This is a genomic window from Streptomyces sp. NPDC090445, assembly GCF_044769385.1.
Classification (GTDB): Bacteria; Actinomycetota; Actinomycetes; order Streptomycetales; family Streptomycetaceae; genus Streptomyces.
The window spans coordinates 1-42,470 of record NZ_JBIVXV010000048.1 but is presented as its reverse complement, the minus strand read 5'-3'; the positions used below and the strand labels follow the sequence as shown (position 1 = coordinate 42,470).

At 73.0% G+C, this 42,470-nt stretch carries 37 protein-coding genes and 1 pseudogene; 28 read left to right on the top strand and 10 right to left on the bottom strand.

What is annotated here, in order from left to right; genetic code table 11:
- Positions 1–248: 248 nt before the first annotated feature.
- Positions 249–1,358: a LacI family DNA-binding transcriptional regulator gene (locus tag ACIQUT_RS39060; RefSeq protein WP_403570353.1), complete on the bottom strand. Its 1,110-nt coding sequence runs from the start codon at positions 1,356–1,358 to the stop codon at positions 249–251.
- A gap of 177 nt (positions 1,359–1,535) precedes the next feature.
- Here ACIQUT_RS39060 and ACIQUT_RS39055 point away from each other — a divergent pair, with 177 nt between their 5' ends.
- From ACIQUT_RS39055 to ACIQUT_RS39035, 5 genes are all read left to right on the top strand, one after another.
- Entirely contained in the window at positions 1,536–5,054 is a 3,519-nt protein-coding gene (locus ACIQUT_RS39055; protein ID WP_403570351.1) for a hypothetical protein, read from the top strand.
- A 153-nt stretch (positions 5,055–5,207) separates the two neighbouring features.
- Positions 5,208–5,843 carry a hypothetical protein gene (locus ACIQUT_RS39050; RefSeq protein ID WP_403570350.1) on the top strand — a complete coding sequence of 212 codons (636 nt, stop codon included), beginning with the start codon at positions 5,208–5,210 and terminating at the stop codon, positions 5,841–5,843.
- A gap of 274 nt (positions 5,844–6,117) precedes the next feature.
- Positions 6,118–7,230 carry an LLM class flavin-dependent oxidoreductase gene (locus ACIQUT_RS39045; RefSeq protein ID WP_403570348.1) on the top strand — a complete coding sequence of 371 codons (1,113 nt, stop codon included), beginning with the start codon at positions 6,118–6,120 and terminating at the stop codon, positions 7,228–7,230.
- Positions 7,227–7,892 carry a CE1759 family FMN reductase gene (locus ACIQUT_RS39040; RefSeq protein WP_403570346.1) on the top strand — a complete coding sequence of 222 codons (666 nt, stop codon included), beginning with the start codon at positions 7,227–7,229 and terminating at the stop codon, positions 7,890–7,892. The genes ACIQUT_RS39045 and ACIQUT_RS39040 overlap by 4 nt, the downstream gene beginning before the upstream one ends.
- 366 nt (positions 7,893–8,258) lie before the next feature.
- Positions 8,259–11,756, top strand: a complete 3,498-nt coding sequence (locus ACIQUT_RS39035; RefSeq protein WP_403570344.1) for an AfsR/SARP family transcriptional regulator — start codon at positions 8,259–8,261, stop codon at positions 11,754–11,756.
- A 133-nt stretch (positions 11,757–11,889) separates the two neighbouring features.
- Here the strand turns inward: ACIQUT_RS39035 and ACIQUT_RS39030 are convergent, their stop codons facing one another.
- From ACIQUT_RS39030 to ACIQUT_RS39020, 3 genes are all read right to left on the bottom strand, one after another.
- Positions 11,890–13,050 (bottom strand): CU044_5270 family protein, encoded by a 1,161-nt coding sequence (locus tag ACIQUT_RS39030; protein WP_403570343.1) that lies wholly within the window; start codon positions 13,048–13,050, stop codon positions 11,890–11,892.
- Positions 13,047–13,676, bottom strand: coding sequence for an RNA polymerase sigma factor (locus ACIQUT_RS39025; RefSeq protein ID WP_403570341.1), 630 nt, complete (start codon positions 13,674–13,676; stop codon positions 13,047–13,049). The genes ACIQUT_RS39030 and ACIQUT_RS39025 overlap by 4 nt, the downstream gene beginning before the upstream one ends.
- 242 nt (positions 13,677–13,918) lie before the next feature.
- Positions 13,919–14,503: a TetR/AcrR family transcriptional regulator gene (locus ACIQUT_RS39020; RefSeq protein ID WP_403570339.1), complete on the bottom strand. Its 585-nt coding sequence runs from the start codon at positions 14,501–14,503 to the stop codon at positions 13,919–13,921.
- Positions 14,504–14,623: 120 nt separating this feature from the next.
- Here ACIQUT_RS39020 and ACIQUT_RS39015 point away from each other — a divergent pair, with 120 nt between their 5' ends.
- The 14 genes from ACIQUT_RS39015 to ACIQUT_RS38950 all read left to right on the top strand — a co-directional run bounded on the left by ACIQUT_RS39015 (position 14,624) and on the right by ACIQUT_RS38950 (position 25,901).
- Entirely contained in the window at positions 14,624–15,481 is an 858-nt protein-coding gene (locus ACIQUT_RS39015; protein ID WP_403570337.1) for a class I SAM-dependent methyltransferase, read from the top strand.
- A 23-nt stretch (positions 15,482–15,504) separates the two neighbouring features.
- Complete coding sequence (locus ACIQUT_RS39010) at positions 15,505–15,843, top strand: DUF1877 family protein (RefSeq protein ID WP_403570356.1); 339 nt, start codon at positions 15,505–15,507, stop codon at positions 15,841–15,843.
- A gap of 89 nt (positions 15,844–15,932) precedes the next feature.
- On the top strand, positions 15,933–16,172 hold the full coding sequence (locus tag ACIQUT_RS39005; protein ID WP_403570336.1) for a hypothetical protein: 240 nt from the start codon (positions 15,933–15,935) through the stop codon (positions 16,170–16,172).
- A 557-nt stretch (positions 16,173–16,729) separates the two neighbouring features.
- Positions 16,730–17,320 carry a hypothetical protein gene (locus tag ACIQUT_RS39000; RefSeq protein WP_403570334.1) on the top strand — a complete coding sequence of 197 codons (591 nt, stop codon included), beginning with the start codon at positions 16,730–16,732 and terminating at the stop codon, positions 17,318–17,320.
- A complete protein-coding gene (locus ACIQUT_RS38995; protein WP_403570332.1) occupies positions 17,317–18,018 on the top strand; it encodes a cupin domain-containing protein in 702 nt (233 codons plus the stop codon). Before ACIQUT_RS39000 ends, ACIQUT_RS38995 begins: the two co-directional genes overlap by 4 nt.
- Positions 18,015–18,782, top strand: coding sequence for an SDR family oxidoreductase (locus ACIQUT_RS38990; RefSeq protein ID WP_403570330.1), 768 nt, complete (start codon positions 18,015–18,017; stop codon positions 18,780–18,782). The genes ACIQUT_RS38995 and ACIQUT_RS38990 overlap by 4 nt, the downstream gene beginning before the upstream one ends.
- 32 nt (positions 18,783–18,814) lie before the next feature.
- Positions 18,815–19,564, top strand: coding sequence for an SDR family NAD(P)-dependent oxidoreductase (locus ACIQUT_RS38985; protein WP_403570329.1), 750 nt, complete (start codon positions 18,815–18,817; stop codon positions 19,562–19,564).
- A gap of 78 nt (positions 19,565–19,642) precedes the next feature.
- Positions 19,643–20,929 carry an MFS transporter gene (locus tag ACIQUT_RS38980; RefSeq protein WP_403570327.1) on the top strand — a complete coding sequence of 429 codons (1,287 nt, stop codon included), beginning with the start codon at positions 19,643–19,645 and terminating at the stop codon, positions 20,927–20,929.
- Positions 20,919–22,106: an aminotransferase class I/II-fold pyridoxal phosphate-dependent enzyme gene (locus tag ACIQUT_RS38975; protein ID WP_403570325.1), complete on the top strand. Its 1,188-nt coding sequence runs from the start codon at positions 20,919–20,921 to the stop codon at positions 22,104–22,106. Before ACIQUT_RS38980 ends, ACIQUT_RS38975 begins: the two co-directional genes overlap by 11 nt.
- 64 nt (positions 22,107–22,170) lie before the next feature.
- Positions 22,171–22,503, top strand: a complete 333-nt coding sequence (locus tag ACIQUT_RS38970; RefSeq protein WP_403570324.1) for a chorismate mutase — start codon at positions 22,171–22,173, stop codon at positions 22,501–22,503.
- A 22-nt stretch (positions 22,504–22,525) separates the two neighbouring features.
- Complete coding sequence (locus tag ACIQUT_RS38965) at positions 22,526–22,819, top strand: Dabb family protein (protein WP_403570322.1); 294 nt, start codon at positions 22,526–22,528, stop codon at positions 22,817–22,819.
- 93 nt (positions 22,820–22,912) lie between these two features.
- Positions 22,913–24,286, top strand: a complete 1,374-nt coding sequence (locus ACIQUT_RS38960) for an FAD-dependent oxidoreductase (protein ID WP_403570320.1) — start codon at positions 22,913–22,915, stop codon at positions 24,284–24,286.
- A gap of 28 nt (positions 24,287–24,314) precedes the next feature.
- On the top strand, positions 24,315–25,010 hold the full coding sequence (locus ACIQUT_RS38955) for a hypothetical protein (RefSeq protein ID WP_403570318.1): 696 nt from the start codon (positions 24,315–24,317) through the stop codon (positions 25,008–25,010).
- A gap of 216 nt (positions 25,011–25,226) precedes the next feature.
- Positions 25,227–25,901 carry a hypothetical protein gene (locus tag ACIQUT_RS38950; RefSeq protein WP_403570317.1) on the top strand — a complete coding sequence of 225 codons (675 nt, stop codon included), beginning with the start codon at positions 25,227–25,229 and terminating at the stop codon, positions 25,899–25,901.
- 144 nt (positions 25,902–26,045) lie between these two features.
- Here the strand turns inward: ACIQUT_RS38950 and ACIQUT_RS38945 are convergent, their stop codons facing one another.
- Positions 26,046–27,761 (bottom strand): ABC-F family ATP-binding cassette domain-containing protein, encoded by a 1,716-nt coding sequence (locus ACIQUT_RS38945; protein ID WP_403570354.1) that lies wholly within the window; start codon positions 27,759–27,761, stop codon positions 26,046–26,048.
- Between the two features lie 255 nt (positions 27,762–28,016).
- Here ACIQUT_RS38945 and ACIQUT_RS38940 point away from each other — a divergent pair, with 255 nt between their 5' ends.
- Entirely contained in the window at positions 28,017–28,625 is a 609-nt protein-coding gene (locus tag ACIQUT_RS38940; protein ID WP_403570316.1) for a hypothetical protein, read from the top strand.
- Between the two features lie 88 nt (positions 28,626–28,713).
- Here the strand turns inward: ACIQUT_RS38940 and ACIQUT_RS38935 are convergent, their stop codons facing one another.
- The 3 genes from ACIQUT_RS38935 to ACIQUT_RS38925 form a co-directional block, all read right to left on the bottom strand.
- Entirely contained in the window at positions 28,714–29,241 is a 528-nt protein-coding gene (locus tag ACIQUT_RS38935) for a hypothetical protein (RefSeq protein ID WP_403570315.1), read from the bottom strand.
- 66 nt (positions 29,242–29,307) lie between these two features.
- The gene (locus tag ACIQUT_RS38930; protein WP_403570313.1) at positions 29,308–29,586 is read right to left on the bottom strand and encodes an isoamylase early set domain-containing protein; all 279 of its coding nucleotides are present in this window, start codon (positions 29,584–29,586) and stop codon (positions 29,308–29,310) included.
- 359 nt (positions 29,587–29,945) lie between these two features.
- Entirely contained in the window at positions 29,946–30,428 is a 483-nt protein-coding gene (locus ACIQUT_RS38925; RefSeq protein ID WP_403570311.1) for a hypothetical protein, read from the bottom strand.
- A 667-nt stretch (positions 30,429–31,095) separates the two neighbouring features.
- On the opposite strand from ACIQUT_RS38925, the gene helR reads away from it, so the two are divergent.
- Positions 31,096–33,333 (top strand): RNA polymerase recycling motor ATPase HelR, encoded by a 2,238-nt coding sequence (gene helR / locus ACIQUT_RS38920; protein WP_403570309.1) that lies wholly within the window; start codon positions 31,096–31,098, stop codon positions 33,331–33,333.
- Positions 33,334–33,482: 149 nt separating this feature from the next.
- Entirely contained in the window at positions 33,483–34,211 is a 729-nt protein-coding gene (locus ACIQUT_RS38915) for a hypothetical protein (RefSeq protein ID WP_403570307.1), read from the top strand.
- A 3-nt stretch (positions 34,212–34,214) separates the two neighbouring features.
- Here ACIQUT_RS38915 and ACIQUT_RS38910 read toward each other — a convergent pair whose 3' ends face one another.
- Positions 34,215–35,168 carry an ArsR family transcriptional regulator gene (locus ACIQUT_RS38910; RefSeq protein ID WP_403570305.1) on the bottom strand — a complete coding sequence of 318 codons (954 nt, stop codon included), beginning with the start codon at positions 35,166–35,168 and terminating at the stop codon, positions 34,215–34,217.
- Positions 35,169–35,250: 82 nt separating this feature from the next.
- Between ACIQUT_RS38910 and ACIQUT_RS38905 the strand changes: the two genes are divergently transcribed.
- The gene (locus ACIQUT_RS38905; protein WP_403570303.1) at positions 35,251–36,558 is read left to right on the top strand and encodes an MFS transporter; all 1,308 of its coding nucleotides are present in this window, start codon (positions 35,251–35,253) and stop codon (positions 36,556–36,558) included.
- Here the strand turns inward: ACIQUT_RS38905 and ACIQUT_RS38900 are convergent.
- The gene (locus ACIQUT_RS38900) at positions 36,471–37,214 is read right to left on the bottom strand and encodes an AraC family transcriptional regulator (protein ID WP_403570301.1); all 744 of its coding nucleotides are present in this window, start codon (positions 37,212–37,214) and stop codon (positions 36,471–36,473) included. The genes ACIQUT_RS38905 and ACIQUT_RS38900 overlap by 88 nt on opposite strands.
- 54 nt (positions 37,215–37,268) lie before the next feature.
- Here ACIQUT_RS38900 and ACIQUT_RS38895 point away from each other — a divergent pair, with 54 nt between their 5' ends.
- The 5 genes and pseudogenes from ACIQUT_RS38895 to ACIQUT_RS38875 all read left to right on the top strand — a co-directional run bounded on the left by ACIQUT_RS38895 (position 37,269) and on the right by ACIQUT_RS38875 (position 42,387).
- Positions 37,269–38,489, top strand: a complete 1,221-nt coding sequence (locus ACIQUT_RS38895; RefSeq protein WP_403570299.1) for an MFS transporter — start codon at positions 37,269–37,271, stop codon at positions 38,487–38,489.
- Between the two features lie 162 nt (positions 38,490–38,651).
- Entirely contained in the window at positions 38,652–39,929 is a 1,278-nt protein-coding gene (locus ACIQUT_RS38890; RefSeq protein ID WP_403570297.1) for an NAD(P)/FAD-dependent oxidoreductase, read from the top strand.
- Positions 39,930–40,180: 251 nt separating this feature from the next.
- Positions 40,181–41,044, top strand: coding sequence for an alpha/beta fold hydrolase (locus ACIQUT_RS38885; RefSeq protein ID WP_403570295.1), 864 nt, complete (start codon positions 40,181–40,183; stop codon positions 41,042–41,044).
- Between the two features lie 255 nt (positions 41,045–41,299).
- Positions 41,300–41,491: pseudogene (locus ACIQUT_RS38880) on the top strand (hypothetical protein); the annotation flags it as partial.
- On the top strand, positions 41,488–42,387 hold the full coding sequence (locus ACIQUT_RS38875) for an SWIM zinc finger family protein (RefSeq protein ID WP_403570293.1): 900 nt from the start codon (positions 41,488–41,490) through the stop codon (positions 42,385–42,387). The pseudogene ACIQUT_RS38880 and the gene ACIQUT_RS38875, both read left to right, overlap by 4 nt.
- Positions 42,388–42,470: the final 83 nt, after the last annotated feature.

The window sequence follows — 42,470 nt, the reverse complement described above, 5'->3', positions numbered from 1 at the left end:
TGGGCGCTCTGAACGTTCTACGGGCCGGGCTGGTCCGTCGCGACGCCAACCAGGCATAGCGAGAAGCCCCCTCGTTCACGAGGGGGAGGAGTCACAAGTTTGGGAAGCTCCGGGTCGGCGGCGCGACCGCGTTCCGTTTTGCGGTGGACGCCGGCACGGCGGTCGGTCTCGGCTGGCAGGCCCGGGTCGGCTACGACCTCACCGGCGGAGGGTGCGGGCGCAGGCAGGTCCCGCGGCTGCTTGCGGCGTCATGCCGATACGCGCCGGACCAGACTCGTCGGCGTGATCACCGATGCCGATGCCGATGCCGATGCCGATGCCGGTGCCGGTGCCGGTGCCGGTGCCGGTGCCGGTGCCGATGTCGGCGCCGATGCTGCGTCGGGTGTCCCGGCACCGTCCAGCTCGCGCATCAGCAGGCGGACCATGAGCCGGCCCATGCCCTCGATGTCCTGGCGTACCGTGGTGAGCGCCGGCTCGGCATCCCGGACCACCGAGTCCATGTCGTCGAAGCCGACCACCGCGACGTCCTGCGGCACCCGGATCCCGCGTTCCCGCAGGGTACGCAGTGCGCCCGCGGCCATCAGGTCGTTGGCGGCGAAGACGGCGTCGAGGTCCGGCCGCCGGTCCAGCAGCCCGGCTATCGCACGGGCCCCGCTCTCCAGGGTGAAGTCGCCCTGGCACAGCAGCTCCGGGTCGGCGGCGTCGGCCAGCACGTCGTGGTAGCCGGCGATCCGGTCCAGCGCGGACGTCTGCGTGCGCGGGCCTGCGATGTGCGCGATACGGCGGCGCCCCAGGGACACCAGGTGCCGTACGGCTTCCCGGGCGCCGCCGCGGTTGTCGCAGTCGACGAACGGCACCGCCGGCCCCGCCCCCGTGGCCGGCCTGCCCCCGAACACCACGGGGACCCTGCTCCGGGCGATCAGCGCGGGCAGCCGGTCGTCGCTGTGCAGGGAGAAGGCCAGCGCCCCGTCCACGTGCCCCCCGTCCAGATAGCGCGCGATCCGCTCGTGGTCGCCGAGGCCCTCCACCCAGAGCAGCACCAGCTGCGTGTCGTGAGCGGTCAGTTCCCGGCTGATCCCGCGCACCTGCTTCTCGAAGAACGGGTCGGAAAAGATCCGGAACTCCGGCTCCGCGATGATCACGGCGACCGCGCCGTGCCTCCGCGTGACCAGCGAACGGGCCGCACGGTTCGGCACGTAGCCCAACTCCTGCACCGCCTCGCGCACCTTGTCCGCCACGGCCCGACGCACGCCCGCACCGCCGTTGACGACCCGTGAGACCGTCGCCCGGGACACGCCGGCCCGCGCGGCGACGGCTTCCAGCGTAGGGCGCGACGATCCCGCCGTCTGCTCCGACAAGGCAGCCACTCCCGTCCCCATCCACGGCCAACGCCGCACCGCCGGACCCAAGACGACCAGAATAGACGCTGCCCCCGCCATCTGAGAGCGCTCCCAGACCTCGGCGCGACCCGGCGAAAGGGCACGGCTCCGATAATCGGTGGGGACACGCTCGCACCGTCGGGCACAATGCCCGCGATGATCTCCACCGCCGACGAGCTGCTCGCCGCCCTCGAACCCCTGCCGCACTCCGCCCGACTCCGGTACACGGCCGTCACGGCCCACCGGCTCGCCGCCCGAGGCGCACTACGGCCCCTGCTCACCGCCCTGGACGCCCTCGGCCCGTACGAGCGCCGCCTCGCCGCGCTGGCGGCCCTGACCGCCGGGGAACTCGGGCACCTGGCGGCCCGGCTCGCCGACCCCGACCCGGTGGTCCGCCGGTACGCGCTGCGCGGCGCCCGCCGACTGCCCGTCCCGGACGCCGCCGTCGAGGCCGCGTACGACGATGCGCCCGCCGTCGTACGCGCCGACCTCGCACGGCTGCTGCGCGACGGACGTCGGCCCGAACTCGCCGAGCGGCTGGTCCCCCGGGTGAGCGCCGAGTACGGCGACCGGGACGCGGCCCGCCTGCTGACGGGCTGCTCGCCGGAGTTCACCGCGCGGCTGCTGCCCGAACTCGCCGGGGCGCTCGCGTTCGAGGACTGGAGCACGCTGGCCGTCCGCCATCCCGGCGCCGTCCTCGACCACGCGGAACGGGAACTCGGCGACCTGCCCGAGCGGTTGCGCGACGGCTGGTGGGGGCGGCACGGCACCGGAATCGCCGCCGCCCTGCCCGCCGCGCCGGGGCGTGTGCTGGACCTGCTGGAGCGGTACGGCCCCGGCAACCTGCCCGTTCCGGTGCACGACCGGCTGGGCGACCTCGTCGCGCTGGACGCCGAGCGCGTCGCGCGCTGGCTCGCCGACCCCGACCGGGCGGCCGCGCGGTGGGAACGGACGCCGGGCCGGGCGGTCATGAGGCAGCTGGCGGCGGCAGATCCGCCGTCCCTGCCCGGGCTCGCGGCCAGGTGGATCCACCGGAACGCCTTCACCCTGCTGCTGCGGTCGCTGCCACCGGCGCGCCGGCCCGGCTTCCTGGACGCCGTCGTCGCCGCGGGCGATCCCCGCTGGAACCTCCATCTACGCGGAGAGGCGCTCGCCCTGCTGCCGGTCGCCGAGCGGCACGCCCGGGCCCGTGCCCAGGTCGAGGCACTCCGCGCCGAACGCTGCACGGACTGGGAGCTCTGGGGCCCGCTCGCCCTCCTGCCGCCCGCCGAGGCCCGCCCCGAACTCCTGGCCGCCCTCGCCACCGGTGATGCCGAGGACCGCGGGACGATCTGGGACCGGCTGGCCGCCAACGCCGGCCGCACCCGCGACCCGGAGGAGGTCGCGGAGGTCCTCGCGCTGGCCGCCGGCCGGCTGGCGAACGAGCGCGATCCCGTACGCGGGGAGGCCCTGTCGGCCTTCGCCGACCTGCCGGCACCGCTCCTCGTGGCGGCCCTCGGGGCCGACGCGCCCACCGCGCCCACCGCGGGCCGCACCGGGGCGGAATCCCTGGAACGGCTGTGCCTGGACGCCCTGCGGGCCCGGGACTGCTCGCCCGGGACCCGGGACACGATCCGGACCCTGGCCGCGACCCTGCTCGCCGCCGCGGTCGCGGCAGGGCCCGCCGCCGCGGCAGGGCCCGCGGCCGCTGGCACGGCCGCCACGGACGCACCTGCCGGCGCGGACGCGGCCGTCGGCGTCGACCGTCCCGCCGCCGCCCTGCGGACCGCCGTACGCATCGTGGAGGCGCTGACCGCCCACACCGGCACGGTGGACCTCGGCCCTCCGGGCACACTGCTGCGCGGCGGCGGTATACGCGCCGTGCTCGACGCACTCGGCCCGTGGCTGGACCGGGCCGCCGCCCGCGGGGACGTCACGCCCCTGCTCGCGCTGGTCACGTCCTGCGGACACCGCGCGTACCGGATCCCGGAGCTCCAGGACCGCCTCGAACAGGCCCTGCGCACCTGCCCGGACGGGGCCTTCGGCGAGGTCGCCGCGGCCTGGCTGGCCGACCCCGCGACCCGCGGCGACCGCGCGGCCGAGCTGCTGGCGCGGGAGCCCTCCGCGGTCTTCCTGCCGCCGGTGCTGGCCGTACTCGCCGCGGAACGCACCGACCTGCTGGACCGTGCGCTGCCCGCGACCCCGCCCCCGGGCGGCCGGTTCCCCGTGGCCGGCACTCCCCGGCCGCTGCCCCCCTTCCGGTACGCCGACCGGTGGCTGCCCCGGCAGCAGCAGGCCGCGGTCCGGCTGGCCGCGGCCGCCGTCGCCGACCCCGGCCGGGGCCTTGACGAACGCGCCGCGCTGCTCCGCGCGGTGGCCCCGGTGCCGGAGCACGGGCGGGCCCTGCTCCAGCAGTACACGGCCTCGGCCGGCCATGCCGAACCCGTCCTGGCGGCAGCCGCTCTCGACGCGGCCGCCCACACGGACGACCCGGCCTCGGCTCTCGACGCCCTGCTCGACCACGCCGGCGACGACCGGGCCGCGGCCGCCTGGTCCGCCGCCTCCCGCGCCGCCGCCCACGCCCGGCCGAGCCGGGTGGCGGCCCTGCTCCGTGACGTCCTGACCCGCGAGAGCGGGGTGAAGGTCACCGTCCGCAAGGCGGCCGCCCGCCTCGCCGTCCGGCACCTGCGCCGGGGCGCCGCCACCGCGCTCCTGTCCACCGTGGCCCGCACCCCGGGCATCCATCCGGACGTGCACGCCACCGTCGTCGGCCTGGCCACGGCGCTGCTGCCGGCCGAGGAGATGTGGGCGCTGCTGGAGTCGGCGGCCGGCGGCGGATCGCACGCCGCCCTGGGCGTCCTCCTGGACGCGAACCCGGCCGATCTGGCCCCGGCCGACCGGCCCCGGTTCGCGGAGATCGTCGCCCGGCTGCCCTTCACCGCCGAGCAACAGGTGGCGGAACAGGCCCTGTTCAGCCTCCGTGACTGGGCGCAGTACACGCCCGCGGTCGGCAGGGCGCTGGCGGACGTCTACACCGACCTCGCCTCCCCGCTGAGCGTCTCGCGGGCGGGCTACGTGCTGACGGGGCTGTCCCAGTCCGAACTGCCCCACCCCCTCGGCGGCGTGGAGCCCGGCAGCCTTCTGCGCGACGTCGTGGACCGGCTCCTGGCGCTCGTCGCGGCCGGTGAACCGGAGGGCGGCGGGCGCGGTGGGGACCTCCCGGCCCGCCGTCGCCTGGAGTCCCTCATCGGCTCGTCGATCCACGACCACCGCATGTGCGCGGCCCTGGCCCGGCGGCTGGCGGCCGAACCGGCCCTCACCGCCACCCGCACCGCCCTCCTCGTGCGGGCGGTCGACCTGGAGGCCGCCGAGCCCGAACTGCTGCTCTCGCTCCGCGAGCTGACCGCTGCGGTCGAGGGCCGCCCCGTCCTCGCGGTCCGGGTGGCCGAAAACCTGGAAGGAGCACACCGGTACGGCAAACCGCTCGCCGACCTCGCGGCCGCCCTCGCTGCGGTCCGGGCCCTGGGCAGCGGCGGCGGTCTCGTGGAGGGCCTCCTCGCCGTCGGCCTCGCCACGGTCCTCGGAGCCCGCCAGAACTGGCCCGACACCTGCCGCGCCGCCGTCGTCGAACTCCGCCGCCACCCGGATCGGGAGGTCCGGGAGGCGGCGTACGCCACGGACCTGGGCGGAGGCTGAGCAGTACGGGGACCGGCTTCCGGCTGCGGTGTCAAGCCGCGAGATTTCGTGCCGTGACCGGCAGGGCTGTCCCGGGCGCAATGGAGTCACACGGGCCGGCGGAGGAAGGCCGTGCGGCGTCCGCCCGCCGCCCCCGAACCAGGAGCCACCCCCATGTCCAGCAGGAACCGAGATGCTGCCACCCTCGCGGCCCAGGCCGGCGCCCCGACGGGCACCACCGTGCCGGAGCGTGTGCGGTGGCTGTGGGCGGGCGCGGTTGTCGGCCTGGGGCTGGCGGCGTTGATCATCGCCGTTTCCGCGTTCTACGCGCTGTCCGGATCCGCGCCCAGCGCCTCGCCCGCATCTGAACCGACGCTTTCGGTAGCCGACAGTCAGCACTCGGCCACGACCGAGCCGGATGCCTCGGCGGATCCGGGCGAGGATGGGGCAGCGCCGCCTCCGCCTGCGGCGGTGGACGCGGCGGGCATGTCAACCGCTGGGGCTTCTGATGCGGGGGCCGAGTGGGCGAGTGTGTCCGTGGCGGCTGTTTCTGCCGTGGGCGGCATGATGAGCGGCGTTGCCGCGGTGGTCACCACTCGGCGCAGCAGGTTGCCGGCCGCCGCCCCGGCTCCGGCGGAGTCGGCCGCGTCCGACACGCTCGCGGTTTCCGACACGCTCGCGGCTTCCGGCACGCTCGCGGCTTCCGGCCCGCCCTCGCGTGCGGTGTGCCGGCGCGAGCCGTGCTCTCCGCGGCTGAATCAGCCCGGGCGGCGGCGCAGGCCCTTCCGCCGTCCCGAGCCCCCGCACTGATCCACCCCCGCTGCGGCTGTCGGCGGGGCGTGAAGGTGACAGACCGCGGGCGGAGGTGTGTTTCTGCCGGCCAGGGGCTGGTAGGTCACTGTCTTGAAGGTGAGGGAGCGGCCGGGGCCGCCGTCTCGGGGGCATCGCCCGCCGGTGTGGGACGCCGCGGCCGCCCCGGGCGTCGGCCGCGGTCCGCCCTCGCGCCGCTGCAGGCGGGAATACCTCGGAGGCACCCCTCGTTCCCGGGTATAGTTGAATCGTAAACAACCTTGGAAGGGGAGTCATGCAGTTCGGGATCTTCACCGTCGGTGACGTCACGGCCGATCCGACGACCGGACGCGTGCCCGGCGAGCACGAGCGGATCAAGGCGATGCTCGCGATCGCACAGAAGGCCGAGGAGGTCGGCCTCGACGTCTTCGCGACCGGTGAGCACCACAACCCGCCGTTCGTCCCCTCCTCGCCGACGACGATGCTCGGCTACATCGCCGCACGCACCGAGAACCTGATCCTGTCCACGTCGACGACGCTGATCACCACGAACGACCCGGTGAAGATCGCCGAGGACTTCGCGATGCTCCAGCACGTCGCGGACGGCCGCGTCGACCTGATGATGGGCCGCGGCAACACCGGTCCGGTCTACCCCTGGTTCGGCAAGGACATCCGCGACGGCATCGACCTCGCCATCGAGAACTACGCGCTGCTGCGCCGCCTGTGGGACGAGGACGTCGTCTCCTGGAAGGGCAAGTTCCGTACGCCGCTGCAGTCCTTCACCTCGACCCCGCGCCCGCTCGACGGCGTCGCGCCCTTCGTGTGGCACGGCTCCATCCGCTCGCCGGAGATCGCCGAGCAGGCCGCGTACTACGGCGACGGCTTCTTCCACAACAACATCTTCTGGCCGGCCTCCCACACCAAGCAGATGGTGAACCTGTACCGGCAGCGCTACGCCCACTACGGCCACGGCACCCCCGAGCAGGCCATCGTCGGGCTCGGCGGCCAGGTGTTCATGCGCAGGAACTCGCAGGACGCGGTCCGCGAGTTCCGCCCGTACTTCGACAACGCGCCCGTGTACGGCCACGGCCCGTCCCTGGAGGAGTTCACCTCCCAGACGCCGCTGACCGTCGGCTCGCCGCAGCAGGTCATCGAGCGGACCCTGTCCTTCCGGGACTACGCGGGCGACTACCAGCGCCAGCTGTTCCTGATGGACCACGCGGGCCTGCCCCTGAAGACCGTCCTGGAGCAGCTCGACCTGCTCGGCGAAGAGGTCGTGCCGGTGCTGCGCAAGGAGTTCGCGAACCTGCGCCCGGTCGGCGTGCCCGACGCACCGACGCACCGGGCCCGCGTGGCGGCGGCCCAGGACACCACCACCACCACCACCCGGCAGGAGGCCCAGGCATGAAGCTCGTCGTCGTATCGGCGGGACTGAGCTCGCCCTCCTCCACCCGCCTCCTCGCCGACCGGCTCACGGCCGCGACACTGGGCCACGTCGACGCCGAACCCGAAGTGATCGAACTGAGGGACCTGGCGACGGAGATCGCCCAGCACTTCGTCACCGGGTTCCCGCCCGCCCGACTGGCCGCCGCACTCGATGCGGTGGCGGCCGCGGACGGCCTGATCGCCGTGACGCCGGTGTTCGCGGCTTCGTACAGCGGCCTGTTCAAGTCCTTCTTCGACGTCATCGACAAGGACGCCCTCACCGGCAAGCCGGTGCTCCTCGGCGCGACCGGCGGCACGGACCGGCACTCCCTGGTCACCGAACACGCTCTGCGCCCGCTGTTCACCTACCTGCGCGCGCTCGCCCTGCCGACCGCCGTCTACGCGGCCTCGGAGGACTGGGGCGAGGAGGGGCTGGCGCAGCGGATCGCCCGCGCCGGAGCGGAACTCGCGCGCTTCATGGCGCCCGCCGCCGGATACGCCGCCCGGGAAGCCACCCCGGACGTCGACACCGCCGCCGCGATCGCACCCCGCTCACTGACGGGGGCGATCACGTCGGTGGACCCGGCGGACGGCTTCGCGGTGGTGCCGTTCGAACAGCGGCTGGCCGCGCTACGGGCCCGGTAGCGGCAGGGCGGCCGGCTTCCGCGCGGGCACCCCTGACCCGGGCCTGCCCAAGGCGGGCCCGGGGCAGGCCGCCCGGACCAGCGGCTCGCCCAGGCGGCCCGCCCAGGCGGCTCGTCCCCGCGGCGGCGGACCCGGAGATCCACCACGGTGGAGGTCAGCCCCAACAGGGCGTCGGCGAGTGCCGGTCCTCGCGCGCTGCTCGCGCAGGGCTTCGTCGACGGCCCGCAGCCGGGCCGGGGGCGGCGAAGGCGGTGGTCGGGTACCGGACCGGGTTCAGGCCCACCGGGTCGCACCTGCTGTGCGGGGGGTGGGGCCCGCGGCGGAAAATGCGGCGATTCCGGTTGTGCGGCACGGCAGAATTGGCTGGTGCAGTACTTCATACTCGGCGTCACCGAAGCGCGCGACGAGACCGGCGCTCCCCTCCCCATCGGCGGCGCCCGCCTGCGCGCGCTCCTCGCCGCGCTCGCGCTCCGGGCCGGCGGGCCGGCCGCCGCCTCCGTGGCCGACCTCGTCGACGACATCTGGGGCGACGGCCCGCCCCAGGACGCGCCGGCCGCCCTCCAGGCGCTCGTCGCCCGGCTCCGCCGGGCCCTCGGAGGACGGGACACCGTCCTGGCCGACCCGGCCGGCGGCTACCGCCTCGCCGTCGCCGACCGCGACGACGTCGACCTGCACCGCTTCACCCGGCTCGCCCGCGAAGGCCGCGCCCGGCTCACCTCGGCCCCCGCCGACCCCGCCCGCGCCGCCGCAACCCTCCGCTCGGCCCTCGCCCTCTGGCGCGGCCCGGCCCTCGCCGACCTCCCCGAGCCCGCCCGCGGCGACCACGCCGCCGCCCCGGAGGCGTACCGCGCCGCCGCACAGCGCGACCGGATCGAAGCCGACCTGCGCTCGGGCCACGCCGATCCGGCGGGACTGCTGCCCGACATCGAGGTGCTGATCCAGGGAAGCCCGTACGACGAGACCCTGCGCGCCCAGCAACTGCGCGCCCTGCGGGCGGCCGGCCGGCGCGCCGACGCCCTCGCCGCATACGAGCGCACGCGCCGCACCCTCGCCGACGCCCTCGGCACCGACCCGGGCCCCGAACTCGCCTCACTGCACGCCGAACTGCTACGCCCGACCGCCACCCCGGCCGCCGCCACCCCGGCTGTGGGGACTTCGCCGGTGGGGACTCCGGCCGTCGGTATCCCGGCTGTGGGGACTTCGGCCGTCGGCACCTCGGCCGTGGGGATCTCGCCTGTCGGCACGTCGGCTGTGGGCACTCCGGCGGTGGGCACTCCGGCCGTTGGGACCCCGGCCGTCGGGCTCCCGGTCTCCGGGACCTCGGCCAGTGGGCATCCCGGTACCGCCGGGGGCGGGCCGGGGCGCGGGAATCTGCGGCCGCGCCTGAACTCGTTCGTCGGACGGGAGCCGGAGCTCGCCTCCCTCCAAGCCGACCTGGCCCGGCTCCGCCTCGTCACCCTCACCGGACCGGGCGGCTCCGGGAAGACCCGTCTCGCCGAGCAGGCGGCCGCCGCCCATCCGGAGCCCGCCTGGCTGGTCGAACTCGCCCGCCTCGACCACCCCGGCGCCGTTCCCGGAGCCGTTCTCAGCGCCCTCGGTCTGCGCGAGAACACCCTGGTGGCCCGCGAGAAGACCGCCGCCGACGACGACCCCGCCGCCCGGCTCGTCGAACTGTGCGCCGACCGCCGCCTGCTGATCGTCCTCGACAACTGCGAGCACGTCATCGGCGCAGCCGCCGAACTCGCCGAGCTCCTCCTCACCCACTGCCCCGGAATCCGGATCCTGGCCACCAGCCGCGAACTCCTCGGGGTGCCCGGCGAAACAGTCCGCCCCGTGGACCCCCTTCCGTCCGACCCCTCCCACCGTCTCTTCGCCGACCGCGCCGCCGCCGTCCAGCCCGGCTTCACCCGCGACGGGGACCCCGCCGCCGTCACCGAGATCTGCGACCGCCTCGACGGGCTCCCGCTCGCCATCGAGCTGGCCGCGGCCAGGCTGCGGCTGCTCACCCCGCGCCAGATCGCCGACCGCCTCGACGACCGCTTCCGCCTCCTGACCAGCGGCGCCCGTACCGCCCTGCCCCGCCAGCAGACCCTGCGCGCGGTCGTCGACTGGTCCTGGGACCTGCTCGACGACGACGAACGCACCGTCCTGCGCCGCCTCTCCGTCTTCGTCGGCGGCTGCGACCTCCCGGCCGCCGAGGCCGTCTGTATCGACGGAGACGGAGACGGCGACGGCGGCGATGCCCTGGACGTCGCCGGCCTCCTCGGCTCTCTCGTCGACAAGTCCCTTGTCGTTGCCACTCCCGACCCCGACCCCGACGGCCACGGCATGCGCTACCGCATGCTTGAGACGATCCGCGAGTACGCCGCCGAACGCGCGGCCGCGCACGCCTCCGACCGCCACGCCACCGCAGCCCGCCACGCCGCGCACTTCCTGGCCCTCGCCGAGGAGGCCGAGCCCCTCCTGCGCGGCGCCGCCCAGCTCCGCTGGATCCGGCGTATCGAGACCGAGCTCGACAACCTCCGCGCAGCCCTCCAGCACACCACCGGAACCGGAATCGGCACCACCGACACCGGCACCACCGGCACCACCGACACCGGCACCACCGACACCGGCGAGCGGTTCGCCCTCGCCCTCGGCTGGTTCTGGTGGCTGCGCAACTACCGCACCGAGGGCGCCGAATGGGCCGGCCGGGTCCTGGCGGCCCTCCCCACCGAGCCGCCCGAGGGCACTCCCGGGTACTGGCGCTCGATGCGCCTGCGGATGCTCCACCTCTTCCTGCTCGCCGAAGGCCAGGCGCCCGACGAGTTCCGCACCCCCGGGAACATCGCCCTCGTCGGCAGCATCCGGCAGGCCTTCCGGGCCGAGGGCCCCGAGCCGGCCCGCTTCCCCGGCATGCTCTGGCCGATGACCACCCTCCTCAGCGGCAACGTGCTCGACCTGCGCGAGGGGCTCGACGAGACGGTCGGCAACTGCCGCCGCCACGGCGGCGACTGGGAACTGGGCGTCGCCCTCCTGCTCCGCACCCACCTGGCCATCGACCTCACCGGCGGCCTGTCCACCGTCGACGCCGACCTCGCCGAACTCCACGAGATCGCACACCGGGTCGGCGACCGCTGGATCCGCGCCCAGGTGGCGAGCGCCGCCGGCGAGGTCGCGCTCTCCCGCGGCCGGTACGACCTGGCCCGCGCCGAGTACGAGGAGTGCCTGCGCCTCGCCCGCGAGGTCGGGGCCCACACGGAGGCGCCCTTCACCCTTGCGCGCATCGCCGAGACCGCCCTCTGCTCGGGGGACTTCGCCGGCGCCGGGCAGCTGCTGGCGGAGGCGGCCCGTGAAGTCGACCGCTACGGCGGGGTGTACGACGTCCGGGCCTACGCCGGAATGCTGTCGAGCCTCCTCTCCCTCGTCCGCGGGGACCTCGGGCGGGCCCGCACCGAGCACGAGACCGCCCGGGCCGCGTCCGAGAGATTCTCGGCGCCCCCACAGCTCATCGCCGGCCTCGACAACGTCGACGCCGTGCTGATCGCACGCGAAGCCGGCCCGGAGGCGGGCCTCGCCGCCATCGGCCCGGCCCTGGCCGCCGCCGTCGCCGCGCACTGCGCGGAGCGCGTCCTGGCCTCGCTCACCGACACCGCGGCCGTGCTGCTGGCCCGGGCCGGCCGTGCCGCAGAGGCCGTACGGGCCCTTGCGGCGGCCACCGCCTGGCGCGCGGGCCACCCGCGCTCGGTCCCGGAGCAGGCAGCCGTCGGCGCGATCCCGGACGGCACCCGCGCAGTGCTGGGCCCCGACCGCTACCGGGAGGAGGAGACGGCGGGCGCCGCGCTCTCCCCGGCCGAGGTGGTCACCATCCTCACCGGCAGCTGATCACGCCCCGCCCCGCCCCGCCCCGCCCCGCCCCGCCCCGCCCCGGCCCGGCCCGGCCCGGCCCGGCCTGCCGGTGCCGGATCGACCACCGCAGGTCAGGGGCCCGGACCGGGCTCCGTGCCCGGCACGGCGGTCAGCCGGTCGTGGCCGGCGTCTCCTTGATCCGGTCGACGACCGCCCGGGTCATCACGGCGCTGGTGAACACGACCGTGCCGGGCTTGATCAGGCCCTGCTCGCCGGACTCGCCCTGCACCTGGACGGTGCGTTCGCCGAGGAATGCCAGGGTCTGCCGGTCGAAGATCCACTCCTCGCGCCGACCGGAGTGCTCGTCCAGGCGGGCGACGGCGAGGCCGTGGCGGCCGGCGGCGTCGACCGCGTCGTCCACCGTCACCACGCCGGGGATCTTCGCCGCGGCCTTGTAGAGCGCGGCCGTCAGCTCGGCCGGCGGGTGGCTGCCGCGCAGGAGGTCGCCGATCGTGGTGAAGGCCTGCTGGTCGGGGCTGTTGCCGCGGCCCTCGGTCTCCCGGTGAATGCGCTGCAGCAGCGCGTCGGGGTCGGTGGGCAGCCCGGTGAGGTAGGTGTGGCTGGGCGCGTTGAGGTGCGGCGTCGGGGTCTGGCCCTTCTCGTCGGGACCCTCCAGGGTCACCCCTTCCGTTCCGGTGTTGCCGGGCTCGATCAGCCAGCCCTTGGTGCCGTCGGGGGAGTTCCACTGGTGGCGCATGTGCAGCTTTTCGCTGACCAGGGTGTGCTTGTTGCCGACGGTCTTCACATAGGTGGTGGCCGTCTTGCTTCCGATGTAGAGGAACTGGTCCGCGCGCACCGCCGGGCTGCCGGAGACGGAGGCGGAGGCGGAGGAGGCGGCGAGGGAGATGCGGTCCAGGAGCTGCGGCGTGCCCTGGGGGTCGGCGGCGCCGATCCGGGTGGTCAGCACCGGACCGGTGGCGACGGCCGTGGAGCCGGGTCCGTCGGCGGCCCTCCGGTCCGAGTACGCGAGGAAGCCGCCGGCGAGCGTGCCGGCCAGGGCGAAGGCCGCGACGGGCACGAGGACCGCACGGCGCAGGAACGGGTTGCGCGACCCGGCGGTACGGGCCGGGGCGGCGATGGTGCCGGAGCCCGAGCCGGCTCGGGCTCCGGCACCTGCGTCGGCGGCTCGGAGGTCTTCGTGGATCTGGGCCATCAGGCGCTCCTTGTGGAACTGGTGGCGGCCCGCGGGCAGTTCCCGTTCGGCGAACGGCGGGAGGAGCGGGTTCTCCTCCCGGCCGGCCGGGTGCGGGCGGGAAGCGTCGGCGTTCATCGGATACCTTCCTGTGCGGACCGGACCGGCTTCGCGCGGTCGTCATATGTCTGTCGGGACCGGGCCGCGCGTTCCCGCCTGTTTCTCTTCAGTTCCGCTTCGGCGTGTTTGCGCAGCTTCGTGCGGGCCCGGGACAGCCGGGAGCGGACGGTTCCGACCGGGATGCCGAGGACCCGGGCGGCGTCGGCGTACTCCAGGCCCTCGCACACGCACAGCAGGAGGACTTCGCGCTCGGGTCCGCGCAGCGCACTCAACTGGGCCAGCACGGCCGCGATCTGCTGCCGGTCGTCCAGCCGGCCGGCCAGTTCGTCGGCGTGGTCGGGCACGGATGCGGTGCCGGCGGCCGCCGCGGCGGCAGCGGCAACGGCCCGGTAGCGCCGGTTGCTGCGACAGTGGTTGCGGGCGAGGTTGGTGGTGATGCCCAGCAGCCAGGGCCGGAGCGATCCGCCGGCGGGGTCGACCGTGCCGCGCAGCCGCCACGCCTCCAGGAAGGCCGCCGACATGACGTCCTCCGCGACGGCCCAGTCCCCGGTCATCCGGAAGGCATGGTTGTAGAGGGTGCGGGCGTATCTCTCGAACAGCTCCGCATAGGCGTCCGGATCCCCGGACCGCACCCGGGTTCGCATGTCTGTCGTCACTCCTGTCGGCTGTCCGGCAGCCCCGGCCGCGTTCCCGTGACCTGCGTCACGTCGGGCGTGCCGGGGCCGGGGCGCGCCGCAGCTCGGCGGAGGCGGGCAAGGGACGGCGCGCCGCCCGGTCGCTTCCGGCAGGCGCGGGGGCGGGGCGATCCCACCGTGCCTGCCTGCCCGGGGGCTGCTCCCGAGCCCCCGGGCGTGCGTTCAGGACGGGCCGGGTCAGGACGGGCCGGTCAGGACGGGCCGGTCAGGGTGTGGACCAGTCGCTCCACCTGGTCCTGCGGGGGCGGGGTGCCCGGGCGGCCCGTCATCAGCAGGTGGTGCAGGGTGCCCACCAGGGCGAGGGCGACCGCGCCGGTGTCCGCGCCGGGTGCGACGCGTCCGAGGCGCTGCTCGGCGTCGAGGTAGGCCTGCGTCGAGGCCTGGACCACGTCGAAGCCGGGCGCGCCTGCGGCCCATGCATCGCGGATCCGCTGTGCGGCAGCCGGCCGTGTCACGGCCAGCCCGACGACCCCCGGGTCGAGGGACAGCACTGCCGTGGCCAGCTCCATCAGGTTGCCGGCCACCGAGCCGCTGCCCGCCTTCGCCGGCAGCGCCGCCGCCAGGGCGGCGGACCGGGTGAAGCGGTCCAGGACCAGCTCCGCCACGAACTCGTCCAGCCCGGCGAAGTGGGTGTGCAGTACCCCCTTCGCGCAGTCCGCCTCGGCCGTGATCGCCCTGCTGGTCAGGGCCGCTGCCCCGTCCCGGGCCAGGACGCGTTCGGCGGCGTCGAAGAGCCGCTCGCGCAGATCGGGGATGGCCACTCCACGTGGTGACACCAAGTCCTCCCGGAGGAAAGGGGATTGCGAGTATGGGCAGACGCCCATACTGTTTGGGCGTGCGCCCATTCTAAGTGTGGGCGGTTGGCTTCGCACTCCCCTTCGCAGGAGGTCCCATCCATGCACGGCATCGCGAACACCGGTCAGGCCCAGGCCTGGAACAGCTACGAGGGGGCCCACTGGGCCGCCCACCAGCACCGCTGGGACGCCGTCAACGCCGGCTTCGACGCCCCCTTGTTCGACGCCGCGGCCATCGCCCCCGGCGAGAAAGTCCTCGACATCGGCTGTGGGGCCGGTTCCACGACCCGGCAGGCCGCCCGCGCGGCCGCACCCGGCGGCCACGCCCTGGGCCTCGACCTCTCCGGCCCCATGCTGGAACGCGCCCGGGCGAGCGCCGCCGACGACGGGCTCGGCAACGTGCGCTTCGAGCACGGCGACGCCCAGGTCCACCGCCTCGACCCCGGCGCCTACGACCTGGCCGTCAGCCGCTTCGGCATCATGTTCTTCGCCGACCCCGCCGCCGCGTTCGCGAACATCGCCGCCGCCCTGCGCCCCGGCGGCCGCGTGGCCCTGCTCTGCGCCGCCGAGCCCGAGGGCAACGAGTGGCTGACCGCCCTGACCGCCCTCGGCGACCTCCTCCCGCTGGAGGGCTTCGGCAGGCCCGGCGGGCCCGGCATGTTCTCCCTCTCCGCCCCCGGCGCGGCGGCCGCACTGCTGAGCGGAGCCGGACTGCGCGACGTCCGCGCCACGCACGTGACGGCGTACGGGAACTGGGGCCGCGACGCAGCGGATGCGGCGGCGTTCCTGCTCGACTCCGGACCCGGCCGCCACCTCGTGGACCGGGCCGCCCCCGGCGTCGGCGACCGGGCCGGAGCCCGACTGACCGAAGCGCTGGAACCCTTCGAGGCCGACGGCGCCCTGCGACTGCGCAGCACGGGCTGGCTGCTCACCGCGACGGCCTCCCGGGCCGGTTCCTGAGGATCGTCCGACCGTTGGCCGATGTGCGGAGAAGGGCGCGCTGCGCCCTTCGCCGCCGGCCCAGGGGGTGCTCGTACACGGCCCGGCCCCTCCTCGAACTGCTGCTGCGGCGCGCCGGGTTCCCCGTGGACGTGAGCCGCGGCGAGGAGCCGGTCGGCTGCCCGGATCCGGAAGACGGCGACTACCACTACCTGACCGCCGACCGGGTCGGCGTGGCGGCGCTGGAGTTGGCCGGGCTGCCGTACGACCGGCCGGCCGCGCACGCCGATCCACAGGAACCCGTCGAGGCGGGGCTCTGCCCGTACGGCTGGGACGGGGGGTCCGCGGGGCCGGTTCCGTCCGCCCCGCCCGACCGAGCCTGAGCAGGCCGGCGAGCCCCGGCCAGGGCGTGTGCTGCCAGGGTGTACCGCACCCAGGCGGGCCGCCGCACCGGCGGCCTAGCCTGGGGGACATGACCGACAACCAGCTGGGAGAGTCCTCGACGCCCTGGGCCGCGCCCTGTGCCTCGGGCCGGATGCCCGCGCGCACCTGCACCGGCCGGCCGGGACGGTCCCGACCGGCGGGTTCGCCCACACCACGGACCGGGTCGGGCCGGACGCCGGAGTGGGCGCGACACCTCTACGGCGGTCTCGTGGCGTTCTTCGGCGGCGCGGCCCGCGACGGTCACGCCGTGCTGGTCCGGCAGCTGTGACCGCGTTGCACTGACGGGTCCGGCGCGACCGAAAAACGCCGCCCGGCCCCTTTGCCCGGGAGCGGCGAATCTGCTGCGGCGGGCCGGCGAATTGGTTGGGAGCCGCGGCGCGTCTCAAGGGCTGGGATGTCGGCGCGGGTTCCGCGAGGCGGTTCTGCGGGGCGCGGACAACAGTCGGCCCATTGTCGAGCGGCGAGTCTTCATTGGTTGGAAACAGAGCCGTAACTTTGCCTGCCGGACAGAAGTAAAGCAAAGGTCTAGACCTGCAATGGGTATGTTTTGAGACAAGTCCAGGAGTGTCTTGAAGTGGTCCATTGCCCCATGTATGTTCATGTCCCACCAAGATCAACCCTGGGGCAGGGAGAAAAGCATGTGCCTGCCGGACTTTCCCGCGGCGTCTTTCCCGTGCGGTGGGACGCGAAATGGGTTGGATCGCTGACTTTCCCGGCCGGTCGTCCGGGCCGTCGTGTATTCCATGGAATCGCCGCCGGAATCGGGGCGCCCGCAAGCGTAGCCTCGGAGAGGAGTAAAACGTGGAGATATTGCAATTACCCGAAATGGAAAGGCGGGCGCTTGACGCGCTCATACCCGCCGACCCGGAGAAGTCCGTAAAGCTCGGGACGCTGGGTCCGAGAGGGACCAGCAGCGAGTACATCGCCCAGTCGATGTCCCACAGCCTGGGCGACCGGGGTTCTCTTCGGATCGTCCTGAAGGACACGTACGAAGGGTGCATGGAAGCCCTCTCGGAAGGACAGGTCGATCTCGCGCTGGTCGCCCATGCGTACCCGAGGATCAACGCCTTCTACATGAACCCCCGGCTCGAACCGGCGATCGTGTTCCGCGGGAACACCCCCGAATACGGCCTGGCCACCCGGTCCGACTTCGACTTCGACGAGGACATGCTCTTCAGGGAGACCGTCGTGTCCCACCCGGCGCCGGTCCCGCTGCTGCGCTACCACTTCGACCGGACCGTGCACGTGGCCACCTCGAACTCGACGAGCCAGGCCGCCCGCGACGTCGCCGACGGGCGCTACGACATCGCCATCACGAACGCGCAGGCGGCACGGCAGCACAACCTGAAATTCGTCTACAAGTTCTCGCGGATCCCCATGACGTGGACCGTGTTCTCGCGAAAGGCGGACCGATGACCACACAGACGGACGAACGGCTCTACTTCCCGGCCCCCGACGTCGTGCTCCATGACAACGGTGTCCGCCACGAGTCCTACCGGCGCGACGACACGGTGGTCCGGGTCGCCTTCATCCCTCCCGGTGTGGCGGCGGTCGACGAGTCCCGTACGGAAGCGCAGGTCGGCATGGTCGTGCGCGGCGAACTCACCGTGACCGTCGACGGGGTGACGAAGGTGATGCAGCCCGAGCACGACGTCTACGTCGTCCCGCCCCACGTCGGGCTCTCCGCCGTGAACTCCTCCTCGGAGGAAACCGTCCTGCTCGAAATCACGCGCAGCAAGCCGGGCGAGAAATATCCCGCGCCGAGCGGATATTTTCTCGAACCGCTGGAGTCCCGCAAGTTCGTCAAGATGGACGTCACGTTCTTCCTCGCCGACTGGATCGAGCTGATGGTGGCCGACATTCCCGGCGGTGGCCAGATGCCCTATCACAAGCATTCCCACGAGCAGATCGGGATATGCCTGGAGGGGCGCTACGACATGACGGTGGAAGAAACCAGCCACGAGCTCCGGTTCGGCGGCACCTACTTCTGTGCGAGCCAGGAGGGGCACAGCGCCGAGAATCCACACGCCGCCATGGCGCGTTCCCTCAACATCTTCATCCCGCCCCGGTACCACCGGGTCCCCAAGCAGGAGAAGGAGCAGGAAAGCCCGTGACGCGGGTAGCCATCGTCCTGGGGGCGAGCCAGGGAATCGGGCGGGCCACAGCACTGCACCTCCACGCCAAGGGATATGCGACGGTCCTGTGCGCGCGTACGCGGAGCGCGCTGGAGGACGTCGCACAGGAATCCGGCGGCGGGCAGGACACGATCGTGATTCCGGGGGACATCACCTCGCGAGCGTTCCGTGCCGACCTGGTGGCCGAAGTCGAGCGGCGATTCGGCAGGATCGACGTACTGATCAACAATGCACCCGGCCCGCCCCCCGGATCGTTCGACAGCATCGATCCCGGCGACGTGACCTCCGCGATGGAGCGGAAGCTCGTGCCGTATCTGGACCTGATCAAGTCCGTGGCTCCGGTGATGGCCCGCAACGGATTCGGGCGGATCGTCAACATCGTCGGAAACATCGGACGGGAACCGGCCGCCGGCATGTTCCTCTCGGGCCTGGTCAACGCGGCCGTGTCGAACGCCGGCAAGTACCTGGCGAGCCAGTACGCCAAGGACAACGTGACGGTGAACTGCGTGCACCCGGGGACCATCCGGACGCAGCGCTACGACCGTGCCGTGGAGCACCTCAGCCGAGCCGGCGGAATAGCGCCGGACGAGGCGGAGGACCGGTTGCGGCAGAACATCCCCATGGCCAGGCCGGGGAGCGCCGAAGAGGTCGCCGCCCTCATCGGATTCCTGGCGTCCGAGGAAGCCTCGTACCTCACGGGGCAGCAGATCTCGGTCGACGGCGGACAACTGACATGCGTATAGAACGCGCAGAACGCGCAGGAGGAGACGAGTCCGTGTTCAAGGACACTGTGGTCGTGGTCACCGGCGCCGCGTCCGGCATCGGGAAGCAGACCGCGATCGAATTCGCCCGGCAGGCGGCAAAGGTCGTCGTCGCGGACATCGACGAGAAGTCCGGCACCGCCGTGGTGGCCGACCTGACGCGCGACGGACACGACGCGGTCTTCGTCAGGACGGACCTCACCCGTGAGGCGGACTGCCGGCACCTCATCGCCACCGCGGCCGAGACGTTCGGCACGGTCGACGTCCTCGTCAACAACGCGGGCATCGAGATATCCACGCCCCTGCACGAGATGTCCGAGCAGGAGTGGGACCGGCTGGTCGACACCAACCTGAAGAGCATGTTCCTGTGCTCGAAGCACGCGCTGCGCACGATGGTCGAAGCGAACAGCGGGGTCATCGTGAACGTCTGCTCCGTCAGCGGGCTGGTGGCATGGCCCGGAATCGCCGCGTACAACGCCACCAAGGGCGGCGTCATGATGCTGACGAAGTCGCTGGCCGTCGACTACGCGCAGTACAACATCCGGGCGAACTGCGTCTGTCCCAGCATCATCGACACGCCCATGACCGACACGTCCATCGGCCACGACGCGTCGGTCAAGGAGGAGAAGGCGAAGCTGAACCCGATCGGCCGCCTGGGAACGCCCGAAGACGTGGCGAACGCGATCCTCTTCCTCGCCTCGGAGAAGTCGTCGTTCATCACCGGCGCCGCGCTCACCGTCGACGGCGGCTACACCGCCATCTAGCAGCCCCCGGCCGGGACCGGTTCCCGGCAGTTCTCCCGGTGGCAACGAAAGGAAAGGTTGGTTGGAGTGTCGGACCGATTGAGAGGCGAGCAGCACACGGCCGGGTTCCCCCTGCTGACGGTCCTCGCACTGATGGCGGGCATCTTCGCGGTCGGCTCGGAGGAGCTGGTGGTCTCCCCGCTGCTCGTGGACATGTCCGGGTCGTTCGACACGTCGGTGGCCGTGATGGCCCTGTCGGTCAGCACCTACGGCATCGCCACGGCGGTCGGCGCCCTGCTCTTCGCCCCGCTCGGCGACCGCTTCTCGCGTCGTCTCAGCCTGACGATCGGCATGGGCGCGTTCGTCCTGGGCACGCTGATGTGCGCGTTCGCCACCGGGCCCGGGGTGTTCTTCACGGGACGGGCCCTGGCCGGCCTCGCAACGGGTGCCTTCGTCCCCACGGCCTACGCCTTCGTCGGCGACCAGATTCCGTACCGGCACCGGGGCAAGGCCATGGGCATCCTGGTGTCGAGCTGGTCGATCTCGCTGGTGGTGGGCGTGCCGATGGGCTCCCTGATCGGGCAATGGGCGGGCTGGCGGTGGACCTTCGGGCTGCTGTCGGTCCTGGGCGTCTTCGTGACCTGCGTGATGCTGTTCACCAAGAGCGGCAGCCGTCCCGACCGCGAGGACGACGGGCAGCCGGCGGAGGACGCCGCCGCGGCATCCTCGGACGCGTGGGTACGGTCGGCGGCCCGGGCCTTCCTGGCGCCCAAGGTGGCCCTGTACGTGCTGGCGACCTTCCTGAACATGCTCGGCTTCTACGGGATGTACACCTACCTCGGCACCGCCCTGCAGTACCGGTTCGGCGACGAAAGCCCCATGACCGGCATCATGATCCTTCTGTACGGCCTGGGCTTCGCGACGAGCTTCGTCACCGGAAGGTGGGCCGACAGGCTCGGCAAGGAGCGCGTCCTCATCGGGCTGCTGGCCGGCCTGGTCCCCGCCCTGGCGGTCATCCCCCTGGTCAGCCGCTGGACGCCGCTGCTGGTGGTCTTCCTGTTCCTCTGGGGCGCGATGCAGAGCCTGGTCGTCACACTGCTCAGCACGCTCCTGAGCGAGACCTCGCAGAAGTACCGCGGGACCATCCTCGCCTTCTACAGCCTGGCGACCAACCTCGCGGTCGCCCTCGGGGCGGCGTTGCTCGGCCCGCTGTTCACCGCGTACGGGTTCTCCGCCGTGGGCTGGGTCTGCGCCGCCGTCACCCTGGTCGCCTTCGCCCTCAGCGGATGGGCCCGGCTCCGCAGCGCCAAGCCGGCGACAACCCCCGAAGGCGCCCCGGCCGCCCCGCACGCCGGGGCGAAGCAGGCGGTGGCCCATGAGAACTGAACCCGCACGCCGGCTCCTGGACCTGCCCAGAAGCTCCTTCGCCACGATGGCGAGCGGCATCGCCCGGCTCGTCGAAGCCGGCGAGGACGTCGTCAACCTGTGCCAGGGCAACCCCGACCTCCCCACCCCGCCGCACATCGTCGAGGCGCTGCGCCGGGCGGCGCTCGACCCCGCCACCCACCGCTACCCGGCCTTCTCCGGCCTGCTCGAACTCAAGGCCGCCATCGCCCGGTGGTACGCGGCGAACCACCGGGTCGACCTGGACCCCGAGACCGAGGTCGCGATCCTCTTCGGCGCGAAGGCCGGCCTGGTGGAGATCAGCCAGTGCTTCCTGAACCCGGGCGACGTGTGCCTGATGCCGGACCCTGCCTTCCCGGACTACTGGGCGGGGGTGGTCCTCGCCAGGGCACGCATGCACCCCCTGCCGCTCCTCAAGGCCAACGGCTTCCTCCCCGACTACGGGGCACTCGACCCGGCCGTGGCCGACGCGGCCAAGCTGATGTTCCTGAACTACCCCAACAACCCGACCTCGGCGACGGCCCCGCCGGAGTTCTACGAGCGCACCGTGCGGTTCGCGGCCGAGCACGAGGTCATCGTGGCATCCGACTTCGCCTACGGGGCGCTCGGCCTGGGCGGCGACACCCCGGTCTCGTTCCTGGAGACGGCCGGAGCCAAGGACGTCGGGGTCGAGTTCATCTCGCTGTCGAAGATGTACAACATGGCCGGCTGGCGGATCGGCGCCGTCGTCGGCAACCGCGACGTCATCGCCGCCATCAACCTCATACAGGAGCACTACTACGTCTCGCTCCCGCCGTTCATCCAGCGCGCGGCCGTCACGGCGCTGACCGGTCCCCAGGACTGCGTCCACGAGCTCTCGCGGATCTACGAACGCCGCAGGGACGTGCTCGTCGCCGGACTGCGGGAAGCGGGCCTGCAGCTCGACACACCCCGCTCGATCTTCGCCTGGGTGCCCCTGCCCGAGGGCGCGAGCTCCGCCGCGTACGCCGACGAACTGCTCCACCGGGCCAAGGTGGCGGTGGCTCCCGGCCGCTGGTTCGGCGAGCACGGCGAGGGATACGTACGGGTGAGCCTGCTGGCACCGGAGGACCGGCTCCGGGAAGCCGTGGCCCGCATCGCCGACTTCGGCCGCACCCACACGCGGAACACACACCACTGAAGCACCGACCCACCGCCGGCCGGACGGTGAACCCACCCGGACCGCCCTCGGAAGGACCTCACCCATGGACAACGACACCAACGTCAAGGACCGCATCAAAGACCGCACCAAGGACCGCATCGAAGGCGACCGCCGGGCGATCGACGGTCTCGACGCGCGCATCATCGAACTGCTCACCCAGCGCGCCCGCATATCGGACCGCATCCAGAGGAGCCGCATCAGCTCAGGCGGGCCGCGAACGGTTCTGGCCCGCGAGGCGAAGGTGCTGAGCCGCTACCAGGACGGCCTCGGCCCCACGGGAACACCCATCGCCATGAGCGTCCTCAAGCTCTGCCGCGGCGCCGTCCCCGCCGATGGCCCGGCCCGGGACACCGACACCGACACCGCTCACGCATGACCCGATCCGAGGGAGAACCACTGTGATACGCCACGTCGTGCTCTTCAAATTCAAATCGGGCATCGACTGGACCGACCCGCGCGCCCAGGCGGCAGAACGCACCGCGGCCAAGGTCGGCGACGAGGTGCCCGAACTCAACGAATGGCGCCACGGGCGCAACATCTCGGACCGCTCCATCGCCTACGACTTCCTCGTCGAAGGAGTCCTGGACGACATGGAGGCGGTCGACCGCTACCTCGTCCACCCCTTCCACCAGGACGCGATCACCCAGTGGCGGGAGATCAGCGACTGGGTCATGGTCGACGTCGAGGCGTAGCCACGACCCCGCCCACCCGTACGCCCCCGCGCCCCGGGCCGGAGATCACCAAGCAGTAGACTCGTTCCGCAACACGACGCGAAGGGGAGCTCATTGGCGCGGGTTGCGGTGATCGGCGGGGGTATCAGCGGGCTGGGGACGGCGCTCATGCTCGGCCGGCGGGGGCACACGGTCACAGTGTTCGAGCAGGACGTGCGGGAGTCGGGCGAGGACCTGAACCGGGACTTCTTCCACTGGGACAGGCCCCGGGTTCCGCAGGCCGTCCAGCCCCACTCGCTCCTCGCACCCGTGCGCACCGTGCTGCGTACCGAGACCCCTGACGTCTACGCGGACCTGCTGGCACGCGGAGCCCGGGAGTACCACGAGTTCGACTGGTTCGGTGAACATCCCCCGCATCGGGCCGGCGATGAGGATCTGGTGACCCTGCGCACCCGCCGCATCGTGCTGGAGGCCGCCTTGGCCGCAGCCGTGCGGCGGGAACGCACCGTTGACGTGCGGCGCGGCTGCCGGGTGCGCGCCCTCACCCTCGGGGAGGGCCGTCCTGCCCGGGTCACCGGCGTGCAGGCGGGCGCGGAAACGCACCACGCGGACCTCGTCGTCGACGCGTCAGGCCGTCGCTCACCGGTCCCCGCCTGGCTGAAAGCGGCGGGCTGCCGCCCGCCCGCGGTCGACAGCCACCGCGCCGGGATCGCCTACCTGTGCCGCTGGTACCGCCTGCGTGCCGACGGCCCGCGTGACCCCGGGCGGGTGAAGACCGGCTCGGCCGCACCGTTCGCGCTCGCCGGCGTCTTCCCCTCCGACAACGACACCTTCGCGGTGAACCTGGTGCTCTCCACGGGTGATCCGACCCGCGGCGCGCTCACCGACCCCGCCGTGTTCGAGGCCGCCGCGCGCCGCTTCCCCGCAACCGCCGCCTGGCTCGACCTGGCCCCCGAACCGCAGTCGGCCGTCCTGGCGATGGCCGGCCTGGACAACCGCTGGACCGCGCTCGCCGACGATGACGGACCTGTTGTCACCGGCCTGGTCAACGCCGGGGACAGCCTCATCCACACCAACCCCACCTCGGGCCACGGCGCGGCCATCGGACTGCGCACCGCCCGGTACATCGCCACCCATGCCGACCGGATCGCCGATGACCCCGCCGGCTACCACACCTGGACGGCACAGGCCTTCCGCCCGTGGTTCGACGCGCAGGTGACGGCCGACCGTTCCAACGGGCAACGCCTCGCCGACGGCTCACCATCCTCGGACCGGCGGGCTGCCGCCCTGGCCGCCTGCGCCTTCGACGATCCGGTCGTCATGAGGGCCCGTGCCCAGGTACGCCACCTCCTGCGATCGGCCGACGACGCCTACGGCACCGACGAAGTGGACCGACACGTCACCGCCTGGCTGGCCGCCCGCCCGGACTTCTCGCCGCAGCACGACGGCCCGACCCGAGACCAGTGGGATGCACTCATCCCGGCCTGACCGCGCGAACCGGGCGATGGAGCAGCGCATGAGTCACCGCACGGGCGGAGATCGGGAGGACGGCGGGAGGACGGCGGGCGGCCGCCCGGGCGAGCAGGGAAGGGAAGGGGCAGTGCGCTTCACCGACCGGTCCGACGATCTGGAGCACCCGGCCGTCGACGGGTTCCTGTCGGCCGTGGACAGCGCGATGAACAGCAACACCCTGCTGCTCAAGTTCGCCGTCGACGCGCCGGTCACGGCGGAGAACCAGCAGCGCGTACTCCACACCTTCCTGCGCAGCGGACTGTTCGAGGAGATGATGTACGCCGCCGACCGCCGGCGCGACTGGCACAACCTGTCGGACGACTTCCACGGCGACGACATCCCGGCGGAACGCCCGCTGCTGCGCGACGGATTCCGCGCGACCGTCAGCCCCCTCGACGCCACGGGTCTCACGGCACGGCTGCGCTGGATGCTCTGCGAGGCGTTCAGCCCCTACGGCCGCCATGTCGCCGCGACGGAAGCGGAACGGCTGGCCGGCGAGTTCGCCCGACACCTGCTGGGCCGACCCGACCGCGCATGGCTGTACGCCTCCGTCGAACCGGATTTCCTGCGCTCGACCGGCTACTTCAGCGGGGAGGAGCCGCTGTGGCCGGTCTACTTCGACGGCGGCGGCTCCGACACGGCCACGTTCATCCACCGAGACCGGGTCTGCCACCTGCTCCTGACCAACGGCAGCCCCTGAACGGGAACCACCCGCCGGAGGGGGCGGCCTCGCCGCGCCGGGCATGCGGTAGCCGGGCTTCCGCAAGTTGTCTTGTTTACGACCCACCCCGCTGACCGGTCTGGAGAATCGCAGATCGCAACAGGCGGCGATCGAACGTGCTGCCGACGGCCCTCGATTCCGGCCCCGGCATACGGCGGTCAGCCGACCCCCCACAGCAAGGTGAGAGGTACTACGATGACGACACACCGCGCCCAGCGCCGCGCAGCCCGCGCACTGTCCCTGACGGTGGCGGCCTGCGCAGTCGCGGCCGCGACCAGCCTGCCGGCGTCCGCCGCCGAGCAGCCGACGCGGCAGCAGCTCATGGCGGACTGCGGCTCGGGCGAAGGCAAGTGCACGTTCAACTCGCCCAAGCTGGGAGAGGCGTACCTGGGCGAGTTCCGCCAGGTGTCGAATTCGCTCTACAACTGCACCACGTCCGACGCCACCCAGACGATGACCTGGGACGACACAGTCGGTTCCACCGACGAGCTGGGCGTCTCCGTCACCGCCGGCGGCAAGATCGCAGGCATCGTCGACCTCAGCATAACGACGAATTACAGCCACAGTTGGTCGAGCAGCCACTCGGAGAGCAGCTCGCTCAACATGACGGTGAAGCCCGGCGAGGTGGGCTGGATCTCGCGCGCCCAGGTGATGCAGAAGGTCTCCGGTACCTGGCAGACGCACTACGACAGCCCCAAGTGGGGTCACTACTACTGGTTCTTCGAGGACACCATCACCGGCCCGGCCAAGAACGGCACCGACGGCAAGAGCAACGCGGTGGTCGTGAAGACCCGGAAGATGACCGCCGCGGAGAAGCGTTCCTGCTCCGACGGGTCCCGCAAGGGCCGTACGGTCGTCCAGGCGCGCTGAACACCGGCTCGCACATGACACCGGTTCACGCATGACAGCTGCTCGCGCATGACACCGGCTCACGTATGACAGCGGCCCCCTGTCCCCGACCCCGTGCAGGGGCAGGGACAGGGGGCCGCGACGAGTCGACAGCCGAGGCGGGCGTCACGGTGCGGGCGGCGCCCCCAGGGGCAGCCGGAGGCGGGTGCCGTGGAAGCCCTCCCGTGCCCGCCGGTCGTGGGTGACGACCACCAGGGTGCCGGTGTAGCCGGCCAGGGCCGCGTCGATCTCCTCGACCAGGGCGGGGGACAGGTGGTTCGTCGGCTCGTCGAGCAGCAGCAGGTCGAGCGGACCGGCCGTCACGAGCCGGGCCAGTTCGAGCCTGCGCCGCTGCCCGACGGACAGCTCCCGCACCCGGACGGCCAGGTCGGCGGCACGGAACAGGCCGAGGCCGATCAGCTCGTCGGCGTGGTCCTCGGGGCGTCCCGGCCGGCCCGCCGCGAACGCAGCGAGCAGCGTGCAGCCGTCCGCGGCGCGTTCGCCGGACTCCTGCTGGCGGAGGAACCCGACCCGCCGGGGTCGGCGCACCACACCGGAGTCGGGCGCGAGTTCCCCCGCGATCACCTGGAGCAGCGTGCTCTTGCCCGCTCCGTTGGGGCCGGTGACGAGCAGCCGCTCCCCGGGGGCGAGCCGCAGCGAGGGAACGTACAGCCGGCCCGCCACCCGGACATCTTCCAGGTGCACCGCGGCGGACCCTGACGCGGCCCCGGCCCCGGACCCGGACCCGGCGGGGGCCGGGGCCGGGTTTCCGGCGTCCGGCGCCCCGTCGATGCGGCCGGTGAACCGCAGCGGCTGCGGGGGCGGCGGCACGGGGTCGCCGGTGAGCCGCTGGAGCCGCTCGCGCGCGTTGCGGATGCGGCCCTGCGCGCCGTGGGAGCGGGAACGCGCCCGGAACGCGCCGGCGCCGCTGAACGCCCGCGGCCCCTTGTGCGGGATCCCGGACAGCATCCCGATGCCGGCTTCGGCGAGACGCTCCTGCCGGGCGACCTCGTGGCGCCATTCCTCGTGCTCCCGCACCCAACGGGCCCGGGCCGCCGCCTTGGCTGCGAGGAAGCCGGCGTAGCCGTTGCCGTGGCGGGTCACCGTCTGCCGGTCCTGGTCGACCTCCAGGACGGTGGAGGTGACCCGCTCCAGGAACGCGCGGTCGTGGGTGGCCGCGACCAGCGTGCCGCGGTGGTGGCGCAGGTGCTCCTCCAGCCAGTCCACGGCCTCGTCGTCGAGGTCGTTGGTCGGTTCGTCGAGCAGGAGCAGTTCGGGGGCGGAGGCCAGTGCGGCGGCGAGGGCGAGGCGGGAGCGCTGCCCCCCGGAGAGCGCGGCGAGGCGGCGCTCCCGGTCGAGGGGCGCGCGCTCGCCGAGCCGACGCAGGATCGTCTCGACGTGGCGGTCCGCGTCGTGTCCGCCGCGCGCCTCGAACTCGGCCACCAGGGCGGCGTACCGGTCGAGTTCGCCGGGGGCGGCCGCGCCGAGCGAGGTTTCCGCGGCCCGGATGCGGCGTTCCAGGGCCCGCAGTTCGCGCAGGGCGTGGTCGACGGCATCGCCCACGCGTGCGGAGCCGGGCAGGCCGAGGGCCTGGCCGAGGTGGCCGACGCCGCCGGGTGCGACGACCGTCAGGCTGCCGTTGTCGGCCTGCTCCAGTCCGGCGAGCAGCCGCAGCAGCGTGGACTTCCCGGAGCCGTTGTCGCCGACGAGCCCGGCCTTCTCTCCCGGGCGGACGGTGAAGGAGACCCGGTCGAGGACGATGCGGTCGCCGCGGCGCCGGGTGACGTCGACGAGGGCGATCTGGGACACGGCCGGAGGTGCGGCCGGGGCGGCGGCGGTGATCGCGGCGGTGGTGGCGGTGACGGCGGTGGTGGTGCGGTGGACGGATGCGGCGGGGGCTGGCTGCAAGAGCGCTCCTCGGGTGGGCGGCACGGTCACGCGGCAGGCGGTTGCGGGGTGGCACGGTGGCACGGTCGGGCGCCTGCCGACGACCACGACAGTAGACGAGACGTATCGTCTCGTCAAGGACAGGAAACAGAGATCGTGCACTTTCCGCGTACTCGCACAGTGCCGGTGGCGGCGTCCCTTGGGGCGGGTGTGGCGCTTGGCCTCTCCGGACCTTTGGCCGGAAAATTCGACAACCCGGTGTGCAGCGCGCTGAACGTTGTGCTCGCCGGAGGGTGGTCGTGGGCCTGTTTCGCATTCCTGGTGGGCTACTTCCGTCGAGCCAGGATCGAGCCGGCTCTGCTGTCGTCCTCGGCCTTGGCCATCGGCGTAGTCGTCTACTACCTCTTCAAGGCTCTGAGCCCTGCCACACCCATCGGGCCGGCGGTATCCGGCGAATCGGTATCCGGATCGACAGAAGGGATCCCCTCGGGAATCCTGATCTGGGGAATGGCGGCTTTCGTCCTCGGCGCGCCCGTAGGACTTCTGGGCAACCTGGCGCGAACACCTGGCTTCGGCGGCCTCCCGTTCCGGCTGGTCGTTCCGCTGATTGCCTTTTACGAGACCTCCATGCGGCTTGCCGTGGAGGCGCACGGCCAAGGCCCGGTTGTCGCAGTGACGTGGCATGTGGTTCGCGTGGCAGCGGCCGTTGCCGCTCTGGCACTCGCGGGGCACACCACCTGGAGCTGGAGGCGCGCACGGCGCCATCACTCCGAGCTTTCGGACAAGAACGACGCCAGAGGCAGCCACGCGTTCGAGTAACGCAGAAGCGTGGGCGGAGAGGTCGTCGAGGAAGACGCGGATCGGGGCGCCGACCGGGCGAGCGGCCAGGATGCCCTGCCCCTCCCGCTCAGCCACCCGGCCCGGAGGGGGGAGCCGACGGGTCGTGGCTGTGTGGCGGTCGGTTGCCGGTGGCCCGGTCGCCGGTACGGGCGAGGGCGGTGTGCAGGTGGCGGACGGCGTCCTCGGCGTCCCGGAGTTCGCCGGGGGTGGGGAGGACGGCGCCGAACGACTGCCGCCGGCCGGCGGCCGGAAGGGCGCGCCAGGTGAGGACGGGGGAGAGGGCGGCGCTGGCGCGTGCGAGGAACCAGGCCAGCGGGCCGTGGGTGCGGGCGAGGGTGACGGCGAGGACGGCGAGGGCTTCGCGGAGGTGCTCCAGGCGCTTGATGACCGGCAGCGTGTCCTGCTCGGCGGCCGGGCGGACCACTTCGACGAGACCGGCGGCGGCGTTGCGGGCCAGCGCCGCATCCCCGGAGGTCAGCTCCCACAGCCCGTTGCGGAGCTGCGTTTCGGCTTCCGTGGCGAGATCCGCGATCTGCGCGCGCATGCCTGTGTCGGCCGGCCGCGGGCCAGAGGGCTGCGTGTGGTGCGGGACCATGGACTGCTCTCCTGGCGAGGGCGGTGCATCCGCCTGCCGTCGGTGTCGCGTGCCGGCGGGGGGTGCTCAGGTGTGGAGGTGGCTGTTGGTGCCGTCGTGGCCGTCGGCGGTTTCGTCGTTGAACCAGTAGTCGCCGGCGGCGAGGTAGCGGAAGGAATGGGTGCTGTGGGCGGGCAGGGTGACGCTGGCGGCGCGGGTTCCGTCGCCGCGGGCGGTGAGGGGGTGCGCGGCCGGGTTCCAGTGGTTGAAGTCGCCGACGACGCTGACCGGCCCGGCAGGGGTGTCTTCGGGCAGGATGAACGTGACCTGGGTGCGGCGGCCCTTGATCTGCTTGCGTTCGAGCACGGAGGACTCCTGCCGGGTGGGTGAGGGGTTCGACCCGTGCATCCTGGTCCAGGCATTCGGGGTCGGCTGCTGCACACGCCCGCCGGGTTTGCGGGTGTCACCCGGCCGGTGGCGCCGCAGACGACGGACGCCGCCGGGCCGCGCCCGCGCCGCCACCCGCGCCCGCGCCGCCACCCGCGCCCGTGGCGCTGCGGTCCGGCCGCCCGGTGGCCGGCCTGCTCCGTGACGGTCGTCCTGCTGCAGCAGGACGACCAAGAGCCCCGTGCAACTCCCAGCGGCAGCAGAGGACCCGCAGGCCGCGCTCTCCAGGCGCACGGCGCTGCTTCCCGAACACGCCCGAGCCGACGCTGACGCCCTGGCTAGTCCTCGGCCGCGCGGCCCTCGCCGGCCATGAACCGCCAGACCAGGGCGTGCCCCAGCACGATCAGGCCGATCAGCATCAGTGCCTCGGCCTGGATGGGGCGTAGCCCGTACGGCTCGACGAGTTCGGGGAAGGCGCCGACCACGGCGATCACGGCGTAGAGCAGGCCGGCACCGGTCTGCTGCCACGTGAGGAAGCGGTCGCCGCGCGCCCGGGCCAGCAGCCGCAGGGTGGAGGCGCAGCCGACCACGGCGAGGACGACGAAGGCCGCCCGCCAGATCTGCGGCTGCTCGGTACCGCCGACCTGGGCGAACAGGCCCATCAGCGCGGGCAGCAGAAAGGACAGGTAGATCCCGCCGACGACGCGCCGCAGGGCGGGCTGAAGCATCCAGTCGTGATGGCTCTGGACGACGTTCCACCACAGGCCGACCAGGGTGAAGCAGGTGGCGGAGAAGAGGGCGTAGAAGGTGCTGACATCCATGGACGACGAGAGTGGCAGCATTCGCGTCCCGTGCAGCCGCCCCACACCCGTCGCCCGTCCCGTCCCCGCCGGTACGGACTACCGATCCGGCCCCGCCGGGGGGCGATCGGTGGCATTCGGTGCCGGGGAGCACACCCCGCCGCAGTACACACGTCGGAGGCGGCCCGCGGGTCGTTCCGCGGGAACCGGGTGACGGCGTGCCTCCCGGGCGGGTGTCGTTACCGGCGTTCACGAGAACGCAGCGACTGCCTCGGCAGGCCTGTCCGACCGGCGCGGTTGCTTCACAGCGGACCGCGAGCACGTCGTGGCGCGTGGTGACGGCGCGGCGCTTCCTGAGGCGGTTGATTCCGCACTCGACCGCATGGCGCTCGCGGTGGTCGACCGGGTCGAAGCGCGGCGGCCGGCCACTGCGGGAGGGGGCGTGTACGCGTCGCCCCTTCGCGGGGGACGTCCGTCTGCCGAAGACGAGGAAAGGCAAGAGGGAGTTCCCACCTCTTGCCACTCTTAACTTATAGCGCACAGGGGGTCTTGCGGCAAGGCCCCCTCCATGCTCCAAAATCGCTGCTCTCAACCAGAACTTGCGGAAAACGGGGGATTCGCGAAGTCTGTGCGCTGTTGTCTGCGGCGCCGGGCTGCGCGGGAGCCCTCGCGGATCGGAGCCGGTGACATGACCCCCCTGACCACGAGCGTGTTCGACCTTCCCGGCCGTCTCTCGGCCAAGGCCGACCCGGCGCTGATCGCCGAGGACGAGCAGCACTTCACCGCCCTCGCGGAGTGCCTCGCACAGTCGACCGCCGAAGTCTCCGGCCGACTCGACGCCGTACGCAGGGCACCCGGCGGCCTGGGGCAGCAGGCGATGGACCGCGACACGGAGGTCCACCGGCTGACCGCCCGTCTGCGGACTCTGCGCCGCTTCGGCCTGGACCTGTGCCTCGGGCACATGGTGTGCGCGGACGACCCCGAGCCCGTGTACATCGGACGAATCGGCCTCACCGACAGCACGGGCCGCCGGCTGATCGTCGACTGGCGCTCCCCTGCGGCCGAGCCCTTCTTCGGGGCCACCCACGCCAACCCGATGGGGCTGGCGAGCCGCCGAAGGTACCGCTGGACCCGCGGCCGTATCAGCGACTACTGGGACGAGGTGTTCACCGCGGAGGGATTCGCCGGTCGCGCCGCGCTCGACGACCAGTCCGCGTTCATCGCCAGCCTGGGCACCAACAGGTCCCCGCGGATGCGGGACGTGCTCGGCACCATCCAGGCCGACCAGGACGCCATCATCCGCGCGGGCTCCCGCGGCGCCCTCGTCGTCGACGGCGGCCCGGGGACGGGCAAGACCGTCGTCGCGCTGCACCGCTCCGCCTACCTCCTCCACTCCGATCCCCGCCTCGGTCAACGACGCGGCGGTGTGCTGTTCGTCGGTCCGCACCGGCCCTACCTGGCGTACGTCTCCGATGTCCTGCCCAGCCTCGGCGAGGACGGCGTGCAGACCTGCATCCTGCGGGACCTCGTCGCCGAGGGAGCCACGGCCGGGCCCGAGGCCGACCCGGAGACGGCCCGCCTGAAGTCGTCGGCGGACCTGGTGAAGGCGATCGAGAAGGCCGTCAGGTTCTACGAGGAGCCGCCCGCCGAAGGGATGACGGTCACGACCCCCTGGTCCGACATCCGGCTGAGCGCCGATGACTGGGCCACGGCGTTCGCTGCGGCCGAACCCGGCACCCCGCACAACGAGGCGCGCGACCAGGTCTGGGAGGAACTGGTCACGCTCCTCGTGGACAAGCACCAGGGCGAGCACGAGGACGAGGACGCTGGCGAGGGCGAGGGCGAGGGCGGCGCGTACGCGGACGGCGGCGACGTCCCGCCCGGTCTGCTCCGCAGATCGCTGACGCGGAACAGGGAGCTGGTCACGGCCTTCCACCGCGCCTGGCCGCTGCTCGAAGCCACCGACCTCGTCGGCGACCTGTGGTCGGTGCCCGCCTATCTGCGGATGTGCGCTCCCTGGCTCGGCCCCGACGAGGTGAAGAAGCTGCAGCGCACAGAGCCGCAGGCCTGGACGCTGTCCGACCTGCCGCTCCTGGACGCGGCACGGCAGCGCCTCGGCGACCCGGAGGCGGCCCGGCGCAGGCGACGGAACGAGGCCGTCCTCGCCGCCCAGCGCGAACGCATGGCCCAGGTCGTCGACAACCTGATCGCGGCCGCATCCGACTCCGGCGCCGACGGCGACGAGGGCGAAGGCCTGGTGACGATGCTGCGCGGACAGGACGCGCAGGTCAGCCTCGTCGACGAGGCCGAGCTGCCCACCACCGACCCCGACCTGCTCGCCGGCCCGTTCGCGCACATCGTCGTCGACGAGGCGCAGGAACTGACCGACGCCGAGTGGCAGATGCTGCTCCAGCGCTGCCCCTCCCGGAGCTTCACCATCGTCGGTGACCGCGCCCAGGCCCGGAACGGGTTCACGGAGTCGTGGCAGGAACGGCTACAGCGGGTCGGGCTCGACCGGATCGGCCTGGCACCCCTGACCGTCAACTACCGTACGCCGGAGGAGATCATGGCGGAGGCGGAGCCGGTCATCCGGGCCGCCCTCCCGGACGCCAACGTGCCGACCTCCATCCGCAGCGGCGGCGTCCCCGTCGTCCACGGGCGCGTATCGGACCTCGACGCCGTCCTCGGCGCGTGGCTCGCCGACCATGCCGAAGGGACCGCGTGCGTCATCGGCGATCCGACGTTCCCGGCCACGGACCGCGTCCGGTCGCTGCCTCCCGAGCTGTCGAAGGGGCTCGAATTCGACCTGGTCGTCCTCATCGACCCGGAAGGGTTCGGCGACGGGATCGAAGGGGCGGTCGACCGGTACGTCGCGATGACACGGGCGACCCTGCAACTCGTCGTCCTCACGAGCTCCCCCTCCTGACCTCCGACCACGCCGGGCCCCTGCCCGCCCGCGGTGAGCAGGGCGGCCAGGGGGCGTCAGAAGCCTCAGCGGGCCGATGCCGACAAGGCAGACGGCTTCACCGAGTGCACGGCACCCGCCGGTTCAGCGGGGTGGCGGCGAGGGGATTCATGCCGCTCACCACCGGTGGTGGACCGAGGCTCGGATGCGCTCGTCGTACAGCCGCCGCCGGCCTCCTCCTGCTCCTCCTCCTCGCCGCCACCGCCCGCGGCCTCCCCCGGGACCCCGCACACCCCGCCGACGCCTCCGGCACGCGACGGGACCGCGAAGGCAGCCGCCCCCGTCCGGCGACGCTCTCGCGCGTCACCCTCTGGACCGGCTGCGCCATGGTGTTCGGCACCGTCACCGAAGGCGCCATGAACGACTGGTCGGCCCTCTACCTCCGCGACGCCGCCGGAGCCGCCCCCCAGACCGCCCCACTCGGCATCGCCGCCGTCTCCGTCGTCATGCTCGCCGCCCGGCTCCGCGCCGATACCTGGCGCGCCCGCTGGGGCGACGCGGCCGTCCTGCGCGCCGGCAGCACCCTGGCCGCCGCCGGCCTCGCCGCCGCCCTCCTCGCCGGAGGCGTCGTACCCGCACTCGCCGGATTCGCCTGCGTCGGCCTCGGCATGGCCGCCGTCACCCCCTGCTGCTACGTGGCCGCCGCCCGCCAAGGCCCCCGGGCCCTGTCCCTCGTCGCCGCCATGGGCACCACCGGACTCCTCGCCGGTCCCGCCGCCATCGGATTCGTCGCCGACGCCCGCGGTATCGCCTGGGGCATGGCCGCCGTCGCCCTCTCCGCCCTGCTGACCGCCCTGTGCGGGACCCGCATCCCCCTGCCCGCCCCCGCCCGCACCTGAACGTCAACCCCCGCGTGCGGCGAGCCGGTCACCGAGCTCGCTGCGCGCGTACAGCACGTTCCGGCCCGCCCGCGCCCGCGTCACCAGCCCGCACGCCGCCAGCACACCCAGGTGCTGCGACACCGCACCCGGCGTCACCCCCAGCACCCGCGCCAGCGCCCCCGTCGACTCCGGCGTGTCCAGGGCCATCAGCAGCGCCGCCTTAGGCCGCCCGACCAGCGCCGCCAACGCCTCCGGCGCCGGCGGCGCCACCGCCTCCCACAGCGTCGCCACCCCGCGCGCCGGATAGTCCACCCGCGGCACTTCCCCGATCGGCGCCGTCGCCTTCCGCCCGAACAGCGTCGGGCACAGCGTCAGCCCCGTACCCGCCCGGACCCGGCTGTCCGTGCCCATCGGGTGCAGCCGCAACACCCCCGACTCCCACCGCACGTTCGGGTGCAGACCCGCGAACAGCGCCGCCGCACCGCCGTCGGCGAGCAGCTGCGCCCGGTGCAGGATGTCCGCCTCCAGCACGCCCCGCATCCGCGGCCAGTACGGCTCCAGCGCAGCCCGCCAGTACGCCTCCAGCGCATCGGCGATCCGCTCCCGCAGCACCTCCGCGTCGCCGCGCAGCACCTCGGGCATCCGCTGCCCGAGCCAGGCGGCATCGAGGTCGCGGCGCACCGTCGCCGCGTCGGTGCCGCGCACCGTCCGCAGCTCCTCCGCCATCTCCGGCATCCGCGCCCGCGGCCGCGGCGTGATGAAGTCCGGCAGCCACCGCCGCTCGCTGACCAGCGCCGACAGGATCTCCCCGTCCAGCTCCGGCAGCAGCTCCCGAACCCGGCGCAGCCAGCGCAGGTGCAGCGGGAAGTCCCCCGGATCGCGCAGCGCCCACAAGCTGTGGCAGGTCTCCTGGAGGGGCGAGACGGCGAACCGGATGCTCGCCAGATCGTCCACCCCGAGCACGATCTCGATCAACGGCCCACGCTTCCCCGGACGACATTTTAGCCGACGCCTAAAAACCTAACAGCGGGCAGCACGCCCCGGTTCATTGGGCGGCATGATCCTGCCTCCGCGCGGCCCCCTGCGGGTCTACGCCACCCTGACGTTCTTCGACTCCCTCGTGCCCGGCATCATGCTCGCCGGGGGCGTCCTCTTCTTCACCAAGGTCGCCGGTCTGGGCGCCGTCCAGGTCGGCAGCGGCCTGTCGGCAGCCACCCTCGCCGGACTCGCCGCGGCCCTCCCCGCGGGCCGCCTCGGCGACCGGATCGGCCACCGCCGCCTCCTGATCGGCCTCAGCCTGTTCCGCGCCCTGGTCCTCGCCGGCTACCAACTCGTCGGCTCCTACCCGGCCTTCCTCGCGGCCGCCTGCCTCTCCGGCCTCGCCGAAAGCGCCGTCGCGCCCGTCCGCCAGGCATACCTCGGCACCATCACCACGCCCGAGAACCGGGTCGCGACCCTCGCCTTCAACCGTGTCGTACGCAACATCGGGGCCACCTTGAGCACCCCCGCTCTCGGGGTGGCCCTCGCCGTCGACAGCCCGTTCGCCTTCCGCGTGCTGATCGGCTGCGGCACCGTCAGCGTCCTGGCCGTCGCCCTGATCGCCACCCGCCTCCCGGAAACCCCCGCCCCCGCCCCCGCCCCCGCTCCCGCCCCGGACGCGTCCGGAGCGAAGACGGGCGCCCGGCCCCGGACCGGTGTGCTGCGCGACCGCCCCTACGTGGCCCTGTCCCTCCTCAACGGCCTGCTGATCATGCACATGGAACTCCTGGAGATCGGCATGCCGCTGTGGGTCACCGGACACACCGACGCCCCCGCCTGGACGACGTCGGTCCTGCTGTTCGCCAACGTCCTCGTCGCCATCGGCCTCCAGATCCGGGTCGGACGCGGCGTCACCGACGTCGGCTCCGCGGCCCGCGCCATGCGCAAGGGCGGCTGGTGCCTCCTGGCCGCCGCCGGCCTGTTCGCGGCCTCCGGCAGCCTGGCGCCCGCCTGGTCCGTGACGGCCCTCCTCGCAGCGGTCGTCCTCCTCACCCTCACCGAACTCCTCCAGTCCGCGGGGTCCTGGGGCCTGTCCTACGATCTCGCCGAACCGGCCCGCCTCGGCGAATACCAGGGAGTGTGGAGCCTGGGCACCCAGCTCGTCCGCGCCGCCGGCCCCCTCGCGGTCACCCTGGCCCTCTCCTCCCTGCACCACTTCGGCTGGCTGCTGATCGGCACCGTCTACCTGGCAGCAGCCGCCCTCGCCCTCCCCCTGGCCCGCCGGGCCGCGCCCCGCCGTCAGCCCGTCGGGTGGGAACCCGGGGTGTGGCCGAAGGCGCGGCGGAAGACGTCGATGAAGGCACTCGCCGACGACCAGCCGCACTGATGCGCCACCGAGGTCACCGGGGTGCGCTCGGCCAGGAGGACCAATGCGTGGTGGAGCCGGAGCTGGGTGCGCCACTGGGGGAACGTCATGCCGAGGTCGCTGCGGACGAGCCGGGACAGGGTGCGAGCGCTCGCCCCGACCTCCCGCCCCAGCGCAGCGAGGGTACGGGAGTCGGCCGGGTCGGCGCGCAGGATGTCACACAGGGCGTGGAGCAGGGGTGCGGTGGGGGTGGGCAGGTACAGCGGCTGCTGGGGCGCGGCCCGCAGCTGGTCGATCAGGACCGTGCGAAGACGGTCCCGTTCCGGGCTGTTGGTGTCCTCGGTGCGCGTGTAGGCGACGATCAGCTCGCGCAGCAGCGGGTGGACGGCCAGCACGGTGGGCGCGTCGAGGCCGAGCGGGTTCTCGGCGGCGGGCAGTCCCACCAGGTGCAGGTCGAGTTCGCCGTGGGCCCGGTGTGCGTGCACGGTGCCCGCGGGCACCCAGATGGCGCGGGTGCCCGGGGCGATCCAGGTCCCCTCGCCGGTCGTGACGGCCAGTACTCCCCGGCCCGCATAGACGATCTGGTGGTCGTCATGGCAGTGGGCGTCGATGGCGCCGCCGGAGGCGAGCCGCTGGGTGCGGGTCGGGGCTGTCGGCTCGTGGCGGATTTTCGGCATCACTTGGCAATTTACCGGAAGCAAGCCGTGGCGCCGGGCTCGGAGCATGGCAGCATGCGAAGGAACACCCCCATCCTGCTGCTGTCCGCCGGCCACGCCTGCGTCGATGTCTACCAAGGCGCCGTGGCGGCCCTGGTGCCGTTCTTCATCGCCGAACGCGCCTACACCTACGCGGCTGCCTCGGGCATCGTGCTGGCCGCCTCGCTGCTGTCCTCGCTGGTGCAGCCCGTGTTCGGCGTGCTCACCGACCGCTGGGCGATGCCCTGGCTGCTGCCGGCCGGCACACTGCTGGGCGGTGTCGGCGCCGCGCTGAGCGGACTGAGCGGTTCCTACGGGCTCACCCTCGTGTTCGTCGCGCTGTCCGGGATCGGCGTGGCCGCCTACCACCCCGAGTCCGCGCGCATCGCCCGCATCGCCAGCCACGGCAGCCACAAGGCCATGAGCCTGTTCTCCACAGGCGGCAACATCGGCTTCGCGCTGGCCCCGCTGATCGTCGCCGCCGTCGTGGCCGACGGAGGCCTGCGCCGGACGCCGCTGCTGGTGCTGCCGGCCCTCGCCGGCGCCGTCATGTGCCTGCCCGTGCTGCGGGCACTGCAGCACCGGCAGGCGGCCGGGGCCGGAGGGCCGGTGCCGGCCGGGACCGACGACACCGCCTCCTTCGTGAGGCTGTCGCTGGCCGTGGTGTGCCGGTCGATCGTGTTCGTGGGTCTGAGTACGTTCGTCTCGCTGCACGTCCAGCAGCGCATGGGCGGCGGCACGGCCGCGGGCGCCGCGGCGTTGTTCATCCTCTACCTGGGCGGCGCGATCGGCTCGGTGCTGGGCGGGTTCCTGGCGAGCCGCTGGGACCGGGTGACGGTCTCCCGCTGGTCGTACCTGATCACGACCGTGGCCGTCGCCGGCGTGGTGTGGGTGCCGGGCCCGGCCGTCTACCCGTTCGTGGCGTGGACTTCAGCCGGTCTGTACGTGCCCTTCTCGCTCCAGGTCACGCTCGGCCAGGACTACCTGCCCTCGCGGGCCGGCACCGCCGCCGGGATCACACTCGGCCTGACCGTCAGTGTCGGCGGCCTGGTGAGCCCGGCCGTCGGCCGCCTCGCCGACGTCACGTCCCTGCAGACTGCCCTGGCACCCCTCGTCCTGATGCCGCTGCTGAGCTGGCTGCTCTTCCGCACCCTGCCCGAACCCGGCGTGCCGCAGCCCCGGGCTGCGGAGCCCGTGAAGGGAGACGACACCGGTGCCGGCCTCGGCCCGGCGCCCGGGCCGTCGAGCGCGCCGTAGGGAACGCCGTAGGGAACGCCGTAGGGAACGCCCACCGCACCCTTGACAGTCGGGTCATGTGCCTGACACCAGTGGACTGCGCCACCACTCCCACCAACGGCACTCCCCCGAACGGCACCACTCCCACGAACGGCACCACACCCCGAAGGGAGCGATCAGCGCATGACCAACTCCGAGAGCGCGGGACAGGACTACGACGTCGTCATCAGCGGAGCCGGCCCCGCCGGCAGCGCCGCGGCCGTCCTGCTCGCTCGACGCGGTGTCCGCGTCGCACTGCTGGAACGCCGCTCCGACCCCGCAGCGCACAAGGTGCTGTGCACCCACTCCCTCACGGCCAACGCCTACCCGGTGCTGGACGAACTCGGCCTCGTCCCCGCCCTGGAGAAGGCGGGAGCCGTCCGCAACCAGGCCCGCTGGTACACCCGCTGGGGATGGATCGAGCCGAGGGCCGCGCCGGCGGGCCCCGAGCTGCCGTACGCGTACAACATCCGGCGCAGCACCCTCGACCCGTTGATCAGGTCCCATGCGGCGAGGACGCCCGGCGTCGATCTGCTCCCCGGCCACCGTGTGACCGGGCTGGTCCGGGAAGCCGGGCGAACCGCGGGGGTGCGCGCGTCGACACCGCAGGGCGACCGCACGATCCGGGCCCGGCTGGTGGTCGGCGCCGACGGCAAGGACTCGGCCGTGGCGAAGTCCGCCGGCGTCCCTGCCCGGCTGTACGAGAACACGCGGTTCGCCTATTTCGCACACTTCCGCCACCTTCCGCTGCCCGGCGGGATCGGCCAGACCTGGTTCCTCGAACCCGACATGGCGTACGCGTTTCCGAACGACGACGGGGTGACGGTCATCGCGGTGCTCCCGGACAAGGAGCGGCTGCCGGCCTTCCGCGAAGACCTGGAGGGCAGCTTCCTCGCATTCGTCCGCGCCCTGCCCGAGGCACCGCCCATCGACTCCGCCGAGCGCATCACGAAGATCACCGGCATGGTCGACCACCCCCTCCACAGCCGCAGGCCGATCGCCCCGGGCGTCGCGCTCATCGGCGACGCCGCCCTGACCGGCGATCCCCTGTGGGGAGTGGGATGCGGGTGGGCCCTCCAGTCTGCGCAATGGCTGGCGGAGGCGGTCGCCCCGGCCGCAACCGGTCGGGGCGACCTCGACAGGTCGCTCGTGGTGTACGCACGCAGACACCGGCGCCGACTGCGCGGTCACCAGTACCTGGCCGCCGACTTCGCGAAGGCCCGCCCGTTCCGTCCCGTGGAGCGGCTGATGTTCTCGGCTGCGGCGCGCGACGACTCGCTGGCGCGCCACATGCACCTGTTCGCATCCCGCCTGATCGGTCCGCTGCGCTTCTTGAACCCCGCGGCACTGGCCAAGGCTTCGGCCGTCAACGTCAAGCACCGCGGAGCGGCGGTGATCAGGGGCAAGGGCTCGTCCGGGTAGTCGTCCGGGTAGTGCGGATGATCTTTCGCTGAGTAGGGTGAATCCCCGGACAGGGAGCAGCCGTTCACACGCTGCGATCCTGATTCCACACGTGACCGCTGACGCATGCCATGCGTGAAGACGTCTCTGCGGTCGGACGGTGCGCCGCAGGACGACGTCTCGTTCCTCGTCCGCGAGGTGGTTCGCGGCGCCGGGAAGAGCGATGCGCGCGCCGCCGACGCCGCAGAGGACCGGAAAGTGAGTGTAGACAGATGCAACCGACGTTCGTACTGGTCCACGGAGCCTTCGCGAACTCCTTCTCCTTCGCACCGCTCCAGGCCGAACTCGGCCTCCTCGGACACCGCTCGGTCGCCGTCGACCTTCCGGGCCACGGGTTCGCCGCGACGTACCCGCGGGCCTACCAGGCGCCGCAGGACCTCGCCGGGCTCGCCACCACTGCCGGGGCCATCAAGGGCGTCACGCTCGCCGACAACGCCGCGCACCTCATCGGGATACTGGAGCGGGCCAAGCGGAACGGGCCCGTCATCCTCGTCTCGCACAGCCGCGGCGGCCTCACGGCCACCGTCGCGGCCAACCTGCGGCCCGACCTGATCGACCGCATCGTCTACGTCTCCGCCTGGTGCCCCGTCGACCTCGACGTCAGCGCCTACTACGCCGAGCCCGAGATGGCCACGGTCGACGTCACAGGGCTGGCGTCGGCGATGGTCGCGAACCCTGCCGAGCTCGGGCTGCTGCGCTCCAACTTCCGCACCGCCGACCCCGGCGTCCTCGCGGCCTTCAAGGCGGCTTTCCTCGCCGACGGGACGGACGAGGAGTTCATGGTCTTCCTCAACACCTTCCAGCCCGACGAGAACCTCGACGCCGGCACCCCCGATGACCGGGCGCAGCCCGACAGCTGGGGGAGGATCCCCAAGACGTACGTCCGGCTGGCCGAGGACACCAGCGTGCCGCTCGCCATGCAGGACCGGATGATCCGCGAGGGCGACGCGCTGACGCCGGAGAACCCGTACGACGTCCGTACGCTCCCCGGCAGCCACCTGAAGTGGCTGGTCGACCCGGCACCGGCGGCCCGCGTGCTGGCCGAGACCGCCGCGCTCCTGCCTGCCGAATCGTGATCGGGGCCGGGTGAGGAGAGCGGGGGCGGCAGTGCCGAGGTAGCCGTGCGGGGCGGCTCGCGGTGTGGTGACGCCGGAGCCGCCCGCATCGCGCGACCGTCAGCTGCCGGATCACGACGATCGTCCTTGCAGGCCTCCGGGGCCTGCGCCAGCATGCGATGTGCGCGATCGTGATCTTGGAATCGGCCGCGGTGCCGGCGGGCGGCCCGCGCCGATCTGTTGGCGAGGGGTGCGACATTGAATGCGTCTGCCGACAAGACGCGCACCGTCCAGGTACACCGGATGATCGCCGAGGGTGCCGAGGGTACGGTCGAGGACCGCATCGCCGCCCTGCTCGAAGCGAAGCGGGGCCTGGCGGACGCCGTGCTGGGCTCCGGGGAGCAGGCACTGACGGAGCTGACCAACGACGAACTGGCCAACCTGGTCGAGCTGAGGAGCGCGGGATGAGCGGGGACGAGACGGGCGCGCGGGGCTTCCCGGCCTTCGCCGCGCGCCGGGGCAGCCGGGCACGCGGCCAGTCCTGGTGGGGCAAGGCCTGGGCGGACGCGCTGGAGGACACCTCCCTGGACGAGGAGGCGCTGAAGAAGGGCCGGGCCTACGCGCGGACCGGCCGGCTCGGACCGATCACGGTCAGCCCCGGGCGCATCTCCACCACCGGCTACGAGGGCGACACCCCGTTCGAGACGGTGCTCACCCTGGAGGAACTCGACGAGGACGAGTGGGAGTTGCTCTGGGAGAAGACCGCCGAGCGGCCGGACGTCACCGATGAGCTGCTCGCCGCCGGTGCACTGCCGCCCGACCTGCTGGAGGCCGCCGAGGACGCACGGGTCCGGCTGCTGCCCGGCTACGGCGACCTGGAGGCGGACTGCGACTGCGACGCGTTCGACCACCCCTGCAAGCACGCAGCCGCACTCTGCTACCAGGTGTCCTGGCTGCTGGACGAGGACACGACGCTGCTGCTCCTGCTGCGGGGGCGCGGCACGCAGGAGGCGCAGGAGGAACTCCGGTCCGTCCTGCTGATGCAGGCGATCGCCGGCAGCCTCGGGTACGAGGACGCCGGCGGGGCGGAGGACGAAACGGAGGAGGCAGCGGCAGCGGAGGAGGAAGCGGACGCCGGTTCGCAGGCCGCTGCGGCGGCGCAGCTGCCGGCCGGCACTCCCGCCGAGGAGGTCTTCGGCCGTGAGCCGGCGGCGCTGCCCGAGCTGCCGCCGCTGCCCGGGCCGCCCGTACGGCAGGACACGTCCTCCGCCGGGGTCGGGGCCGGGGCCGACCCGCTGGAGCAGCTGGTCACCGATGCGGCCGTGCGCGCCCGTGAACTGCTCGCCTACACCCAATACCAGTGACTTAAGGATCTTGGCTGGTAGGCTGTCTGTCCAGGAGGTGCCGAGATGCCACGCCCTGGGCAGGTCAAGCCGGAGACGGACGA

Coding starts and splice junctions, on each gene's coding strand:
- ACIQUT_RS39055 (WP_403570351.1), top strand. CDS start 1,536: ATGATCTCCACCGCCGACGAGCTGCTCGCCGCCCTCGAACCCCTGCCG.
- ACIQUT_RS39050 (WP_403570350.1), top strand. CDS start 5,208: ATGTCCAGCAGGAACCGAGATGCTGCCACCCTCGCGGCCCAGGCCGGC.
- ACIQUT_RS39045 (WP_403570348.1), top strand. CDS start 6,118: ATGCAGTTCGGGATCTTCACCGTCGGTGACGTCACGGCCGATCCGACG.
- ACIQUT_RS39040 (WP_403570346.1), top strand. CDS start 7,227: ATGAAGCTCGTCGTCGTATCGGCGGGACTGAGCTCGCCCTCCTCCACC.
- ACIQUT_RS39030 (WP_403570343.1), bottom strand. CDS start 13,050: ATGAACGCCGACGCTTCCCGCCCGCACCCGGCCGGCCGGGAGGAGAAC.
- ACIQUT_RS39025 (WP_403570341.1), bottom strand. CDS start 13,676: ATGCGAACCCGGGTGCGGTCCGGGGATCCGGACGCCTATGCGGAGCTG.
- ACIQUT_RS39015 (WP_403570337.1), top strand. CDS start 14,624: ATGCACGGCATCGCGAACACCGGTCAGGCCCAGGCCTGGAACAGCTAC.
- ACIQUT_RS39005 (WP_403570336.1), top strand. CDS start 15,933: ATGACCGACAACCAGCTGGGAGAGTCCTCGACGCCCTGGGCCGCGCCC.
- ACIQUT_RS39000 (WP_403570334.1), top strand. CDS start 16,730: ATGGAAAGGCGGGCGCTTGACGCGCTCATACCCGCCGACCCGGAGAAG.
- ACIQUT_RS38995 (WP_403570332.1), top strand. CDS start 17,317: ATGACCACACAGACGGACGAACGGCTCTACTTCCCGGCCCCCGACGTC.
- ACIQUT_RS38975 (WP_403570325.1), top strand. CDS start 20,919: ATGAGAACTGAACCCGCACGCCGGCTCCTGGACCTGCCCAGAAGCTCC.
- ACIQUT_RS38970 (WP_403570324.1), top strand. CDS start 22,171: ATGGACAACGACACCAACGTCAAGGACCGCATCAAAGACCGCACCAAG.
- ACIQUT_RS38955 (WP_403570318.1), top strand. CDS start 24,315: ATGAGTCACCGCACGGGCGGAGATCGGGAGGACGGCGGGAGGACGGCG.
- ACIQUT_RS38950 (WP_403570317.1), top strand. CDS start 25,227: ATGACGACACACCGCGCCCAGCGCCGCGCAGCCCGCGCACTGTCCCTG.
- ACIQUT_RS38935 (WP_403570315.1), bottom strand. CDS start 29,241: ATGGTCCCGCACCACACGCAGCCCTCTGGCCCGCGGCCGGCCGACACA.
- ACIQUT_RS38925 (WP_403570311.1), bottom strand. CDS start 30,428: ATGGATGTCAGCACCTTCTACGCCCTCTTCTCCGCCACCTGCTTCACC.
- helR (WP_403570309.1), top strand. CDS start 31,096: ATGACCCCCCTGACCACGAGCGTGTTCGACCTTCCCGGCCGTCTCTCG.
- ACIQUT_RS38915 (WP_403570307.1), top strand. CDS start 33,483: ATGCCGCTCACCACCGGTGGTGGACCGAGGCTCGGATGCGCTCGTCGT.
- ACIQUT_RS38905 (WP_403570303.1), top strand. CDS start 35,251: ATGATCCTGCCTCCGCGCGGCCCCCTGCGGGTCTACGCCACCCTGACG.
- ACIQUT_RS38900 (WP_403570301.1), bottom strand. CDS start 37,214: ATGCCGAAAATCCGCCACGAGCCGACAGCCCCGACCCGCACCCAGCGG.
- ACIQUT_RS38895 (WP_403570299.1), top strand. CDS start 37,269: ATGCGAAGGAACACCCCCATCCTGCTGCTGTCCGCCGGCCACGCCTGC.
- ACIQUT_RS38890 (WP_403570297.1), top strand. CDS start 38,652: ATGACCAACTCCGAGAGCGCGGGACAGGACTACGACGTCGTCATCAGC.
- ACIQUT_RS38885 (WP_403570295.1), top strand. CDS start 40,181: ATGCAACCGACGTTCGTACTGGTCCACGGAGCCTTCGCGAACTCCTTC.
- ACIQUT_RS38875 (WP_403570293.1), top strand. CDS start 41,488: ATGAGCGGGGACGAGACGGGCGCGCGGGGCTTCCCGGCCTTCGCCGCG.